Below are 44,288 nucleotides of genomic sequence, written 5' to 3'. Positions count from 1 at the left end.
ACCCCCCCCCCCCCCCCCCCCCCCCCCCCCCCCCCCCCCCCCCCCCCCCCCCCCCCCCCCCCCCCCCCCCCCCCCCCCCCCCCCCCCCCCCCACGCCGGCTCCACTCCGGAGCCGGACCCGTGTCACGTCGTTAGCGCTGCAGTGTCAGCAGACCTGGCCGGTAGGGCCATTGGCCGTAGTCGCCGCCGGAGTTGGGGTCGCGTCCCTGGTAGAGGAACTGAAGGTTGCAGGGATCGACGGTAAAGGTCTGATCGGCGCTGGTGCGGATCAGTTCGCCATGGCTGATGTCGTTGGTCCAAGTGGCGCCACTGTTGGCCTTGCCGGCGAAGGGGTTGCTCTCGGTCGCGGCCTGGGGTGTCCATGAGCCGTCCAGACTGGTGGCCGTGAACGAGCGGAAGTAGCGGCCCTGCGAACCGATCGCCTCGACGATCATGAGGTAGCGGTCCTGGCCCTGGAGCTTATAGACCTGCGGGGCTTCGAACAGGTTGTTGGTCGTATCGCTCATGACCGTTGTGTACGCCGAGCCGAAACTGCCCGGGAAGTTCCCGATCGGCATGCTGGCCCGGTAGATCTTGCCGTTGTCACCGGCGAAGAACAGGTACATGTTCGTGCCGTCACCGATGAGCGTCTGGTCGATGGGTCCTGTTCCGGAGCCGGTGATGCTTCCGGAGAAGAGCACCTGCTGTGACGACCAGCCGTTGGGGTTGGCGGGGTCGCTCGACGTCCGGTAGGAGAAGGCGCTCCCACCTCCCCACTGGTAGGCGAGTACCCAGATGTTCTTCGGCGCGAAGTAGAAGAGCGTGGGCGCGACAACGGAGTTCGTCATCGTGTTCTGGCTGGCCGAGGCCATCTCCGGCCAGTTGGTGAACAGGCCGAAGTTCATCGAACCCCAGCCCGTTCCCGGTCCCGCGCCATGCGTCGTCGCATAGACGAGCTGCTTGCCGTTGTACGGGGCGACGGTGAAGTCCTTGAGCGAGGCCCACCCAGCCTTGGGCTGCGCCAGCGCGCCCGTCGAGGTCCAGCGGTATGTCGACGGAAGACCGCACGGGCCGGGGTTGGCGCCGCCGAGCTTGACAAGCTGCCACTGCTGGTTGTTGCCGCCCCAGTCGTCGTACTGGACGATGTTCGCGTTGTCGGCGGTGGAGCCGCCTTGTACTTCGAGGGCCTTGTTGCTGTGGCGCGCGATGAACCTCACGTAGCCGTCCGAGCTGTCGGCCAGACGCCACTGCTGGTTGGTGCCGTTCAGGTCGGCCCACTGGACGATCGAGCCGCCGTTGGCGGTGGACCGGTTGGAGACGTCCAGCACCTTGCCGGAGTGGCGGGACTTGATGCGGTAGTAGCCGCCGCCGGAGTCGACGAACTGCCACTGCTGCTGGTTCTGATCGTTCCTGGTCCACTGGGTGATGCGGGCGCCGTCGTTGGTCGCCAGGTTGTAGACGTCCAGGGCCTTGCCGCTGGTGCGGTTGACCAGCACGTACGAGGCGTTGGTGTCGATGATCGGCGCCGCGCCGGCGGGCTGGACACCAAGGAATGCGGCCAGGAGCAGCACGGGCGCGAGGACGGCGAGCAGGCGTCGTCTCAGGTGGACCGGGGATGGTTGGCGAAGCCACATCAGAAGAGCTCCTTTGGGGGGTGGGGGTGAGGTGACCCCGACGAACCGCAGGGCGGTCGCGTTGGGGGGTCGGGGACGGGATAGGTGTGAAGGCGTCCGCACATGCCGAAGAGTTGGTGCTCCGGGCGCTCCAGCCGGAGCACTTCGCCGTGGCCGAGGTGAGAGAGGTCGCCGGCCTTCAGCCGTTCCAGCTGACGGCCGGTCGTGACGGCTGCGGCCAGGGGGCCGTCACGCCAGCGGATCCACCAGGCGTCCAGGAGCTCACTCTTCAGGCGGTGGGCTGCGGTGTGGAACTCCTGTAGCCCGCCGTTGCGCAAGGCCAGGAAACCCTCGAGTGCCAGGTCGCGGCGGCGGCGTGCTGCCGCGGCCTGGTCGCCGGTCAGGGCGGCCGCCGCCTGGTAGGCGTCGGTATCGGCCAGCACAGGGGCAGGGAAGGTGAAGACGGCGTCGCCTGCCTCGGGGAGTCCGCCGTTCTGCATGAGCACCACGAGGCGCAACCCGCCGTCGTTGACGAGGCGGTGGATAGTGCCGGGGGTGAACCAGACGACGTCGCCGGGGTGCAGTGGGGTGGCGGCGAAGCCGGAGGTGGTGAGCGTCTGGACGCTGCCCGCGCCGCCGATGACGACGTAGGCTTCGGAGCAGACGAGGTGCATGTGGGGTGTGCCGCCGCACAGCCCGTCGGCGGCCTCCCAGTCGTACACGGTCAGCCCGGAGATCCCCACGCCGCCGGGGAGCGGGGTTACCACGGGTGTTCCGCGATATGGCGGGACAGTCGCCCGGGGGTCCATGCGCCGTCGGCCACGACGATTCGGTAGCGGCGCGACAGGGTGTCTCCCGGGGCCAGGGGCAGCTCCTTGTCGAATGCCAGAGAGGGGTTGACGGCGGGGATGGGCTCACTGCGGACGAACCAGTGGCAAGGGGCGTCGGGATCATCCAGGAACAGGAGTGTGGAGGAGCGGTCGACCTCGTCGTGCGTGCCGACGAAGGCCAGCCAGTCGCCCTGCTCGCCCATCGCGGGGCCGATCACGTCGCCGCCGGTGAAGTCGCGCGGGCCGCGCCAGAACAGACCGGAGTATCCGGCGAGCTTTCTGCCCTGTGTGCCGGGGCTGCCGAACATCAGCTCGGTGTCGAGGACGTTGGTCAGTGCGGTGGTGACGTCCAGGGTCCAGGAGTCGGCCTCGACGCCGTGTGCGGTCAGCGTGCGGCGCTCGTCGATCCAGTGCTCCCCCGCCATCGTGTGCCAGGCCAGGTCCTCGGTGATCACGGCGCGGCCGTGGCCCGTCGCAGCGGACAGGGTGAGGCTGCGCATCGTGCCGAGGTTCGGCAGGTCCACGTAGCCCTGGCCGCGCAGGTAGGTGCCGCCGCCCCAGAAGTTCTGCCCCGACACCCACGACGCCGTGATCTGGACGCCCTTGTGCCAGCGGTGGTCGTGCGGCCGGTACCCGGTGACCACGTCGCCGGCGAACGTGCGCACCGGATGCAGGTAGGGCTTCGGTGCCTCGAAAGGGTCCATGACCGGCCGGTGCACGTACCGGAAGAGGTCGACGTCGCGAGCTCGGACGATCAGCGAGTCCTCGTTCTCAAGGAGTTCGAACGTCATCGGAATACCTCCGGGCGCCCTCCGTCGAGTGAGCCGTAGAACGGGTCGGCTGCGTCGATCTCTCCGCGCCGGACCGGCAGGCCGGTGATCGCGGCCTTGTACAAGGCGGTGACCAGTTCCATGGTGGATCCGCCGAGGTCGGGCCTGATCCCCGCCTCGTAGCCGTCCAGGAAGGCCGCGAGCTGGGCGGTGTGCGAGCTGGGCAGGTCGTCCGGCGGCTCCCACTTCACGCGGGACGACCTGGCCGTGAACGTCCAGTCCGCGTTGGAGTAGCCGTACAGATGCCGCAGCTCGACCGTGGCGTCGGTGAGATCGAACCGCAGGTAGCTCTCCTCGCGTGGGGAGAGGACGCTGTTGACGACCGTCGCGATGGCTCCGTTGTCGAACCGGACCAGGGCCGCGGACACGTCCTCGGTCTGGACATCGCGCTCGAGGCGGCCGGCCATCGCGCGTACCTCGGCCCATTCGCCGAGTACTGCGAGCATCAGGTCCATCTGGTGGATGCCGTGGCCCAGCGTCGGGCCACCGCCCTCGCCCTCCCATGTGCCGCGCCAGGGCACCTCGTAGTAGGCGTCGTCGCGGTACCACGCCGTGACGCACTGCGCGACCAGCGGACGGCCCAGAGTCCCGGCCGCGATCCGGTCGCGCAGGTACCGGGCCCCCGAGCCGTACCGGTGCTGGAACACCGCGCCCGCGACGGCGGGCCCCTCGGCGGTACGGATCCGGTCGAGCTCGGCCAGCGACAGCGCCACCGGTTTCTCACACCACACCCACGCCTGCGACTCCAGGCAGGCCACGGACTGGTCGGCGTGCAGGAACGGAGGCGTGCACAGGTGCACGAGGTCCGGCCTCTGCTCCTCGAGCATCGTGTGCAGGTCGGTGTAGACCGCGGGAATGCCGTGTGCGGCCGCGAACGCCTCGGCGCGCGCGGCGTCCACGTCGACGGCTGCCACGATCACGGCCCGGTGCGCCTGCGCCCGGAGGGCGGGGACGTGGCAGATGCCCGCGATCCCGCCCGTTCCGACGATCGCCGTTCTGATCATCCGCCCAGCACCTTCCTGATCGAGTGATAGGCGGGCTTGGGCAGCAGGTTCTCGTCGTAGGGCAGGGCCGCGCCCTCGCCGGGGAAGACGGAGGGGATCCACGAGTACTTGTCCGTGTAGTCCCAGATGGTGATGCCGACGCATTTCTTGACCGCCAGGCAGGCCTTGACGTAGTCGGCGTACCAGGTGGCCTGGGTGGCGAGCTTCTCCGGCGTCGCGGGGAGGGCCATCCGGATGTCGAGCTCGGTGATAGCCACCTCGACCCCGAGGTCGGCGAAGCGCTGCATGTTCTGCTGGACGTCGGCGGGGAAGCCGTACTGGAGCGCCAGATGGCCCTGGATGCCGAAGCCCTCCACCGGGACGCCATCGGCCTTCAACTGCTTGATCAGGGTGTGATAGGCGTCGCTCTTGGGGCCGATCCCGTCGACGTTGTAGTCGTTGAGGTACAGCTTGGCGTGCCGGTCGGCCTCGTGGGCCCAGCGCAGGGCGTCGGCGATGTAGCCGGGGCCGAGCGTCTTGTAGAAGAGCGTGTCGCGGTAGGTGCCGTCTTCGTTGAAGGCCTCGTTGACGACGTCCCAGTGGATCACCTGGCCCTTGAAGTGCCGGACCACCGTCTGTATGTGGTTCTTGAGGATGGCGCGCAGCTCGTCGGCGGTCCAGGTGCCCTCGGTGAGCCAAGCGGGGAGCTGGTTGTGCCAGATGAGGGTGTGGCCGCGGACCTTCTGGTGGTGGGCCTTGGCGAACGCGACGACCTCGTCGGCGGCAGTGAAGTCGAAGACGCCGCGCTCGGGCTCGGTGGCGTACCACTTCATGGCGTTGCCGGGGGTGGTCTGCCCGAATTCGCTGCCGAGGAGCTTCAGATAGGCGGCGTCGGTGAACTCGGGGTTGTCGGTGGCGGAGCCGAAGTACTTGTGGTGCTTCCTGGCCAGTTCGCCGAGCGTCCTGGGGCGGGGCTCGGCGGCTGCGGGCGCGGCGGCTGCGGGCGCGGCGGCGAGACCGGCCGCCAGGCAGACGGCGGCGGACAGAGCGGTGAGAATCCGGGACGTGGACCTGGGAATGGGCATGACGGACTACTCCTCCAGTGATGGTCGCTTCAGTCGAGGACGATCGTGGTCAGCGCGCGTGGGGCGAGCGTCGCCTTGAGGGTCGTGCCGTGCGTGGAGACGATGTCGGCCGGGGTGATCGAGCGGGTCTCGTCGGTGACGTAGCCGTCGGGGCGGCGGTCGTGCCCGCCGCGGAGAGAGAACTCGGCGGAGCTTTCGGTGGTCGCGGTGTTGAGGATCTCGATCACGCGGCTGCCGTCGGTGTTGCGGAAGGCCGTGATCTGCAGTGCCGGGTCGGCGTTCGTGACCGGCACGCGGACGGCGCCGGGGCGGATGAACCGGCTGAAGGCGGCCAGCGCCCAGTACCGCTTGGACACCCGGTAGTCGTCACCGGGGTTGGCTAGCTGGATGAGCCCTCGGGTCGCGCCGAGGGACGCGCCGGTCCAGTAGACGTAGGCATTGGCGTTGCCGACGGTCAGGGTGTTCTGGATGTCGGCCGCGACGGTGAGACCGTCGTAGCCGCTGCCGTCGTCCCAGTTCTCGTTCCAGGTGGCACCGTCCGGCGACCATTCCGACATCCACACGCGCTTGTCGGTCGGCTGCGCCACCTCGGTCGGACCGCTGTAGCGGTGGCCGGTGATGGTCCGCACGGCCTTGCCGGCCGCGGGGTCCGCCTCGATGGCCTCGGTGTAGGCGACCTGCCGGTCCCAGCCCGCGGCGTCGCAGCAGACCACCCCGGTCTTCAATCCGGACGCGCGGACGGTCGGCCCGAGCACCTTGAGGAAGTCGACGGCCTGCTGCGGGGTGAACCGCATCGAGGCGTAGGTCGCCGTCCAGTCGGGTTCGTTGGTGAACCCCAAGTCGGTGATCCCGATGCCTTCCTGCCGGTAGAATTTCGCGTACTGGACGAGGTAGTTCGCGTAGGCCTGACGCCATTCGGGCCGCAGCTCGCCGCCGTCGTTCTCGCTGCCGTTGGTCTTCATGAAGGCCGGGGCACTCCAGGCGTCGGCGAAGAACCGTTTGACGCCGTAGTCCTTGGCCTCCTTGGCGAGCCAGGCCTGGCCGCCGTCCCAGCCGTCCCAGACGTACTTCGGAGTGGCCTCCGGCCCGCCGGGATCGGCCGGCAGGATCGTGGGCATGTGGTCGTAGACCCTGTCGGTCGACGACCCGATGCCCAGGCGCAGGATCGAAAGGCCCGCGCCCTTGTCCTTACTGAGCAGCAGGTCGAGCACATCGCGCTGCTTGGCCGGGCTGAGGCCGCGTGCGCCGTGCAGCAGGTCGGCCCGCTGGAAGGCCATCGAAAAGCCGAATCCGTCTATGGGCTGGAGCTCGGCGCGGAAGTCGATGCCGGGTCGCGCGGGGGCAGCTACGGCCTGCGTTGTTAGCGCTAACAATATTGCTGTCAGTGCGGTCAGGCGTTTCACGACGTCTCCTCGGGGGTGGAGGTCACGCGGGACGGGTCAGCCCTTGGTGGCGCCCGCGGTGAGTCCGCCGATCAGCTGCCGCTCGGCGACGGCGTAGAAGGCGAGGGCGGGGACCATCGCGAGCACGATGTAGGCGAGGACGAGCGCGTAGTCGGTCGAGTACTGGCCCTGGAACTGCTGGACGCCGACCGGGATCGTCTGCCATTTGGGGTCGTTGAACACCAGCAGTGGCAGGAAGAAGTTGTTCCAGCTCGCGACGATCGCGAGCACCGAGACCGTGCCGAGCGCCGGACGCGCCATCGGCAGCAGGATCTTCCAGAAGAAGCGGAACTTGCCGCAGCCGTCCATGATGGCCGCCTCCTCGACCTCTGCCGGGATGGTCCGGAAGAACCCGCGCAGAATGATGATCGTCATGGGGAGCCCGAAGGCCGCCTGCGGGAGGATCACTCCGAGCGGGTTGTCGAGCAGGTCGAAGTTGCGCAGCAGCAGGAACAGCGGCAGGACGGCCACCGCGAACGGGAACATCAGCCCGATCGTGAACAGCGTGTAGAACAGCTCCCTGCCCCGGAAGGCGTAGCGGGCCAGTACGAACGCCGCCATCGCGGATGCCGCCACCGTGCAGCATGTGGTGCCGATCGCGATGCCCGCGCTGTTGGCGATCTGCCGCCAGAACATTCCGTCGCCGAGAATTCCGGTGTAGTTGCCGGCCTTCCAGTGCTCCGGCAGCCCGAACGGGTTGGTCGTCAGCTCGCCGGTGCTCTTGAACCCGGAGATCACCGCGTAGATCAGCGGCACGACGACGAACGCGCCGATCAGCCAGACCACCGCGTGCAGCGACAGGCCGCGTGCCGTTCTGCGGGCGTTCATCGGCCACCTCCCGAGGTGACGGCCCCGCTCAGGTCACGGCGCAGTACGTAACGCTGGTAGAAGAGGGAGAAGACCAGACTGATCATGAACAGCACCACGCTGATCGCACTGGCGTAGCCGACCTGGTAGCGCTTGAACCCGAACTGGAACATCGAGATCGCCATCGTCTCGGAGGAGTGGTTGGGCCCGCCCGCGGTCATGACCCAGACGAGGTCGAAGAGCTGGATGGCACCGATGACCGAAAGGAAGACGCTGATCCGGATCGTCGGGCCGAGCAACGGCAGCGTCACGTGCCGGAAGCGCTGCCAGGCGCCGGCGCCGTCGATGGTGGCGGCCTCGAGGATCTCGCCCGGGATGCTTTGCAGCCCGGCGAGGAAGAGCATCATGTGGAACCCGAAGTACTTCCAGGTCATGACTGCGAACAGGGTCGGCATGACCGTCGAGGGATCGGCGAGCCACTTGCCCTGCAGCCCCTCCAAGCCGAGGGCGCCCGCGAGATGGTCGGCCATGCCGCCATCGGGAAGGAAGATCATCGTGAAGAGGACCGCCGTGACCACTTCGGACAGGATGTACGGCGCGAAGAACAGCATCCGGTAGACGGCCCGGCCGCGCAGCCTCTGGTTGAGCAGGACAGCGGTGAACAGCGCGAACGGCAACTGCACCGTGATCGACAGTGTGATCAGGTACAGCCCGCGCCCCAGATCGCCGAGGAAGACCTGATCGTCGAACAGCTTGGCGTAGTTGTCGAAGCCGACGAACTCGTCCAGGGGGCCGACCCCGCCCCACTTGAAGAAGCCGGTGTAGACGGCGACCGCGATGGGGGCGAGGACGAAGACGAGGAAGAGGACCAGAGCCGGGACGAGGAACCAGGCGACCGACGCCCAGCTTCCCAAACCGCGCAGGAGCGACCGTGCCGGGGCAGGCGGGCGCACCTGCCCGGCGCCGGCGTCCTGCGTCCGCTCCTTGGTCAGGGTGGACACGGAGCTAGGCACCCTTCGCAGCCTCGGTTATCGACTTGGTGACCTGCTCGGGCGTCTTCTTGCCCGCGATGAGGTCGGCGACGCTGTCGTTGACCTCCTGGCCGACCGCCGGCGGGTAGGCCTGGTCGAGGAAGAGCTGGAAGCCCGTCGCCTTGACCAGGCTGTCGGCCACCACCTTCCTGTTGGGGTCTGCGAGCTGGCTCTCCGCACCCTTGACCACCGGCAGGTAGCCGTTGGAGGCCAGCAGCTTGGCCTCGTTCTCCAGAACGAAGAACTTCAGGAAGTCCAGCGCCTCCTTCGGGGCGCCCTTGCGCAGCGCGAAGCCGCCGCCACCGCCGAACACCTCGGTGACCTGGCCGACACCGCCGTCGACCGTCGGGAAGGGGAAGAAGCCCAGGTCCGCTCCGAGGTCGGCGCCCGCGTCCTTCTGCACCGACGGTCCCCACTGCCCCATCAGCTCCATGGCGGCCTTGCCGTTGCCCATGGTCGCGGCCTGGCCGCCGGGGGTGGCGTAGCCGGCGCCGAGGAAGGCCGTCTGGAACGGCTGGAGGTCGACCAGCTCCTTGAGGTGGGTGCCCGCCTGGACGAAGCCCGCGCCGGTGAAGTCCTTGGTGGCCGCGGCCTGCTGCAGCGCGGGGAGACCCGCGACGCGCATCGCGAGGTAGGCCCAGTAGTAGTGGCCGGGCCATTTCTCCTTGCCCGCGAGGGCGATCGGAGTGACACCCGCCGCCTTGAGCTTCTTGACGTCTTCCAGGAACTCGGCCCAGGTGGCCGGCGGAGCGGTGATCCCGGCCTTGGCGAAGAGCTTCTTGTTGTACCAGAAGCCGACCATGCCGACGTCGTAGGGCACTCCGTAGGTCCGGCCCTCGAACTGATAGGCCTGCAGCGAGACCGGGGTGAGCTCGGACGACCAGCCGAACGCGTCGGTGAGGTCCTCGACCAGCCCCGCGTCGACCTGCTGCTGCAGCACGCCGCCGCCCCAGGTCTGGAAGACGTCGGGGAGCTTGCCCGAAGAGGTGGTGGCGGTCAGCTTGGACTTGAACGCCTCGTTCTCCAACGAGGTCGTCTTGATCGTGATGTTCGGGTGGGCGGCCGTGAACGTCGAGGAGATCTGCGGGAACAGGGACTTGCCCGGTTCCGTCGTGGCGATGTTCCACCACGCGAGGGTCACCTTGCCGCCGGCCGCCGGCCTCGAGCCGGAGTCCCCGCCGCCACAGGCCGCGGTCAGCGAGACGGACAGAGCGGTCAGGCCCGAGAGCGCCAGGAAGCTTCGTCGGCTCGGGGGTGTGCTGGCCATGGGACCTCCGGGGTGGGGAATGCGGTTCGATTTCGAAACTATTTCGCAACATCCTCGATTCGGTGCTGCCACAAACTAGGAACGCGCGGCCCCCCGGTCAAGCCTTCTTACGGATTTCCCTTCGACAGCAGGGCACTTGGAGCTTGACAACCTGGTCACGCCGACCGGAAACTCTTCGAAAGTTTGCGATACCTATCGTCAACCCAAGACGTCCGCGCAGAGGAGAGAAGTTGAGCGAGCAGCGTCCGACCCTGGCCGTCATCGCCGCGGAGGCAGGGGTCTCCCAGGCCACCGTGTCGAAAGTGGTCAACGGCCGCTCCGATGTCGCACCCTCGACACGCGAACGGATCGAGGGCCTGCTGCGCTCCCACAACTACCTCCACCCCGGTGGGCAGGCCAGGGCCCGCAGGTCAGGCCTGGTCGACCTGATCATCGGCGGTCTGGACAGCGCGTGGGCGGTGGAGATATTGCGCGGCGTCGAGGCCGAGTGCGCCCAGCGGAGCGTCGGCACCGTCGTGTCGCTCGTCCCGCCGGGCGAGGCCACGCCGTCGAGCTGGGCCGCACTGCCGGTCCTGCACCACAGCGACGGCGTCATTCTCGTCACCGCCTCGGTCACCCAGGCCCAGCGCGCCCAGGTCGAACAGGCCGGGGTGGCCCTGGTCGTCATCGACCCGATCGACCTGCCGGGCAACGGTGTGCCGAGCATCGGCGCGACCAACTGGGCGGGCGGCCTCGCCGCGACTGAGCACCTGCTGCAGCTGGGGCACCGCCGGATCGCCACGATCGGCGGCCGCAAGGAGATGCTCTGCAGCCAGGCCCGCATCGACGGGTACCGGGCAGCGCTGGAGCGGGCCGGGATCGAGGTCGACCGCGACTTGATCCGGTTCGGCGACTTCCAGCACGAGGGCGGGTTCCAGCGCGCCCAGGAACTGCTCGCCCTCCCCGAGCCGCCGACCGCCATCTTCGCCGGGAGCGACCAGCAGGCGATGGGCGTCTATGAAGCCGCCCGGCAGCGCGGGCTGAGCATCCCTCAGGACCTCAGCGTGGTCGGTTTCGACGATCTGCCGATGTGCGAATGGCTGTCACCACCGCTGACGACGGTGCGCCAGCCGCTGGAGGAGATGGGCTGGCTCGCCGCCCGCACCCTTTTCCAGCTCCTGGACGGCCAGCCCCTGGTCAGCCCCCGGATGGAGCTCTCCACCGAGCTCAAGGTCCGGCTCTCCACCGCCCTGCCCCGTCTCTAGGAGAACTCCTTGACCGAGCCCTGGCGTGACCCCCTGCTGCCCGTATCCGTGCGAGTTGCCGATCTGTTGAAACGGATGACGCTGGGGGAGAAGGCGGGTCAGCTCACCGGCTTCTGGGCGCTGCCTTCGGATCCGGGAACACCGGTCGCGCCGATGGAGGACGATTCCGGCGAGTCCGCGCCCTGCCTCGACGACATCGTCGCCCACGGGCTCGGCCAGCTCACCCGGGTGTACGGCACCGCGCCGATCACCGCAGAAGCCGGCATGGCGCGGCTCGCCTCGCTCCAGCAGCAGGTGACCGGATCCGGCCGGTTCGGGATACCGGCGGTCGCTCACGAGGAGTGCCTGACCGGGTTCATGACCTTGGGGGCGACGGTCTTCCCCGCACCGCTGGCCTGGGGCGCATCCTTCGACCCCGGGCTCGTGCGCCAGATGGCCGCCGCCATCGGCGCGGGGATGCGGCAGGTCGGCGTCCACCAAGGGCTGGCTCCGGTACTCGACGTGGTCCGCGACTACCGGTGGGGCAGGACCGAGGAGTGCATCGGCGAGGATCCCTATCTCGTCGGAGCGATCGGCACCGCCTATGTGCAGGGCTTGGAAGGCGCAGGGATCGTGGCGACGCTCAAGCACTTCGCCGGGTACTCGGCCTCGCGCGGCGGCCGGAACATGGCCCCCGTCGCCTCGGGGCCGCGCGAGTTCGCAGACGTGCTGGTCGAGCCTTTCGTACGGGCACTGCGCGAGGGAGGCGCCCGGTCGGTGATGAACAGTTACACCGACGTGGACGGCGTCCCGGTGGCCGCCGACGAACGGCTGCTGACCGAGCTGCTCAGGGATGAGCTCGGTTTCAGCGGCGTGGTCGTCGCCGACTACTACGCCGTCTCTTTCCTGGAGACCCGGCACGGCGTCACCGGATCGCGCGGCGCGGCCGGCGCGCTGGCACTGACCGCCGGAATCGACGTCGAGCTGCCCACGGCCCGCTGCTACGGCGAGCCGCTGACCGAACTCGTGCGGTCGGGAAGCGTACCCGAGGAGCTCATCGACCGGGCCGCGGAACGGGTCCTGGTGCAGAAGGCCGAGCTCGGCCTGCTCGACCCCGACTGGGAACCCGTCAAGCCCGAGCCGGTCGACCTCGACCCGCCGGAAAACCGGGCACTGGCCAGGCTCCTGGCCGAACGGTCCACCGTGCTGCTCGCCAACGACGGCATCCTGCCGCTGCAACCGTGCCGGGTCGCGATCAGCGGGCCGTACGCCGACGACCCTCGATCCTTCCTCGGCTGCTATTCCTTCCCCAACCACGTCGCGCTGCCCGGCGACCTCGGGCTGGAGATCCCGACGCTCGGCGAGGCGCTCACCGCTGCCGGGTTCACGGTCACCGTGGACGATCCGGACGTGAACGTGCTGGTGCTCGGGGACCGGGCGGGCATGCTCGGCCGGGGCACCTCCGGAGAGGGCTGCGACGCCGACACCCTCGACCTGCCCGGCGACCAGGCCGCACTCGCCTCCGCCGTTCTGGACTCCGAGGTGCCGACCGTCCTGGTCCTCGTCTCCGGACGGCCTTACGCGCTCGGCACGCTGGCCGAGCGCGCATCGGCCGTGGTGCAGGTCTTCTTCCCCGGCGAGGAGGGCGGGACGGCGCTTGCCCGGATCATCAGCGGGGCCGCGGAACCGTCCGGGCGGCTGCCCGTCTCCATCCCCCGCCGGATCGGCGGCCAGCCCGGCACCTACCTGCACGCCAGGCTCGGCGGGCACACCGACTGGAGCTCGGTGGACCCGACCCCGCTGTTCCCCTTCGGACATGGGCTGAGCTGGACCAGCTTCACCTGCTCGGAGCTCTCGGTGGATCCCGTCACCGCGACGGACGGGGCCGTCGCCGTTTCGGTCACCGCACGCAACGTCGGCGAGGTTGCCGGGACCGAGGTGGTCCAGCTGTACCTCTCGGACCCCGTGGCGTCCGTCGTCCGGCCGCAGCGGTGGCTCGCCGGATTCGCCAGGGTCGAGCTGCAGCCGGGCGCGGCCGCCCGGATCACCTTCTCCGTCCATGCCGACCGGACCTCTTTCACCGGGCTCGACCTGCGCAGAAGAGTGGAGCCCGGGGAGATCGGCGTGGCTGTCGGACGGTCCAGCGGCGATCTTCCGCTCCAGGGATCGTTCGCTTTGGAGGGCCCCGTACGCCACCCGGCGGCCGACCGGGTGCTGTCCGTGCCGGTCGAGATCGTCCCGGTTCCATGACCAGGTTCTTCGGTGATCCCGTGCTGCCCGGGTTCCGGCCCGACCCGTCCGTCTGCCGAGTGGGAGCGGACTACTACCTGGTGACGTCCAGCTTCGAATGGTTCCCAGGCCTTCCCGTGTTCCACAGCCGCGACCTCATGAACTGGCGGCGCCTCGGCTCCGCGCTCGACCGGCCGTCTCAGCTCGACCTCGACGGATGCGAGCCCTCACGCGGCCTGTTCGCACCGACGATCCGGCACCATGACGGGGTCTTCCATCTCGTCTGCACGCTGATGGACGGCCCCGGCCACTTCGTCGTCACGGCGACCGACCCGGCGGGGCCGTGGTCGGAGCCGCACTGGCTGGACGGCGAGGGCTTCGACCCGTCCCTGTTCTTCGACGACGACGGCCGGGCCTGGTTCACCGCCGCACGAGTCGTGGACGAAGCCGCGGGCCGCACCGAGATCTGGATGCGCGAATACCTTCCCCGAGAACAGCGGCTGACAGGACCCGAGCACGTCCTGTGGTCGGGCAGCCAACCGGGCGCCCGATGGTCGGAGGCCCCGCACCTCTACAAGATCGACGGAACCTATCTCCTGCTCACCGCCGAGGGCGGCACCGATGTGGACCACAGCGTGGTCGCCGCCCGCGCCGACCACGTGACCGGCCCCTACAAGGGCCCCGAGAACCCGGTGCTACCGCCGTCCAAAGGCCCGGTCATCTGCACCGGCCACGCCGACCTCGTCCAAACCCCGTACGGCGACTGGCGAGCCGTCCTCCTGGGCGTCCGCCCGGGCTCCGCTCTCGGCCGCGAGACCTTCCTCACCCGGATCACCTGGGACGCCGGCTGGCCGATCTTCTCCCCCGTCACCCACACCGACCTCCGCCGCCCCCTCCACGACGACTTCACCACCCTTTCCCCCGACTGGAGCGCCCTGCGCACCCCACGTGCGAAGTTCTGGATCACGGGCGCCGGTCTTCACCTCAGCCTCCGCCCAGAACGCCTGGGCGAGCGCACCGCCCCGTCCCTCCTGGCCCGCCCGCAACTGCACCCCGACTGCGACGTCTCCACCGAACTGCACTTCACCCCCGCTACACCGGACGAACAGGCAGGCCTCGCCGTAGTCCTCGACGACGACGCCCACCTCCTCCTCCTCCGCACCACCGAAGGACTCAGCCTCCTCCACGGCCCCGAGGTCCTAGCCGGCGTTCCCGTCCCCCCAGGCCCCATTCGCCTGGGGGTCCGCATCCGCGGCTTCAGCCACACCTTCGCCCACGCGGCACCCGACGGCGCCTGGCAGGACCTGACCACCGTCGAAGCCACCTTCCTGACCCCGCTGTTCACCAGCATCCAGCTCGGCCTCTACGCCACCTCCAACGGCCGCCCCTCCACCACCCAAGCCCACTTCACGCGGTTCGACATCACGTACCCAAGCCGGCAGGAACCGCCTGGACACTAGCCCGAGCCCGAGCCCGAGCCCGCGCCCTCCGTCTCATCGCAGCGTGGTTGCATTCCGGTCGAGGCAGCACCTGCGGCCCCGCCGACGACCTCGCCCTTGACCTGGCGGTCCGGCGCGAATCAAGGCGTGCACAGGCTCCATCGCTGGTTGGGCCGGCCCTTGCAGTCATCGCGTCGGCGATGGCCTCCATCCCGCCGTGCCACTGATTCGCATCGACGGTGATGCAGCCCGCAGCGTCGCGCGCACCCTTCCACCAGCCTTCGTCGATGTTGATGTATTCGCATCCCGCGGACCTGACGACCTGCGTGTCGCCGAACCCGTTGGGGAAGTTCACCAGCGTGGTCGGCGCCCGCAAGGCCGCCCTGCTGGCTGCGGCCCGAGCCGGACAAGACCGCGTCGTCCGCCGCCAGATCGACGATCCGGCGGCCCTTTTGCGTGGTTGAACACCGCGAAGCGGTAGCCCCCGAAGAACTGCAAGGCATTGCCCGTCGTGCGACCGCCGGAGATGGCCGCGCTCACGGCCTCGGTGCCGGTGCCGGTGCCGGTGCCGGTGGTGTTCCACTTGCCGTCCATGCACAGCCGCATGAGCGAGCGTGGAGAGGCCCGCGACCGCTCCGGAGCGACGAATATCGGCGTCCCCGAGATGCGAACCAAATGTGTGAGCTTGCTTTCAATGGCAGCCCAGCTCGGGCAATCCCCATCGAAATTCTTTCGATGCTCTTTGTGCAACCAAAAAGCCGCTACTGGGATACCTGGAGGGGAAAGGATTCTCGAAACTTTTTCGAAACTCTTGACATGTTTCGGCGGGGTTTCCACACTGAGTCCCCAGGCGGTGTCGCCCGGGTCCCGGGGTGCCGGCCATGGATCGTTACGCCCTGGCGGTGAGCGTCCTTTGTCAATGGACGCGGGCGTCGCTCACGCGGATTCATTCTGCCGCGCTTCAGTCCTTCCGTGATTTCTCTCCTGGAGGCTCAATCATGGGCTCAAACGCCATTCCCCCACCCACCGTCCGCCGGAAGATCGGCGGTCTGTGTATGGCGCTGGTCGTCGGCGTCCTCGGTTCGGCCGCCGCGCTGGTCGCGCCGCTGACCTCACACGCCGCCGAGGGCACACTCGGCGCAGCTGCGGCGCAGAGCGGCCGCTACTTCGGCACCGCCATCGCCTCAGGCAGGCTCAACGACTCGGCGTACACCGCGATCGCGGGCCGCGAGTTCAACTCGGTGACGGCCGAGAACGAGATGAAGATCGACGCCACCGAACCCCAGCGGGGCCAGTTCAACTTCACCGCCGGTGACCGCGTCTACAACTGGGCGGTGCAGAACGGCAAGCAGGTGCGCGGCCACACCCTGGCCTGGCACTCCCAGCAGCCCGGCTGGATGCAGAGCCTCAGCGGCAGCACGCTGCGCCAGGCAATGACCAACCACATCAACGGCGTGATGGCCCACTACAAGGGCAAGGTCGTCCAGTGGGACGTCGTGAACGAGGCCTTCGCCGACGGCAGCTCGGGAGCCCGGCGCGACTCCAACCTGCAGCGCACCGGGAACGACTGGATCGAGGTCGCCTTCCGCACCGCGCGCGCCGCCGACCCGGCCGCCAAGCTCTGCTACAACGACTACAACGTCGAGAACTGGACCTGGGCCAAAACCCAGGCCGTGTACGCCATGGTCCGAGACTTCAAGCAACGCGGCGTGCCGATCGACTGCGTCGGCTTCCAGTCGCACTTCAACAGCGACAGCCCCTACAACAGCAACTTCCGCACCACCCTGCAGAGCTTCGCCGCCCTCGGCGTCGATGTGGCCATCACCGAACTCGACATCCAGGGCGCCTCGGGCACGACCTATGCCAACGTGACCAACGACTGCCTTGCCGTCCCGCGCTGCCTCGGCATCACCGTCTGGGGTGTGCGCGACACCGACTCCTGGCGACCGGAGCACTCGCCGCTGTTGTTCGACGGCAACGGCAGCAAAAAGCCCGCCTACACCTCCGTCCTCAACGCACTCAACGCCGCCTCCCCTACACCCACTCCGACCCCCGGTTCTGGACAGATCAAGGGCGTCGGTTCAGGCCGCTGCCTGGACGTGCCCGGCGCCAGCACCACCGACGGCACCCAGCTCAACCTGTGGGACTGCAACAACCGCACCAACCAGCAGTGGACCTACACCGCCGGAGGCGAACTCAGGGTCTACGGCAACAAGTGCCTGGACGCCGCCGGCACCGGCAACGGCGCCAAGGTCCAGATCTACAGCTGCTGGGGTGGCGACAATCAGAAATGGCGCCTCAACTCCGACGGATCCATCGTCGGCGTCCAGTCCGGCCTCTGCCTTGACGCCACCGCCAACGGCACCGCCAACGGCACTCTGATCCAGCTCTACTCCTGCGCGAACGGCAGCAACCAACGCTGGACCCGCACCTGACCTGCCGCAGCGAAGGGGAGAGTCGATGAAGGCCTACGGTGCGGCTTCCCCCGCCCCTCCACCAAGACATCGCTGGTGGTCCCGGTTAGCCGCCGTGGTGGCGGCGACCCTCGCGATCGGCATGCTCGTCGCGGTGAATCCGGCGCCCGCCGAGGCGGCGACGGCGGACACCAATGCCTGGTACGTCCTGGTCAATCGCAACAGCGGCAAGGCCGCGGAGGTGCAGGGCGCCTCCACCGCCGACGGCGGCAACCTCGTCCAGCACACCGACTGCGGTGGCGCCAATCAGCAAGGGCGGATGATCAAGCTGTCAGCTGGGGCGGCGGTATGAGCTACGCACTCGCATGCACCCGGGCGAACGTCTTCAGGGCCGTCGCGGTCATCTCCGGCGGCCAGATCAGCGGGTGCAGCGGCGGCACCCAGCCCATCGCCTACTACGCAATCCACGGCATCAGCGACTCCGCCCCTCGACATCGCGGAAGGACGGTCCCTGCGCGACAGATTCGTCAGTAACAACGGCTGCACTCGCCAGAGCCCGCGCGAGCCCGCGCCGGGCAGCCGAACGCACATCACGACCACCTACTTGGGCTGCCGTGCCGGGTGCCCGGTCCAATGGGCCGCGTTCGACGGAGGCCACATACCCGCTCCGGTCGACGGCTCCCCCAACGAGAGTGGCGTCGCCACCTGGGCCAAGGGAGAGATCTGGAGGTTCTTCGCACAGTTCCGGTGACACGCCCGCCCCATGGAGTGGAGCCAGGATGATCCTGGCTCCACTCCGCCATCGTCTATCTCAGGTTGAAGGACGGAGCCGAACGAGGGCGACGTTGGCGGCGACCTCGGCGGCCTCCTCCAGCAGACCATCGGCGGGGACCACGCGGGAGACCAGGCCGTCGGCCTGGCTCAGCGCCGAGGTTTCGGCGAGTACCTCACGGGCCTGCTCACTCCGCGCGACCGGAACAAGACGATCACCTGTCTGTGCTGCCGCCGAGGCGGTGCGCGGCCTCAGATGCCCGGGACGTGAGGGATGTTGCCGTAATAGGCGTCCGGTCCGTGCTTACGGGTGAAGTGCCGCTCCAGCAGATGCGTCGGTGGTTCGGAGTCGTCCCCGAGGCGGGACCCCAGCGCCAGCGTGTGCAGCGCCATCTCCGCCACGGCCTCGCAGACGATGGCGTTCTCCAGCGCTGCCTTCGCAGTGGTGCCCCAGGTGAAGGGGCCGTGTCGTGAGACGAGCGCTCCGGGGACCTCTTCGGCCCGACGGGGGTCGCCGTCGAGCCGGGCGATGATCACCTGTCCGGTGTTGTACTCGTAGTCCTGCGCGCACTGCTCGGCGGTGAGGTCTGCTGTCACGGGGACCGGCCCGTTGAAGGTGTCGGCGTGTGTCGTGCCGAGCACGGGGATCGGGCGTCGCGCCTGGGCGAAGGCGACGGCGTGCGTCGAGTGTGTGTGGGTGACGCCGCCGATGGAGGGGAAGGCCCGGTAGAGGCACCGATGGGTTTCGGTGTCGGTGGACGGCCTGAGGTGCCCGTCGACGACCCGCCCGTCCTCCAGTGCCACCACCACCAAGTCGTCCTCGGTGAGGTCGGCGTAGGAGACCCCGGACGGCTTGATGACGAATACGCCGGCCTCTCGGTCCACTCCGCTGACGTTTCCCCAGGTGAGGGTGGCCAGACCGGCCTCCGGGATGCGCAGGTTGGCCGCGAGGACCTCGCGACGGAGGTCCTTGAGGATGGTCTCGCTCACTACGCTCTCACCGTCTCTCCGACATGCGCGGCGGCTTCTTGGGACCGGCGTCCGGCAGGCCCCGCAGTCACGCATGAGTGCTCTGGACTGATCGGGGGCCGCCAGGCATCGCGGCTGCGCGACCCGAGCTATCCCAGCTACCCCGATCGAATTGTGAGCGCTAACAAGGAGAAACCTCAAGAGGTCACGAGAAGATTCCTGCCCACAACATGTGGCCATCGCTGCATAATGTGAACGCCAACATCAATACCCCGTCGACAATCTCCCGATCGGTCCGAGATGTGTGCGGGCCGCGGCTGGTTCGGTACCTTGAGGGAAGGCCGCTCGATGAGGAAAGGAAGAGAGTTGACCCAGCTCCCAGACGTCTCGCGAGCGCCCACGATGACGGACGTCGCGCGGGTCGCCGGCGTGTCCCATCAGACCGTTTCACGGGTGCTCAGCGACCACCCGAACGTCAGCGCCAAGACCCGGGCCGCGGTGACACAGGTCATCGAGCAGCTCGGGTACCGCCGCAACTCGGCCGCCCGGGCTCTTGCCACTCGCCGGACCCACACGCTGGGCGTCATCGCGGTGAACACCACTCTGCACGGGCCCGCCAGCACCGTGGCGGGAGTTCAAGAGGCGGCTCGGGACCGCGGCTATCTGACGTCCGCCGTCACGCTTCGGACCGCCACGCAGACAGCCCTCGCCGAAGCCATGCAGCACCTCGCCGGGTGGGGCGTGGAGGGGATCGTCGCCGTCACTCCCCAACGAGACGCGGTGAGGGCTCTGGCGGCATTGGAAGCACCGTGCCCGGTGGTCACCGTGGAAGGCGGCCACACCCTGGACCTGCCAGGAGTGTCGCTGGACCAGAACCTCGGCGCTCGCATGATCACGGAACATCTTCTCGCGTCGGGCCACGCCACCGTGTGGCATGTCGCAGGCCCTCCCGACTGGCTCGAGAGCGAGGCCCGCACGCAGGGGTGGGAGGACGCCCTACGAGAGGTCGGCGCCGAGGTGCCGCCCCTGCTGCGCGGCGACTGGAGTCCGTTGTCGGGATACCAGGCCGGCCAGCAGCTCGCGGGTCGGGTCCGGGCGTCACGAGGGCGGGGAGCGGGCCTCACCGCGGTGTTCGTCGCCAACGACCAGATGGCCCTCGGTGTGCTACGGGCCTTGCGGGAAGCGGGCCTGCGCACGCCGGAGGACGTGGCGGTCGCCGGCTTCGACGACATCCCGGAGGCGGAGTTCTTCCCACCCCCGCTGACGACGATCCGTCAGGACTTCGCCTCGATCGGCCGCGACAGCATCGGGCTGCTCCTGGACCACATCGAAGGCCGGACCGACGAGTCGACGCACCTGGTGGTGGCGCCCGAGCTCATCGTGCGCGCCAGTACGGCCCGCAGGAGCTCTCCCCCCAGGGAATGACCGCCCCCCACCGCCCGGGGATTGCCTCTCCCCGTGGGGAGCCGGGCGGCCCGGGCGGACGCGCACCGGGAATGGCGAAGCGGTCGGCGGAGGAGATCTTCGCGGCTCTGGGTGAGCAGATGACGACCGCACCGACCCGCGAAACGGCCGACGCCGCCCCTCTCAGACAGTGACCGTGGTGCAACTGTGGACCGTGGTGAAACTGTGGATCGTGGTGGACCGGTACAGCTCACCCGGGCGCAGGAGGACCGTCGGGTACTCGGGGCGGTTCGGGGAGTCGGGGAAGTGCTGGGCTTCCGGCGCGCCCCCCGCGTAGGCACGGTACGAGCTACCTCCCTTGCCCGTGATGTCACCGGTCAGGCCTTGGGCGGTGTAGATCTGGATGCCCGGTTCCGTGGTGCGCCCGTCCATGCGGCGGACCGCCTGGTACGACAGGGTCAGGTTGTCAGCCCGGTCCGGCGCGTAGGTGACGCGGACGTTCAGGGCACCGGGGAATCCCTGGTCGCCGTGGGGGCTGTGCAGGAACAGGCGGACACCGGTGCGGTGCGCGGAGTGGAAGGGTCCGCACCGCCACACGCGCTGGTCGAACCCGTCGGGACCGCCGTGCAGCGTGTGCCCGTTCTCCTGGGTGGCAAGCCGGTAGGTGACGCCGTCGAGGACGAGACGGCCACGCGCGATGCGGTTGGCACAACGGCCCACCGTCGCGCCGAAGTGGCGTGCCGAGGCCTCGAAGGCGGCGGGGTCGCGGGCGGCGAGCACCACATCGGCAGTGTGGGCCCCAGCGGTCCGGCAGGATCAGGGAATGGAGACGGGCGCCGCGCGTGTGGACCTCCGCGCGGGCCGGCCGGGGAAGCCGAACCGCCACCTCTCCCCCGTTCATTCATCGGCCGTGCGGAGGGGACGGCCCGTCCGCGGACAGGCGGCAGTCTGTCTGGGTCAGGCAGCCTGGTCGGCAGATTCGCGTGCGTGTTCCACGGCGGTGTTCCCTGGAAGTCGGTCCGTCCGAGGGCGTGCCGGGAAGCAAGCCGTGATCGCGGCACGCGAAGGCGGTGGCACGGGCTGATGGGCAGAGGAGCCGGGAGTCAGGCGGCGGCAGCGCGGCGTCCACTCATCAGCCGTTGCAGCACGATGAACACGAGCAGCAGGGCGCCGATGATGATCCGGGTCCACCAGGAGCTGAGCGTGCCCTGGAAGTTGACGACCGTCTGGATCATGCCGAGGACGAGCACGCCGAGGGCGGTGCCGAGGACGAAGCCGGAACCTCCGGTCAGCAGCGTGCCGCCGATCACGGTGGCGGCGATCGCGTCGAGTTCCATGCCCATGGCGTGGAGGGCGTAGCCGGAGAGCATGTAGAAGGTCAGCAGGAGGCCGCCGAGTGCGGAGCACAGGCCGCTGACGGCGTATACGGCCATCTTGGTGGAGGCCACGGGAAGGCCCATCAGGCGTGCGGAGGACTCATTGCCGCCCAGCGCGTACACGTTGCGGCCGAAGCGCGTGTGGTGCAGTACGACGAAGGCGATCACCAGCACGGCCAGGGCGATGACCACCGGGATCGAGACGAACAGTCCCCCGGGGCCGTACAGCCGGGTCTGCGCGATTCCCGCCGTGGTGGGGTCGCTGATCGTGATGGATTCGGTGCTGATCGTGTAGCAGAGCCCGCGGGCGAGGAACATGCCGGCCAGGGTGACGATGAACGGCTGGATCTCGAAGGTGTGGATGATCCAGCCCATGAGCGTCCCGCTCGCGGCGCCGACCAGCAGGACCAGTGGAATGACGGTGGCCAGGGGCCAGCCGTGTGACTCGACCAGCCAGGCGGTGATCATGGTCGACAGGGCCACCATGGAGCCGACGGACAGATCGATGCCGCCGGTGAGGATGACGAAGGTTGCCCCGACCGCGACGACCAGGAGGAATCCGTTGTCGATCAGCAGGTTCAGCACGACTTGCGCGGAGAGGAAGCCCTCGTAGCGCACCGATCCGACGCTGAACATGACGACCAGCAGGACGGCCGTGACGATCAGTGGGATACGGGTGCGGGTGCGCGGGGACACGGTCGCGAAGGGGCGGGTGAGTTGCGCGGCGGCGCTCGCGATGCTGGTACTCATGCGCGTACCTCCTGCTGCTGCGGGGCGGCGCCCGCCGAAGTGTGGGAGCGGGGAGCGGTTGTCCTGCGGCGGCGCAGGACCTTGGCCCGGAAGACCGGGGACTGCACGAGGCAGACGACGATGACGACGAAGGCCTTGAAGACGAGGGTGGTCTCGGGTGGAACGCCGAGGGTGTAGACGGTGGTGGACAGCGTCTGGATGATCAGGGCCCCCAGGACGGTGCCGCCGAGGGAGAAGCGTCCTCCGGTCAGGGCGGTGCCGCCGACGACGACGGCGAGGATCGCGTCGAGTTCGATCCACAGGCCGGCGTTGTTGCCGTCGGCACTGGAGACGTTGGAACTGATCATCAGCCCGGCGACGGCGGCGCACAGCGCACTGAATACGTAGACCACGGCGAGCAGACCGCCGGCGCGGATGCCGACCAGGCGGCTGGCGGCGGGGTTGCCGCCCACGGACTCGATCAGCATCCCCAGTGCGCTGCGACGGGTGATGAAGGCGGTGAGCGCGACGAGGGCGGCTGCCAGGAGGACGGCGAACGGGACGGTCAGCCAGTAGCCGCCTCCGATCATCTTGTAGGGGCCGCTGGTCACCGTGATGATCTGGCCGCCGGTGATCAGCTGGGCGACGCCACGGCCCGCGACCATGAGGATCAAGGTGGCCACGATGGGCTGCACCCCCAGCCCGGACACCAGGAAGCCGTTGGCGAGGCCCAGCACGAGGGCGACGCCGAGCGCGAGGGCGACGGCCGTGAGCATGGTGGCGACGCTGCCGGGATGTGCGGCGGTGGAGAGGTGCCCACAAGCGAGGGCCCCGGCGATGGCGACGGTGGAACCCACCGAGAGGTCGATGCCGCGGGTGGCGATGACGAGGGTCATGCCGAGCGCCACCAAGGTGAGGGGCGCGCCGAACTGGAGGATGTCGATGAGGCTGCCGTAGAGGTGGCCGTCACGTACGCGGACGGAGAAGAAGTCGTGGTGGAAAGCGAGGTTGCCGAGGAGCAGGGCGAGCAGGGCGAGCGTCGGCCACAGCAGGCGGTGGCCGGCCAGTCGTCTCCCGATTCCGCCGGCCGCCTCGGACTTGGCAGGCTGGGGGGTCATGAGTCCGCTCCGGTGGCGATGGTCGTGAGTATGCGTTCGGGCGTGACGCTGTCGTCGTTCGTGAGGGTGGCCACCATGCGATGGTCGCGGAGCACGGCGATGCGGTGGCTCAGGCGCAGGACCTCTTCGAGTTCCGCCGAGATGAACAGCACGGCGGTGCCTTCGCTCGCCAGACGGGCCACGAGTTTCTGGATCTCCGCCTTGGCCCCGATGTCGATGCCCCGGGTGGGTTCGTCGAGGATCAGGAGCCGGGGTTCCGTCAGCAGCCAACGGGCGAGGAGGGCTTTCTGCTGGTTGCCTCCGCTGAGGTGGCGTACCTGCGCTTCGGGGTCGGCGGGGCGGATGTCCAGGGCTTCGATCCAGTGCCGTGCCAGTTCGTCCTGTTTCGCACGGGCCAGCGGCCTGATCCAGCCGCGGGCGGCCTGCAGAGCGAGGATGATGTTCTCGCGGACCGTGAGCTCGCCCACCAGTCCCTCGGACTTGCGGTTCTCGGAGCAGAAAGCGATGCCTCGGGCGATGGCGTGGCGGGGGGTGCGCAGGAGTACCTTCTTGCCCTCGATGCTCACTTCTCCGGCGTCCGCGCTGTCCGCGCCGAACAGGAGGCGCGCCACCTCGGTGCGGCCTGAGCCCAGGAGGCCGGCCAGTCCGATGACCTCGCCGGCATGGATGTCGAGGTCGTACGGTTCGATCGAGCCCGTGCGGGTCAGTTGTCGTGCCTGGAGGAATGGCTCGCTGGTCGCCCGTTCGGCCGCTTGCTCGTGGGCACGGTCGGACAGCTGGTCGAGGGTGGCCAGTTCTCGGCCGATCATGCGCTGTACCAGCGTCACCGGAGTGAGTTCGCCGATGGGGTACTCGCCTTCCAGGCGGCCGTTGCGCAGGACGGTGACGCGGTCGCAGAGATCGAATACCTGGTCGAGGAAGTGCGTGACGAACAGGATGGCCACGCCGCGGTCCCGCAGGCGCCGCACCAGGGTGAAGAGCTGGGCGACCTCCTCGCGATCCAGGCTGGAGGTGGGTTCGTCCAGCACGAGCACCTTCGCCGAGACGTCCACCGCCCGAACGATGGCGACCAGCTGCTGAACCGCCAGGGAGTGCGAACCGAGCAGACTGGTGACGTCCAGGTCGAGGTCCAGCTCCGTCAGCAGCTCTGCCGCCCGCTGCCGCATCGCGGACCAGCGGATGAGGCCGAGCCTGCGCGGTTCCCGCCCGATGAGGATGTTCTCGGCGACCGAGATGTTCGGGCAGAGGTTGACCTCCTGGTAGACGGTGCTGATTCCGGCCCGCTGCGCCTGGAGGGGGTCTCCGAACGTGTGAGGCCGGCCGTCGACGAGGATGGTGCCGCCTTCAACGGGGTGGACACCGGTGAGCGCCTTGATCAAGGTGGACTTCCCGGCGCCGTTCTCGCCCATCAGGGCGTGCACCTCACCGGGGAAGAGCCGCAGGGCGACCCCGTCGAGGGCGAGCACGCCCGGGAACTGCTTGCGGATGTCCCGGGCTTCCAGGACCGGCCGCGGGCCGCCGGCGTCCGCGGGCCGCGGGGTGGACGGGGATGCCATCCGCCCTCCTCTCATGGGTGGGGTGGTGGAGCGGGCTCCGGACGGTGAAGGAGGCACCGGGGCCGGGCCTCCTCCGGCACCGGAACGTGCGGTCTCAGTAGTTCCGGGACGGCAGCGCGGCCGCGGCCTTGTCCTGCGGGAAGACACCCTCCTCGGTCTCGACACGAGTCGGGACGTTCTCCCCCGCCACGACCTTCTTGGCCAGATCCATCAGCTGGTCACCGAGCATCGGGTTGCACTCCACCACGACGTTGATCTTGCCCTCGGTCATCGCGACGAAGGCGTCCTTGATTCCGTCCACCGAGATCACCTTGATGTCCGTCCCGGGCTTCTTGCCGGACTCCTCGATGGCCTGGATGGCGCCGAGGGCCATGTCGTCGTTGTGGGCGTAGAGGACGTCGATGTCCTCCTGGGACTTCAGGAACGCCTGCATGACTTCCTTGCCCTTGGCGCGGGTGAAGTCGCCCGACTGCGAGGCAACGATCTTGAACTTGCTGTCAGTGCGGATGACGTCGGCGAAGCCGGCCTTGCGGTCGTTGGCGGGCGCGGAGCCCGTGGTGCCCTGGAGCTCGACGATGTTGACCGGGCCCTGCTCGTTCGCGTACGCGCCGGTCAGCCACTCGCCCGCGGACTTGCCCTCCTTGACGAAGTCCGAGCCCAGGAAGGTCTTGTAGAGGGAGGTGTCCTTGGTGTCCACGGCGCGGTCGGTGAGGATGACCGGGATGCCTGCATCCTTGGCCTCCTTCAGCACCGTGTCCCAACCGGACTCCACGACCGGCGAGAAGGCGATGACGTCGACCTTCTGCTGGATGAAGGTGCGGATCGCCTTGATCTGGTTCTCCTGCTTCTGCTGCGCGTCGGAGAACTTGAGGGTGATCCCGGCCTTCTTCGCCGCCTCCTGGACGGACTTGGTGTTGGCGGTACGCCAACCGCTCTCGGCGCCGACCTGGGCGAAGCCCATCGTGATCGTGCCGTCGGAGCCTCCCTTGGCCCCTGAGGAGGGGGAGCCGGAGGCGGGGCCCTCGGTCGAGCAGGCGGTCAACGCCGAGGAGGCGAGAAGGGCGGCGGTGAGGACGAGAGCTGCTCTGCGAGCCATGTCGAGTGTCCTTTCAGGGTGTACGGAAGAGGCGCCGTGCGGCCGGGGCCGGGCTTTGCCCACCAGGAGTCCAGGGGTGCCGCCGCGCTGCACGACGGCCGGCGCGGTCGGCGTCGGGGTCGGGTCGGGGTCGGCAGGAGAGGGAGACCCTTGGGAAGAGAGCGCTGTCGCATTGTGAGCGTTAACAAGCCCCGTTCTCAACCCCCTTGCGCGCGTTACCTGTCCGTTATCGCGCCGGGTGCGGCAATGAGGCGGGCTCCATCCTTCGCGACACCGTCGACCTCGACCCGACCATCCGATGAAGCCTCAACCCGCGCCATGTCAACGACCGATTCACTCGGACCGTCAGACGCATACGGAGGCCGCTGCACCGATGGAGCTCACATACGACCCCACGCAGACCTCTTGCCCATCGATATTGTTAGCGCTCACAATGCGTTTGGACCACCCGGCCGACCGCCAGGATTGCGGGCGGCAACTCCGCCTGCCGGGCCGCCTGTCGGGCCGCCTGCCGCCCCACGGCTCCTTCGAAAGGCACTCTGTTGACGTCACCCCATCCCCTCGCGCCCACCCCGTATTCCGAGGAATCGGAGCAGTACACGGTCGGCGTCGACTTCGGCACGCTGTCGGGCCGCGCCGTGGTGGTGCGGGTTCGCGACGGTCAGGAGCTGGCCGCGGCGGTCCACGCCTACCGGCACGGCGTCATCGACCGGCACCTGCCGCACGGCGGTGCGCTACTGCCTCCGGACTGGGCCCTGCAACACCCCCAGGACTGGCGGGACGTACTGCGTCGCGCCGTCCCGGAGGCCGTGGCGGCGGCCGGGGTCGATCCTGCCGCGGTGATCGGCATCGCCACCGACTTCACCGCGTGCACCGTCCTGCCCACACTGGCCGACGGAACTCCCCTCGCCGAGACGGAGCTCGCCGGACGCCCGCACGCGTGGCCCAAGCTGTGGAAGCACCACGCAGCCCAGTCACATGCCGACCGCATCAACGAACTCGCCCACGCCCGCGGGGAGAAGTGGATCGCCCGCTACGGCGGCCGGATCTCCTCCGAGTGGCAGTTCGCGAAGGCCCTCCAGGTCTTGGAGGAGGATCCGCTCGTCTACGAAACCTGCGCGCGGTGGATCGAGGCTGCCGACTGGATCGTGTGGCAGCTCACCGGAACCGAGTCCCGCAACGCCTGCACGGCCGGGTACAAGGGCATCCACCAGGACGGCGCCTACCCGAGCGAGGAGTACCTGGCCGCACTGAACCCCCGGTTCGCCGACTTCGCACGCACCCGCCTCGAATTCCCCCTCTCTGCGCTGGGCTCACGAGTGGGCTCGCTCAGCACCGAGGCAGCAGTTTGGACAGGGCTGCGCCCCGGCATCGCCGTGGCCGCGGGCAACGTCGACGCCCACGTCACCGCAGCGGCGGCCCAGGCCGTCGAGGACGGTCAACTGCTCGCCATCATGGGCACCTCCACCTGCCACGTCGTGAACGCTCCCGTCCTCGCCGACGTCCCCGGCATCTGCGGTGTCGTCAACGGTGGGATCGTCGAGGGAACCTACGGCTACGAGGCCGGCCAGAGCGCGGTCGGCGACATCTTCGCCTGGGTGCTGGACCAAGGCGTCCCGTCGGACTACCTCGCCGAGGCCGCCGACCGCGGCGAGGACCTGCACACCCTGCTGACCCGGAAGGCCGCCCGACAGCCGGTCGGCGGCCACGGACTGGTCGCCCTCGACTGGCTGAACGGCAACCGTTCCGTCCTCGTCGACCACCACCTCTCCGGAGTCATCGTGGGTCTCACCCTCGCGACCCGCCCCGAGGACGTCTACCGCGCGCTGCTCGAGGCCACCGCGTTCGGCACCCGCGTCATCGTGGAGGCCCTGGAGACGGGCGGCGTACCGGTGAACGAGTTCATCGTCGCCGGCGGGCTGGCCAAGAACGAACTGCTGATGCAGATCTACTCCGACGTGCTGCGCCGCCCCGTCTCCCTCGCCGCGTCCGACCAGGGCCCCGCCCTGGGGTCGGCCATCCACGCCGCCGTAGCGGCCGGCGCGCACACCGACGTGCGAACCGCCACCGCCGCCATGGGCCGCCGACGGCCCGCCGTCTACACGCCCGACGCCTCCCGAGCCGACGCCTACGACGCCCTCTTCGCCGAATACCGGCTCCTGCACGACCACTTCGGCACCGGCGGTCTGCTGCACCGCCTGAGGAACATGCGCGACACGGCCCACACCGCGGGCTGACCCCGCCCCCCGTTCGTTCCCGCTTCCCCACCGCGCCCGCCGCCCTCACCACCGTTGCGGGACGTCACCTTCAGGAGTCCATGTGCCCAGCCGAACATCCCCCGCCCAGGAAATCTGGTTTCTCACCGGCAGCCAAGGCCTGTACGGGGAGGAGACGCTGAAGCAGGTCGCCGAACAGTCGCGACAGATCGCCACCGCGCTGGCGGACGCCTCCGGCATTCCCGCGCGCGTGGTGTGGAAGCCGGTACTGACCGACGCCGACGCCATCCGCCGGGTGTGCCTCGACGCGAGCGCCGACGACCGGTGCATCGGGCTCATGGCCTGGATGCACACCTTCTCGCCGGCCAAGATGTGGATCGCCGGACTGGACGCGCTGCGCAAGCCGTTGCTGCATCTCCACACCCAGTCGAACGTGGCCCTGCCCTGGGACACCATCGACATGGACTTCATGAACCTGAACCAAGCCGCGCACGGGGACCGCGAGTTCGGGCACATCCAGTCCCGTGTCGGCGTACCCCGCAAGACCGTGGCCGGCCACGTCACCGACCCTGTGACGACCGCACGCATCGCGGTCTGGGCGCGGGCAGCCGCCGCACGATCCGAACTGGCCACCCTCAAGGTCGCCCGCTTCGGCGACAACATGCGCGACGTGGCCGTCACCGAGGGCGACAAGGTCGAGGCCCAGCTGCGCTTCGGCGTTTCCGTAAACACCTACGGCGTCAACGAGCTGGTGGAGGTCGTCGACAGCGCGGACGAGACCGAGGTGACTTCCCTCGTCAAGGAGTACGAGGACCTGTACCACCTGGCGCCGGAACTACGGCCCGGAGGCGAACGGCACGACTCGCTGCGTTACGCGGCCCGCATCGAAGCCGGCCTGCGCACCTTCCTGGAAGCGGGCGGCTTCAGGGCCTTCACCACCAACTTCGAGGACCTGGGCGGACTGCGCCAGCTGCCCGGCCTCGCGGTCCAGCGGCTCATGGCCCAGGGGCACGGCTTCGGAGGAGAGGGCGACTGGAAGACCGCCGTCCTGCTGCGCGCCCTCAAGGTGGCCGCCACCGGCCTCCCAGGCGGCACCTCCTTCATGGAGGACTACACCTACGACCTGACACCGGGCAACGAGCTCATCCTCGGCGCACACATGCTGGAAGTCTGCCCCACCCTCGCGGCGGCCAGGCCCAGCTGCGAGATCCACCCGCTCGGCATCGGAGGGCGGGAGGACCCGGTGCGCCTTGTGTTCGACGCCGCCCCCGGCCCGGCCGTGGTGGTCGGCCTCGCCGACCTCGGCGACCGCTTCCGCCTGATCGCCAACGACATCGACGTGGTGGCACCCCCTCACCCGCTGCCCGCCCTGCCCGTTGCCCGCGCGGTCTGGCGGCCCCACCCCGACCTGCGGACCTCCACCGAATCCTGGCTGACGGCCGGAGGACCGCACCACACCGTCCTCAGCACCGCCCTCACCTCCGACCACCTCGACGACCTGGTGGAAATGCTCCGCCTGGAACTCGCGCTCATCGACGAGACCACCACCCCGAAGCAGTTCCGGCGCGACCTCCGCTGGAACCAGGCGTACTACCGGCTGGTACGAGGACTGTGAACCCGTTGAAGTGAGCCGCCGGGCGTCAGCGGGCGTCTTCCACCACTTGACCACAGACCCGGGCCCTTGCTGACCCTTCAGGCGCAGTCCGGTGTACCTCCAGAACCAGTGGCGGCGCATCAAGCGCGTCAACGAGGTCGATCCCCGCGGCGCGCAACTTGTGCACCGTCAGGCCGGTCTCGTCGAACGGGTGTCGCCGCTTGCCCAGACACGCGCACGACGTGACCGGCCGATTCCGTCGGATGCACCCGTGCGGAGGAGGGGCGGCCGTAGACGCGCATCCTCCGGAACCGGTTGGTGTCCGCCCAGCTGCATGGAGTGGAGATCCTCGACACCCGGGACCGACTGAAGGCCCTGCTCAGCACGTATGCGGTGGACCGTTCGAGTGGAGATCTCAAGCCGCGGCTCGGGGTGGTGACCTGGAACCAGCACATGAGCGTGCTGGGCAAGTTCTACCGGCTGTACGACGCCGAGTCCGTGGCCCGCGTCGAGCTGGTCCTCACCCTGCGGGAGCTGGGCCTCGGGCTCGACGACGTGCGCAGCACCAGGTGCAGCCCGGCTCTGGGCGCCGAGGCCGTCCTTCACCTCGACGACCCTGGCACTCGGCGGTGTCGTCGGCGTGACCCGTGCGGCCGTTGCGCTGGTGGCGGTGTGGGCCGTCCTAGTCGTGGCGCCGACCCTGGCCGCCAGCCGTACGGCCTTCGCCCTGCAGACGGACGGTCTGCCCGTGTGGGGGCTGATCCTCGCGCTCGCCATCGGTGTCGTGATCGCGCGCAGGAGAGCGTACTCCGTGCTGGGAGCCCATCGATGACGACCGGTCCGGCCAGTGTGTCCTTACCCAGCGATCTCGTCGCGCGCATCCCGATGAGTGGCTGAAACACCACAGCCACACCGGCACCCCTGGATCTCTCGACCCTGCGAGTGACCGAAATCAACCCACCAACGACGCAAGGAACACCACATGATGACCGCGGTGAGCGCGGCTGACATCGCGCCGGCGGCCTACGCCTGGGAGATCCAGGCCACCGGGCTGAAGGTCAGAGTCGGCAGGAACCGGATGGCCGTCGACGGGCTCGACCTGAAGCTCGGCAGCGGCGTACACGGACTCCTCGGCCCCAACGGGGCGGGCCAGACCAACCTCATCCGGACACTGGCCTCCGTCCTGCGCCCCACCGGGGGCACCCTGGAGCTGCTCGGCGAGTCCGCGGGCGCCATGGGCGAGCACCCCCGGACCGACACCGGCGAGCCCGTGGCTTTCACAGCATGGCCGGAGCTGCGGAAGCCCGAGGGGCCGGAGACGTCCGCCGATCCGGTCCTCGCGACTGTCTGGGAGCACTGCCGCGAGACCGCACCGCTGCGCGACGGCGAGCACCTCTCCGTCGCGCGCTCCCTCCCGACGGCCGGCAGGAGCCGTCGCCGATCACGGACATGCTGCTGCACCGGGTGCTCGCCCAGATCCTGCACTCGAAGAAGAACCTGGCCTGGTCCTACGTCGCCCTGGCCGGTATGCAGTGGTGGCGCCCGTTCTTCACCCGCCTCGACCAGCATCCGCTCGCTTCTGCACCCGGCACCGGTGAGCCGGCTGCACTGAGCCGCACCGAGTTCGAGCATGCCCTCCACGAAGCCTTCAGGAACTGGCACCGACCGGCTGCGCTCCAAGCCAACCCGCTCACCCGCAGCGCACTGCTCGCCGGATACGAGGAGGCAGACCTCGCGGCCCGAGTGCGGCACGGGCTGCTGGACGCCGTCGACGCACTGCGCGAGTCAGAGCACTAGCTGGCAGGCAGGCGGGTGGGATCGGCGATGATCTGTCGAACGGTCGACCATGCCGCGCCCAGCACCGGTCCGCGGCGCCCCAGCGCGGAGGGGCGCACCGCCTCCGGGGTCCAGGGCCGGACGGTGACCCGGGCGGCCAGTTCGGCGCGTATCGACGGGAGGAGCCAGTCGGCGAGTTCGGCGTAGGCGCCGCCCAGAACGAGGGAGTCCGGGTCGATCAGGTTCACTGCCGAGGCGAGGGCGAGTCCCAGGGCCCGTCCGGCGCGGTCCAGGGCGCGAAGGGTCGACGCGTCCCCGGCGCCTGCCCGTTCGGCCAGCAGGGCCACCGGGTCGCCGACGTGTCCCAGCCCGGCCTCGCGCAGCACGGCCGCTTCGCCCGCGTACTGCTCCAGGCAGCCGCGTGCCCCGCAGGCGCAACGGGCGCCTTCCGGGTGGACGGGCAGGTGGCCGAGTTCGCCTGCGAAGCCGCGGGCGCCCCGGAACAGCTGCCCGCCGATGACCAGTGCGGCACCGATTCCGGCCTCGGCGGAGACGTGTACGAAGGTCTCGGCGGGGTGCCCCTGGTGCCACTGCTCGGCCAGCGCCCCGAGGTTGGCCTCGTTCTCCGGCTCGGGCACGGTGCCGGGGTCGGGCCAGTGGTCGGCGGGGCGGACCGCCTGCCAGCCGAGGTTGGGCGCGTTCGCGATCAGCCCGCTCGGCGCGTTCGGCACCACCCCCGGCACGGCCAGGACGCGGCCCTCGACGCGCAGGCCGAGGACGGCGGCCTCGGCCTCCGCCTCGGCGCCCAGCGCGGCGGCCTCCGCCAGCACCTGCCCGGCCGGCCGGCCGGCGTTGGCCCGCTCCACCCGACGCCACACCCGGGGTTCACCGCGCAGGTCCACGACGCACGCGGCGAGATGGGTGACGCCGATCTCCAGGCCGAGGCCCGCGGGACCCCGATCGCTCAGGGTCAGTGCCCGTCCGGGGCGGCCGACCCGTCCGCTGGGCGCGGTCTCCGTCTCGGTCAGCGCTCCGCGACCGATGAGCTCGTCGACCATGGAGGAGACGGCCGGCCTGGTCAGGCCCGTGTGCCCGGCGACGTCCGCCCGGGAGAGCGGGCCGTGCGCGGCGACTGCGCCGATCACCACCGCGAGGTTCTGCCGACGCATCCCCTGCTGCGAGGCGGGCGCGGCGTCCACGCCCCCGCTCGCCCTGCCGATCCCCGTCATTGACCCGACCCTCCTATCGCCCTCCCGGCGGGACCTCCTGCAACGCCCGCGCCCGCCGCAGCGTACTGGTGATCCGTTCGAGCGTGTCGTCGTCACGGGTCACGGGTTCCAGCACCCGGCCCTCGGCGGTCCGCCAGCGCCGGGCGACGGCGTCGGCAGGCTCACCGGTGAGCAGTGCGGCGGCCTGGGCGGCGGCCCCGAGCGCGACCGGTTCCTGGGCCGCGGGCACCTGAACCGCTCGACCGGACAGCCGCAGGACGGTCCGCTGCCAGGCCCGGCCGCGGGCTCCGCCGCCGATCAGCAGCAGGGGTTCGTCGGGGGCGGGTTTCTCGCCTCCGGCACGCAACACGTCGTCCAGGGCCGCGAGCAGGGCTTGGGCGGCGCCGTCGTAGGCGGCCTGGAGCAGCTGTCCCGGCGTGGTGTCGTGGCGCAGGCCGTGGACCAAGCCGGAAGCACCCGGGAGGTCCGGAGTGCGCTCGCCGTCCAGATGGGGAAGCACCACCACCGTGCCGCCACCCTCGACGTCCTCGCGGTCGCGGCCGACGAGGGCGGCGAAGCGGTCCACGGCGAGGGTGCAGTTGAGCGTGCAGGCGAGCGGCAGCCAGCCGCCGAGGGCATCGGCGAAGCCGGCGACGGTTCCGCTCGGGTCGGTGGGCCGGGTCCGGCCGACGGCGTAGACGGTGCCGGAGGTACCGAGGCTCAGCACCGGACGTCCGGGCGTCAGGCCCAGCCCGAGGGCGGCCGCCATGTTGTCACCGGTCCCGGTGGCCACCAGCACGCCCTCGCGCAGTGGCATCCCTGCTCGGACGACGCCCGCCCGGGCGCCCGGCGGGAGGACCTGTGGCAGTAGCCCGGGGTCGAGGCCGATCCGGCCGAGGACGTCCTGGTCGTAGCCGTCCGGGCCCCACCAGCCGGTTCCCGACGCGTCACCGCGGTCGGTGACCGCCTCGCCGGTCAGCCGCTCCGTCAGGAAGTCGTGGGGAAGCCGGACGGCCGCGACGCGGTCTGCTGCGGCACGCTCGTTGGCGCGCAGCCAGGCCCACTTGGCGGCCGTGAAGGCGGCCGTCGGGACGCTGCCGGTGCGGCGGGCGAGCTCTGCCGGGCCGAACGCGGCTGCGAGTTCGGCGGCCTGCGGGGCGGAGCGGACGTCGTTCCACAGCAGCGCCGGGCGCACCGGCCGGCCCGCCGTGTCGAGGGTGACCAGGCCGTGCTGCTGGCCGGCGATCGAGCAGGCGGCGGCACGATCCGCCCAGCCGGTGCCCACCATGGCCTCGCCGAGCCCCCACCACCACTGGTCGGGGTCGCTCTCGCGTCCGGCGCCCGCGCTGACGGCGTGCGCGGCGCGGCCTTCGCCCAGGACGGCGCCGGTTTCCAGGTCGACGGCGAGGGCCTTGGTGGACTGGGTCGAGCTGTCGACACCGATCACGACACGCTGTGCAGACATGCGTTCCTCCGGTGGGGTTCCTTCTGGCGTCTCGGCATACTAATTTGTTTTTCGTCATTACAAATAGCCCTCGGCCCTGATCCGGAGCGCCTCATGACCAGCGACCCGCTCGTCCCCACTCCCGCGCACAGGTTCACCTTCGGCCTGTGGACCGTCGGCTGGCAGGGCCGGGACCCCTTCGGTGACGCCACCCGAGCCGCCCTCGACCCGGTCGAGACCGTGCAGCGGGTGGCCGAACTCGGCGCCTACGGCGTCACGTTCCACGACGACGACCTGATCCCCTTCGCCGCCGACGGCACCGCACGCGAGCAGGCGGTCAAGCGCTTCCGCACCGCACTCGACACGGCCGGGTTGAAGGTGCCGATGGCCACCACCAACCTCTTCACCCACCCGGTGTTCAAGGACGGCGCTTTCACCGCCAACGACCGGGACGTGCGCCGGTACGCGCTGCGCAAGACGATCCGCAACATCGACCTGGCCGTGGAACTCGGTGCCTCGGTCTACGTCGCCTGGGGCGGCCGCGAGGGCGCCGAGTCGGGCGCGGCCAAGGACGTGCGCACCGCCCTCGACCGGCTGAAAGAGGCCTTCGACCTACTGGGCGAGTACGTCGAGAACCAGGGTTACGACCTGCGCTTCGCGATCGAACCCAAGCCCAACGAGCCACGCGGCGACATCCTGCTGCCCACCATCGGCCACGCCCTGGCGTTCATCCACGAGTTGGACCGGCCCGAGCGGGTCGGCCTCAACCCGGAGGTCGGCCATGAGCAGATGGCCGGGCTGAACTTCCCGCACGGCATCGCCCAGGCCCTGTGGCACGGCAAGCTGTTCCACATCGACCTCAACGGCCAGTCCGGCATCAAGTACGACCAGGACCTGCGCTTCGGAGCGGGCGACCTGCGCCAGGCCTTCTGGCTGGTCGACCTGCTGGAGTCGGCCGGCTACGACGGGCCCCGTCACTTCGACTTCAAGCCGCCGCGCACCGAGGACTCTGCCGGCGTCTGGGCCTCGGCGGCCGCATGTATGCGCAACTACCTGCTTCTGGCGGAGCGTTCCCGCGCCTTCCGGGCCGATCCGGAGGTCCGGGCCGCGCTCGCCGCCTCCCGACTGCCCGAACTTGCGCTCCCCACCGCCGAGGACGGCCTGGCCGGGCTACTGGCCGACCGGTCCGCCTTCGACGAGTTCGACGTCGATGCCGCCGCCCGCCGCGGCATGGCCTTCGAACAGCTGGACCAGCTCGCCCTCGAACACCTCCTCGGCGCCCGCTGAGCCGGTGTGCCCATGAACCGGGCCGTGACGTTCCACGGCCCGGCTCCGCCACGAGGGAACCGCCAGGGGCCGACAGAGGCCGCCGCGCAGTGACTCGGCCATGGCGTTGAAGTGCGACTCGCAGTCGCCGACCCAGTACGCCGAAGTCGGCCTTGAAGCGCGTACTCCGGCCCCCGCCGCACCGAACCGGCGTGGTGCGTGACGCGGACCCCGATCACGCCCTCGGCCGGCGACCGGCACTCGACGGTCGGCAACAGACCGTTGAGCGTGTCGCCGCGGCCGCGCACGTGCTCCACCGGCGCGTGGAGGGTCATCCGGTGTTCGTCGGCCCGGACGTCCGCGACCTCGGTGGCGTAACGCGTGGTGAACCTCGGGGGCATCAGCCAGTAGCCGTCGGTGAACTTCATCGTGCAGGTTCCTCCGTCCGCGCGCGGTGCGCGGTGATCAGGCCCCGGTACCAGTGGTAGCTGTCCTTGGGCGTTCGGGTCAGGGCGTCGTAGTCGACGTGGACCAGGCCGAAACGCTGGCCGTAGCCGCGCGCCCACTCGAAGTTGTCCAGCAGCGACCGGACGTAGTAGCCGCGCACGTCCACCCCTGCGGAGATGGCGTCGGCGACGGCGGCGAGGTGGTCCGCGAGGTAGTCGATCCGCTCGGTGTCATGGACCCGGCCGTCGGGGCCGACGGTGTCTCCCTCGGCGGAGCCGTTCCCGGTGATCCAGACCGGCGGAAGCCGCGGGTAGCGGGCGTGGAGTTCACGGAGCAACTCTGTGAGCGCGTCCGGGACGACGGGCCATCCCATGGTGGTGTGCCGGGCCCGGTACCGGTCCAGCTCGGTGACGCCGATGTCCACGGCGGTGCGCACTTCGGGGTCGGCCTCGCCGTGGGGGGCGGCGGCGAACGTCACCGGGCGGTAGAAGTTGACTCCGAGGAAGTCCAGCGGGGCGCCGATCAGTTCCAGGTCGCCCGGCAACCGCCAGGGGCCGTCTGCGAAGCCGGCCCAGGTCTCGCCCTCGTGCGCGGGGTAACGGCCCGCGAGGAGCGGCTCGGTCCAGACCTCGTTGTGGAGGACCTTGGCCCGGCGCAGGGCGGCCCGGTCCTCGGGGAGGGCGGAGGCGAGATGGATGCGGTCGAGGTTGAGGGTGATCCCGGCCTCCTGGGCGCCCGCGGCGCGCAGCTCCCGTATCGCGAGGCCGTGGGCGACCAGCAGGTGGTGGGCGGCCGCCAGCGCGCCGCGGCCCTCCTCGGCACCGGGTGCGTGCCGCCCCTCGGCGTAGCCGGCGAAGGCGGAGCAGTACGGCTCGTTGAGGGTGATCCAGCGCTCCACCCGGTCCCCGTAGCGCTCGGCCGCGAGGGCCGCGTACTGCGCGAACGCCTCGGCGGTCTCCCTGACGCGCCAGCCGCCGCGGCCCTCCAGGGCTTGGGGCAGGTCCCAGTGGTAGAGAGTGGCGGCGGGTGCGACTCCGGCGGCCAGCAGCTCGTCGATCAGGCGGTCGTAGAAGTCCAGGCCCTTGGCGTTGACCGGCCCGGTGCCCCCGGGCAGCAGGCGGGGCCAGGCGATCGAGAAGCGGTAGCTGTCGACGCCGAGCCCGCGCAGCAGGGCCACGTCCTCGCGGTAGCGGTGGTAGTGGTCGCAGGCGGTGTCGCCCGTTGCACCGTCGAGCGTACGGCCGGGGGTGTGGCTGAAGGTGTCCCAGATGGACGGGCCTCGGCCGTCCTGGTCGTGGGCGCCCTCGATCTGGTAGGCGGCGGTCGCGGCACCGAAACAGAACCCGGTGGGCAGTTCCGGGAAGGCCGGGGTGCTCATGGGCAGTACCTCATGGGTCTGTCGTGCTCCTCGGTCTCGGGGGCGGGGCTCAGTGCGTGGGCGCGCGGGGCCTCGCCCGGTCTGCCCGGTCCGGTGGTGCGGGGCGGTCAGAGCGCCGGGGCCACGTCGCGCTCGCGCAGCCAGGCCAGTTGGACGGGCGGGTTGGAGCCGTGGCCGCCGCCGTGGTCGCCGAACGGCCACACGGTCATGGTGCGGTCCTCGCCCGCGTAGTGGTTGAAGGCGGCGTAGACCGTGGAGGGCGGGCAGACCGGGTCCATCAGGCCCACGCTGAACAGCGTCGGCACGGTGGCCCGCCGGGCGAAGTGGACGCCGTCGAAGTGGTCGAGGGTGGCGAAGGCCGGTTCCACGCGGTGGCGGCTGTGCCAGCGCAGGTACTTGACGATCTCCTGGTACGGGCCGTCGCCGCAGATCGCGGCAGCGTGGCGGAAGTGGCACAGGAACGGGAGGTCCGGCATCGCCGCCGCCACGCGGTCCCCGGCGAGACCGGCGACGGCGAGCGCCAGACCGCCGCCCTGGCTGGCTCCGGCCACCACGATCCGACGGCCGTCGAGTCCGGGCAGCTCCGCGACCGCGTCCACGGCTCGCACGCAGTCGGTGACCAATCGCCGGTAGTAGTAGGTGTCGGGAGAGTCGATGCCGCGGGTCATGAAGCCCTCGACCCACTGCGTGCCGTCGCCCATGCCCCGGTCCGGGGTGTCGTGGCCCTGGCCCCGGCTGTCGACGACGAGTTGGGCGTAGCCGGCGGCGGACCAGAACAGGTGGTCGGTGGGCAGTCCCCGTCCGCCGCCGTAGCCCATGTAGGTAACGACGACCGGCAGCGGTCCGGCCGCGTTGCGCGGGCGCAGCAGCCAGGCGGCCACCGGCTCGCCGTTCCAGCCGGGGAAGCGCACGTCGTCGACCTCGACGGTGTTCAGCAGGTGCTGGGCGGTGACCCGTTCCACCTTGATCGCCGCGTCGTGCGCCCGGGCTTCGGCAAGGGTCCGCCGCCAGAAGGCGTCGAAATCCCTCGGATCGGACAACTTTGGCCGGTAGCCGACGAGTTCGTCCGCGTCGAGGTCGGTGAGCGGCATGGGGCTTCCTCCGGTCGGAGAGGTGACGAGGCAGCGGAGCTCGGCGGACACAGGGAGCCTTGCCTCGCAGGTCCGGGCGCTGGTGTGGGGGGGGGGGGGGGGGGGGGGGGGGGGGGGGGGGGGCCCCCCCCCCCCCCCCCCCGCACCGCTCAGTCCTCCGCCGGCTCCTGGGCCTCCTCGGCGTGCAGGCTCATCGGCCCGTAGATCTCGGTGGAGTCCTCGAACAGCCGCACCTGGTCCGTGCCGCCCTCCTTGAGGTCCTTCCAGTGCTCCCCGATCCAGGACTCGGCGTCCCCTTGCGTGGTGAACTCCTCGGGCTGCACCGCGGGCTGGACCTCCGTCCCGTCGGCCGCCTCGAACCGCCACGTCCATGCCGCCATGTACGCCTCCAAGATGTGAGCACATGCAGAGCGGAAGCCGGATCTTGGTCCGGCCTCCGCCCGCAGCCTATGCGCTGAGCCGTTCGCGTCGTAGCAGGCCCGAAGGACTGCCCCCGCCCCATAGGGGGTCTCGGGCGCGCACACCACTGCCCCACCGGGGAAAATCGGGGCGTGGACGTGACTCTGCTCGGCACCGGTGCCCCCGCGGGACTCCCCCGCCCCGACTGTCCCTGCGCGGCCTGTGCCGCCGCGCAGGGCGAGAACGCGCGCGCGGCGACCGCGCTGCTGGTGGACGGAGCCCTGCTGCTGGACCTCACCCCGGGTGCCGCGTTCGCCGCCGCACGCGCCGGGCACTCCCTGACCGGCGTACGCCAGGTGCTGCTGTCGCACCCGCACGACGGCCCGGCGCTGGAGGTGCCGGCCGGTCTGCCGCAGCCGGGCCGGGTGCCGGACGGCCGGGAGCTGGCGCTGCTGACCGGTCACCGGGTGCGGGCGGTCGCGATGGACGCGCCGGGCACCGGGTACGCCGTGACCGGCCCGGACGGACAGCGTCTCCTCTACCTGCCCCCGGGCGGCGCTCCGGCCGGCCTGGAGGAGCCCGCCGAGCCGTACGACATGGTCCTGACGGACGTCGTGGGCCGTCCGGACGCCCTGGCGAGGCTGCGCGGGGCGGGCGCGGTGGGCGCCACCACGGACGTGGTCGCCGTCCATCTGGGGCACGACGTGCCGCCGGGCCGGGAACTCGCCCGCCGGCTCGCCGCGGCCGGGGCACGGGCCGTGCCGGACGGCACCACGCTGGTGGTGGGCGCGTACGAGGACGTGCCCGACGTACCGCGCCGCACCCTGGTGCTGGGCGGCGCCCGCTCGGGCAAGTCGGTGGAGGCCGAACGTCGGCTGGAGTCCTTCCCGGAGGTGCTGTACGTCGCGACCGGCGGCACCAGGGGCGGGGACACCGAGTGGGCGGACCGGGTCCGCACCCACCGCGAGCGACGACCGGGCTCCTGGCGCACGGTCGAGACCTGTGATCTGGTCCCCCTCCTCAAGGACGACGGAGCGCCCCTCCTCATCGACTGCCTGTCCCTGTGGCTGACGGACGCGATGGACGCGGTGGGCGCCTGGGACGACGCGGAGTGGGCCGACGGCGGCGAACGGGCCCTGCGCGACCGGGTGCGGGACCTGACGGAGGCGGTACGCGCCACCCGGCGCACGGTGGTCGCCGTGTCGAACGAGGTCGGCTCGGGCATCGTCCCGGCCACGGCCTCCGGGCGCCGCTACCGGGACGAACTCGGCCGCCTCAACGCCGCCTTCGCGCACGAGTGCGAACAGGTGCTGCTGGTGGTGGCGGGCCAGGCCCTCGTCCTACGCGGCTGAGACGGCGCCCTTGCGCGCGATGACGCGCCGGCTCCGCGGCCCGGTGAGCACCGTGCAGCCCAGCGCGGCCAGTTCACCGCGCACGCCGGCCGGAAGGGCGAGCAGCCGCCGCGGGTCCGCCACGTCGACGAGCAGATGACCGCCCGGCCGCAGCACGTGCAGCGCGGCCCGCAGTTCGGCACGCGGGTCCGGGACCCGTTCCAGTTGCTGGAAGAGGCTCACCACGTCGTAGCGGCACCGCAGCCGGGCCTGGATGTGCGGGTCCGTCAGCCGGCCGACGAACGCCTCCTCGATCCGCTCGACGGCACGGGCCCGCAGCACCCGGTGGGTGGGGTCGAGACCGTCGAAGGAGGTGTACGGGAAGCAGGATCGCGCGGCGTGGGGGAAGTCGGCGTCCCCGGTGCCGACGTCCAGCCAGCCCTCGGGTTCCGGGCAGCGGCGGCGCATCGCGCGGGCGGCCAGCCGGTGCCGGAGAGCGGAGCAGGCCCGGACGACCGGGTGGCCGGGGCCGGGGTCGAGCGGCGGGTTGCGGAAGCCGTGCCCGCACTCCAGGCAGCGTTCGAGGACGGACCGACCGGGAGCGGCCCGGCGCGGGTCCTGCCCGAACAGTCGGGAACGCAGCCGCCGGGACCCGCACCAGGGGCAGTCCGCGCGGTGCGGACCGTACCGGGGGACGGGCGGCACCGCGGGCACGGGAGGGGGCGCCGAGGGGGCGGGGGGTGCGGACATGGGCGGCTCCCGACGCGCTGAGAAAGCGGCAACGACAATTCAGGCAAAACGTTACGTAGGTGATCGCCGCCCGGGGCGCAACGACGCCGCCCGGGCGCGGTGCGTACGGGCCGTCCGTGGTGTTCGATCCCGCCCGGTACTGTTCGGCGAATGAGCTCGCTGAATCTCGACGACTTCACCGATCTGATCGAGCGCCCCGACGGCGGGACGCGCCGCGACGCCGAGGCGCGCCGTGCGCGTCAGGTCGTCCCGCCCGGGTCGCTGGGACGCCTGGACGACCTGGGCGAGTGGCTGGCCGCGGCACGGGCCGTCGTACCGGTGCGGCCGGTCGAGCACCCCCGGGTGGTGCTCTTCGCCGGTGATCACAAGGTGGCCGAGCTGGGCGTCTCGGCACGGCCCGCGGGCAGTGCGGCCGAGCTGGTGCGCGACGTCGTCGAGGGCGGGCGGCCCGTGTCGGTGCTCGCCCGGCGTCTCGGCGTACCGGTGCGGGTCGTCGACATGGCCCTGGACTGCGACCCGCAGTCGCTCCCCGCGGAGGTCACGGCGCACCGGGTGCGGCGCGGCGCCGGACGCATCGACGTCGAGGACGCGCTGACCCTGGAGGAGGCGGAGGCCGCCTTCCGGGCCGGGATGGCGGTCGCCGACGAGGAGGCCGACTCCGGTACGGATCTGGTGGTACTGGGCGACGTGAGCGTGGGCGGCACGACGGCGGCGGGCGTGCTGGTCGCCGCGCTGTGCGGCACGGACGCGTCGGTCGTCACCGGGCGGGGCGGGCTGGCGATCGACGACCTGGCCTGGATGCGCAAGTGCGCGGCGATCCGCGACGCGCTGCGGCGTGCCCGGCCGGTCCTCGGGGACCAGCTCCAGCTGCTCGCGACGGTGGGCGGCGCGGACCTGGCCGCGATGACGGGCTTCCTGCTGCAGAGCGCGGTACGGAAGACGCCGGTGATCCTGGACGGGGTCGTGACGGCCGCGTGCGCGCTGGTCGGGCAGCGGGTCGCCTTCCGGGCCCCGGACTGGTGGCTGGCGGCGCACGACAGCGGGGAGCCGGCCCAGGCCAAGGCGCTGGACCGGATGGCCATGGAGCCGCTGCTGTCCCAGGGGCTGACGGTGGGTGAGGGGGCGGGGGGCCTGCTGGCGCTCCCCCTGGTACAGGCCGCGGCGGCCCTGTCCGCGGAGCTGCCGGAGCTCCCCGACGGGGGCGAGGAGGAGAACGACGCCTGAGGCCACCCGGCGAGGGTGCGGGCCGGGGGGCGTCGCGCGGCCCGGCGTAGCGGGGTGCCGCTGCGCCCACCCGTGCCGCCCCAGCGGCACGACTGCCCGCAGCTGGGTGGGATGACTGCCCGCAGCGGCGGCAGCTGAGGCAGTTACGTGAGGCGGGCGGGTAGCCGCGTACGGCGGGAAGGGGACGTGTCGGGGGGTGTCCGCCCGCAGCGGTTGGCGCGTCCGCGCCGTTCAGATCTGTGGCCGACCGATTTCGCGCCGTTCCGAGGACGGACACCCCCCGGCGCGGCCCCGACCCACAACGAACCGCACGCGCTACGCGCACCCCCACCGAACCCGCACAGGCCGCCGCAGGCACCCCCGCCCAACCGCCGGAGGCCTACGCGTCGGGACGCCCCCCGATCCAGTCCTGCACCGCACGGCGCGGCCCGGACCAACGGCGGTCGTGGCGGTAGGCCCGCAGGTGGGCCTTGGCCCGGGCGTGCGGCCGGCGGCCGTAGAAGCGGCGGGCCCAGAAGGAGCCCGGCCGGGCCAGGCGGACCGCGCCGATCAGAGCGACGAACGGCACGATCACCCCGAAGACCGCGAGCCGCGTCTTGCCCTTCGCCAGGGCCAGGAGCGAGAGGACGAAGTTCCCCGCGACGGTCGCGATGACGTTGGCCCGGTCCCGCAACTCGTCCTGCGTCATGCCGTCCACCCCGAACGGGGTGAAGCCGGCGAGGAGGAGGCCGACCAGCGCGGCGGTGACCACCACGACCTCCACGCTCTTGCGCCCCGCCTCCGTCCAGTACACGTCGTCGAGGTGCAGGATCAGCGCGAACTCGTCCAGGACCAGACCCGCCCCGATCCCGAAGACCACCGCGGCGAGCGCGGAGCCGACCCCGTGCCGGCCCCCGGCGACGGCGGCGAAGCCGCCCACCACGGTGAGGACGACCCCGGGGACCACGTGGTGCACGTGCACTCCGCCCGCCCGGACGTTGCCGAAGGGCCCCTTGCCCGCCCGGATGAGCCGGGTGACGACCCGCGTGATCACGAACGTCAGCGTGAAGGCCGCCAGGGCGAGGAGCAGCGGCAGCTTCCCGGGTTCCATGATGTTGCGCTGCCACCAATCTCCCATATGCGCACTTTATCCCCGGTCACCCCTGGTCACCCCTGGTCGCCGCCGACGCCCGCACGACCGCCGGGTAGTCTGCGCCGGTGCTCAGGACCCCCTCCCCCGACGGCCTCCGCTTCGCCTTCGGCACCCTCACCGTCTTCCCGGTCGAGGTGACCCGCTGGGACCGCGAGGCGGCGCGCGCCGGCATGCTGTGCGCCCCGCTGGCCGGCCTCGCCGTCGGCGTCACGGCCGCCGCGGCCGGGCTCCTGCTGCTGCTCCTCGGCGCGGGCACCCTGCTCGCCGCCGTCGCCGCCGCCGCCGTACCCGCCGTGCTCACCCGCGGTCTGCACCTGGACGGGCTGGCCGACACCGCAGACGGACTCGGCAGCGGCAAGCCCGCCGAGGACGCGCTGCGGATCATGAAGCAGTCGGACATCGGCCCGTTCGGCGTGCTCACCCTGGTCTTCGCCCTGCTGGCCCAAGTCGCCGCGCTGGCGCAGGTCTACGACGCGTCCTGGGCGCACGGCGCGCTCGCCGCCGTGGTCTCGGCGACCGCCGCCCGGCTGGCACTGACCCTCGCCGCCCGCACCGGAGTGCCCGCCGCCCGCCCGGAGGGGCTGGGGGCGGCGGTCGCGGGGGTGGTGCCGACGGGCGCCGCCGCGACGGTCACCGCCGTCGTCGCGGCGGCTGCGGCCGGGGCCGGCGCGTTCCTCGGGGCGTACGACGCGGTCCGCGCGGCGCTCGCCGTGCTGTGCGCCGTCGCCGTCGCCGAACTCCTCCTGCGCCACTGCGTCCGCCGCTTCGGCGGGGTCACCGGCGACGTCTTCGGCGCGGTGGCGGAGACGGCGGCCGGCACCGCCCTCGTCGTGCTGGTCCT

General features: G+C 70.6%; 36 protein-coding genes and 3 pseudogenes. 16 read left to right on the top strand and 23 right to left on the bottom strand.

The annotated features are described in order from the left end of the window. Positions 1–131 precede the first annotated feature (131 nt). From ACZ7H1_RS30745 to ACZ7H1_RS30705, 9 genes are read right to left on the bottom strand one after another with little or no spacing between them, the layout of a single operon-like run. Complete coding sequence (locus tag ACZ7H1_RS30745) at positions 132–1,613, bottom strand: non-reducing end alpha-L-arabinofuranosidase family hydrolase (RefSeq protein WP_470791046.1); 1,482 nt, start codon at positions 1,611–1,613, stop codon at positions 132–134. Beyond that, on the bottom strand, positions 1,613–2,401 hold the full coding sequence (locus ACZ7H1_RS30740) for a cupin domain-containing protein (RefSeq protein WP_470791045.1): 789 nt from the start codon (positions 2,399–2,401) through the stop codon (positions 1,613–1,615). Before ACZ7H1_RS30740 ends, ACZ7H1_RS30745 begins: the two co-directional genes overlap by 1 nt. Beyond that, a complete protein-coding gene (locus ACZ7H1_RS30735) occupies positions 2,353–3,213 on the bottom strand; it encodes a DUF6807 domain-containing protein (RefSeq protein WP_470791044.1) in 861 nt (286 codons plus the stop codon). Before ACZ7H1_RS30735 ends, ACZ7H1_RS30740 begins: the two co-directional genes overlap by 49 nt. Next, complete coding sequence (locus tag ACZ7H1_RS30730; RefSeq protein ID WP_470791043.1) at positions 3,210–4,256, bottom strand: Gfo/Idh/MocA family protein; 1,047 nt, start codon at positions 4,254–4,256, stop codon at positions 3,210–3,212. Before ACZ7H1_RS30730 ends, ACZ7H1_RS30735 begins: the two co-directional genes overlap by 4 nt. Continuing rightward, a complete protein-coding gene (locus ACZ7H1_RS30725; RefSeq protein ID WP_470791042.1) occupies positions 4,253–5,320 on the bottom strand; it encodes an endo-1,4-beta-xylanase in 1,068 nt (355 codons plus the stop codon). Before ACZ7H1_RS30725 ends, ACZ7H1_RS30730 begins: the two co-directional genes overlap by 4 nt. A 29-nt stretch (positions 5,321–5,349) precedes the next feature. Continuing rightward, a complete protein-coding gene (locus tag ACZ7H1_RS30720; protein WP_470791041.1) occupies positions 5,350–6,723 on the bottom strand; it encodes a glycoside hydrolase family 30 protein in 1,374 nt (457 codons plus the stop codon). Positions 6,724–6,759: 36 nt separating this feature from the next. Next, entirely contained in the window at positions 6,760–7,590 is an 831-nt protein-coding gene (locus ACZ7H1_RS30715) for a carbohydrate ABC transporter permease (RefSeq protein ID WP_362238604.1), read from the bottom strand. Next, the gene (locus ACZ7H1_RS30710) at positions 7,587–8,561 is read right to left on the bottom strand and encodes a carbohydrate ABC transporter permease (protein WP_470791065.1); all 975 of its coding nucleotides are present in this window, start codon (positions 8,559–8,561) and stop codon (positions 7,587–7,589) included. The genes ACZ7H1_RS30715 and ACZ7H1_RS30710 overlap by 4 nt, the downstream gene beginning before the upstream one ends. Before the next feature lie 13 nt (positions 8,562–8,574). Further along, positions 8,575–9,867: an extracellular solute-binding protein gene (locus ACZ7H1_RS30705; RefSeq protein WP_470791040.1), complete on the bottom strand. Its 1,293-nt coding sequence runs from the start codon at positions 9,865–9,867 to the stop codon at positions 8,575–8,577. Positions 9,868–10,097: 230 nt separating this feature from the next. On the opposite strand from ACZ7H1_RS30705, the gene ACZ7H1_RS30700 reads away from it, so the two are divergent. The 6 genes from ACZ7H1_RS30700 to ACZ7H1_RS30675 all read left to right on the top strand — a co-directional run bounded on the left by ACZ7H1_RS30700 (position 10,098) and on the right by ACZ7H1_RS30675 (position 17,524). Then, complete coding sequence (locus ACZ7H1_RS30700) at positions 10,098–11,111, top strand: LacI family DNA-binding transcriptional regulator (RefSeq protein WP_470791039.1); 1,014 nt, start codon at positions 10,098–10,100, stop codon at positions 11,109–11,111. Positions 11,112–11,120: 9 nt separating this feature from the next. Then, positions 11,121–13,340, top strand: coding sequence for a glycoside hydrolase family 3 N-terminal domain-containing protein (locus ACZ7H1_RS30695; RefSeq protein WP_470791038.1), 2,220 nt, complete (start codon positions 11,121–11,123; stop codon positions 13,338–13,340). Continuing rightward, positions 13,337–14,779 (top strand): glycoside hydrolase family 43 protein, encoded by a 1,443-nt coding sequence (locus ACZ7H1_RS30690; RefSeq protein WP_470791037.1) that lies wholly within the window; start codon positions 13,337–13,339, stop codon positions 14,777–14,779. Before ACZ7H1_RS30695 ends, ACZ7H1_RS30690 begins: the two co-directional genes overlap by 4 nt. A 266-nt stretch (positions 14,780–15,045) precedes the next feature. Then, a complete protein-coding gene (locus ACZ7H1_RS30685; RefSeq protein WP_470791036.1) occupies positions 15,046–15,222 on the top strand; it encodes a hypothetical protein in 177 nt (58 codons plus the stop codon). 534 nt (positions 15,223–15,756) lie between these two features. Further along, entirely contained in the window at positions 15,757–17,193 is a 1,437-nt protein-coding gene (locus ACZ7H1_RS30680; protein ID WP_470791035.1) for an endo-1,4-beta-xylanase, read from the top strand. Between the two features lie 97 nt (positions 17,194–17,290). Beyond that, a complete protein-coding gene (locus ACZ7H1_RS30675; RefSeq protein WP_470791034.1) occupies positions 17,291–17,524 on the top strand; it encodes an RICIN domain-containing protein in 234 nt (77 codons plus the stop codon). A 671-nt stretch (positions 17,525–18,195) separates the two neighbouring features. On the opposite strand, the gene araD is transcribed toward ACZ7H1_RS30675, so the two are convergent. Beyond that, positions 18,196–18,933, bottom strand: a complete 738-nt coding sequence (gene araD / locus ACZ7H1_RS30670) for an L-ribulose-5-phosphate 4-epimerase AraD (RefSeq protein ID WP_470791033.1) — start codon at positions 18,931–18,933, stop codon at positions 18,196–18,198. Positions 18,934–19,260: 327 nt separating this feature from the next. Between araD and ACZ7H1_RS30665 the strand changes: the two genes are divergently transcribed. Then, positions 19,261–20,337: a LacI family DNA-binding transcriptional regulator gene (locus ACZ7H1_RS30665; RefSeq protein WP_470791032.1), complete on the top strand. Its 1,077-nt coding sequence runs from the start codon at positions 19,261–19,263 to the stop codon at positions 20,335–20,337. A gap of 162 nt (positions 20,338–20,499) precedes the next feature. Here the strand turns inward: ACZ7H1_RS30665 and ACZ7H1_RS30660 are convergent, their stop codons facing one another. From ACZ7H1_RS30660 to ACZ7H1_RS30635, 6 genes and pseudogenes are all read right to left on the bottom strand, one after another. Next, entirely contained in the window at positions 20,500–20,748 is a 249-nt protein-coding gene (locus tag ACZ7H1_RS30660) for an aldose epimerase family protein (protein WP_470791064.1), read from the bottom strand. Between the two features lie 21 nt (positions 20,749–20,769). Next, positions 20,770–21,120 (bottom strand): annotated as a pseudogene (locus ACZ7H1_RS30655) (aldose epimerase family protein); the annotation flags it as partial. A gap of 299 nt (positions 21,121–21,419) precedes the next feature. Beyond that, positions 21,420–22,442, bottom strand: a complete 1,023-nt coding sequence (gene yjfF, locus ACZ7H1_RS30650; RefSeq protein WP_470791031.1) for a galactofuranose ABC transporter, permease protein YjfF — start codon at positions 22,440–22,442, stop codon at positions 21,420–21,422. After that, on the bottom strand, positions 22,439–23,539 hold the full coding sequence (locus tag ACZ7H1_RS30645; RefSeq protein ID WP_470791030.1) for an ABC transporter permease: 1,101 nt from the start codon (positions 23,537–23,539) through the stop codon (positions 22,439–22,441). Before ACZ7H1_RS30645 ends, yjfF begins: the two co-directional genes overlap by 4 nt. Beyond that, on the bottom strand, positions 23,536–25,095 hold the full coding sequence (locus ACZ7H1_RS30640) for a sugar ABC transporter ATP-binding protein (protein WP_470791029.1): 1,560 nt from the start codon (positions 25,093–25,095) through the stop codon (positions 23,536–23,538). The genes ACZ7H1_RS30645 and ACZ7H1_RS30640 overlap by 4 nt, the downstream gene beginning before the upstream one ends. Positions 25,096–25,189: 94 nt before the next feature. Continuing rightward, positions 25,190–26,191, bottom strand: a complete 1,002-nt coding sequence (locus ACZ7H1_RS30635; protein ID WP_470791028.1) for an ABC transporter substrate-binding protein — start codon at positions 26,189–26,191, stop codon at positions 25,190–25,192. 542 nt (positions 26,192–26,733) lie between these two features. Between ACZ7H1_RS30635 and araB the strand changes: the two genes are divergently transcribed. From araB to ACZ7H1_RS30610, 5 genes and pseudogenes are all read left to right on the top strand, one after another. Further along, entirely contained in the window at positions 26,734–28,428 is a 1,695-nt protein-coding gene (gene araB, locus ACZ7H1_RS30630) for a ribulokinase (protein WP_470791027.1), read from the top strand. Positions 28,429–28,510: 82 nt separating this feature from the next. Next, positions 28,511–30,022, top strand: a complete 1,512-nt coding sequence (gene araA, locus ACZ7H1_RS30625) for an L-arabinose isomerase (RefSeq protein WP_470791026.1) — start codon at positions 28,511–28,513, stop codon at positions 30,020–30,022. A gap of 550 nt (positions 30,023–30,572) precedes the next feature. Continuing rightward, positions 30,573–30,833: pseudogene (locus ACZ7H1_RS30620) on the top strand (zf-HC2 domain-containing protein); the annotation flags it as partial. Positions 30,834–30,983: 150 nt separating this feature from the next. Beyond that, positions 30,984–31,247, top strand: a pseudogene (locus ACZ7H1_RS30615) (ATP-binding cassette domain-containing protein); the annotation flags it as partial. 203 nt (positions 31,248–31,450) lie between these two features. Further along, positions 31,451–31,798, top strand: coding sequence for a hypothetical protein (locus ACZ7H1_RS30610; protein ID WP_470791070.1), 348 nt, complete (start codon positions 31,451–31,453; stop codon positions 31,796–31,798). Here ACZ7H1_RS30610 and ACZ7H1_RS30605 read toward each other — a convergent pair. Then, the gene (locus ACZ7H1_RS30605; protein ID WP_470791025.1) at positions 31,795–33,006 is read right to left on the bottom strand and encodes an ROK family protein; all 1,212 of its coding nucleotides are present in this window, start codon (positions 33,004–33,006) and stop codon (positions 31,795–31,797) included. The genes ACZ7H1_RS30610 and ACZ7H1_RS30605 overlap by 4 nt on opposite strands. 13 nt (positions 33,007–33,019) lie before the next feature. Beyond that, the gene (gene xylB, locus ACZ7H1_RS30600; RefSeq protein WP_470791024.1) at positions 33,020–34,450 is read right to left on the bottom strand and encodes a xylulokinase; all 1,431 of its coding nucleotides are present in this window, start codon (positions 34,448–34,450) and stop codon (positions 33,020–33,022) included. 93 nt (positions 34,451–34,543) lie between these two features. Between xylB and xylA the strand changes: the two genes are divergently transcribed. After that, complete coding sequence (gene xylA, locus ACZ7H1_RS30595; protein ID WP_470791023.1) at positions 34,544–35,716, top strand: xylose isomerase; 1,173 nt, start codon at positions 34,544–34,546, stop codon at positions 35,714–35,716. A gap of 403 nt (positions 35,717–36,119) precedes the next feature. Here xylA and ACZ7H1_RS30590 read toward each other — a convergent pair whose 3' ends face one another. The 3 genes from ACZ7H1_RS30590 to ACZ7H1_RS30580 all read right to left on the bottom strand — a co-directional run bounded on the left by ACZ7H1_RS30590 (position 36,120) and on the right by ACZ7H1_RS30580 (position 38,991). After that, positions 36,120–37,520, bottom strand: coding sequence for a GH1 family beta-glucosidase (locus tag ACZ7H1_RS30590; protein ID WP_470791022.1), 1,401 nt, complete (start codon positions 37,518–37,520; stop codon positions 36,120–36,122). A gap of 107 nt (positions 37,521–37,627) precedes the next feature. Continuing rightward, the gene (locus tag ACZ7H1_RS30585) at positions 37,628–38,611 is read right to left on the bottom strand and encodes an acetylxylan esterase (RefSeq protein WP_470791021.1); all 984 of its coding nucleotides are present in this window, start codon (positions 38,609–38,611) and stop codon (positions 37,628–37,630) included. 149 nt (positions 38,612–38,760) lie between these two features. After that, positions 38,761–38,991, bottom strand: coding sequence for a hypothetical protein (locus tag ACZ7H1_RS30580; protein WP_019327911.1), 231 nt, complete (start codon positions 38,989–38,991; stop codon positions 38,761–38,763). Positions 38,992–39,162: 171 nt separating this feature from the next. Between ACZ7H1_RS30580 and ACZ7H1_RS30575 the strand changes: the two genes are divergently transcribed. Further along, complete coding sequence (locus ACZ7H1_RS30575; protein ID WP_019327910.1) at positions 39,163–40,362, top strand: bifunctional adenosylcobinamide kinase/adenosylcobinamide-phosphate guanylyltransferase; 1,200 nt, start codon at positions 39,163–39,165, stop codon at positions 40,360–40,362. On the opposite strand, the gene ACZ7H1_RS30570 is transcribed toward ACZ7H1_RS30575, so the two are convergent. Then, complete coding sequence (locus ACZ7H1_RS30570) at positions 40,351–41,091, bottom strand: class I SAM-dependent methyltransferase (RefSeq protein WP_109203094.1); 741 nt, start codon at positions 41,089–41,091, stop codon at positions 40,351–40,353. The genes ACZ7H1_RS30575 and ACZ7H1_RS30570 overlap by 12 nt on opposite strands. Positions 41,092–41,241: 150 nt before the next feature. Between ACZ7H1_RS30570 and cobT the strand changes: the two genes are divergently transcribed. Further along, positions 41,242–42,315 (top strand): nicotinate-nucleotide--dimethylbenzimidazole phosphoribosyltransferase, encoded by a 1,074-nt coding sequence (cobT, locus tag ACZ7H1_RS30565; RefSeq protein WP_109203093.1) that lies wholly within the window; start codon positions 41,242–41,244, stop codon positions 42,313–42,315. A gap of 379 nt (positions 42,316–42,694) precedes the next feature. Here the strand turns inward: cobT and ACZ7H1_RS30560 are convergent, their stop codons facing one another. Then, positions 42,695–43,432 carry a hypothetical protein gene (locus ACZ7H1_RS30560; RefSeq protein ID WP_062138878.1) on the bottom strand — a complete coding sequence of 246 codons (738 nt, stop codon included), beginning with the start codon at positions 43,430–43,432 and terminating at the stop codon, positions 42,695–42,697. 80 nt (positions 43,433–43,512) lie between these two features. Here ACZ7H1_RS30560 and ACZ7H1_RS30555 point away from each other — a divergent pair. Then, a partial coding sequence (locus ACZ7H1_RS30555) for an adenosylcobinamide-GDP ribazoletransferase (RefSeq protein ID WP_470791020.1) occupies positions 43,513–44,288 on the top strand: 776 nt, incomplete at its 3' end.

This window comes from Streptomyces sp. NPDC037401 (assembly GCF_055602345.1).
This window is presented reverse-complemented; position numbering and strand designations above follow the sequence as displayed.

Excerpts from the sequence above, each read along its gene's own strand:
- ACZ7H1_RS30745 (WP_470791046.1), bottom strand. The coding sequence starts at position 1,613 with ATGTGGCTTCGCCAACCATCCCCGGTCCACCTGAGACGACGCCTGCTC.
- ACZ7H1_RS30740 (WP_470791045.1), bottom strand. The coding sequence starts at position 2,401 with ATGGACCCCCGGGCGACTGTCCCGCCATATCGCGGAACACCCGTGGTA.
- ACZ7H1_RS30735 (WP_470791044.1), bottom strand. The coding sequence starts at position 3,213 with ATGACGTTCGAACTCCTTGAGAACGAGGACTCGCTGATCGTCCGAGCT.
- ACZ7H1_RS30730 (WP_470791043.1), bottom strand. The coding sequence starts at position 4,256 with ATGATCAGAACGGCGATCGTCGGAACGGGCGGGATCGCGGGCATCTGC.
- ACZ7H1_RS30725 (WP_470791042.1), bottom strand. The coding sequence starts at position 5,320 with ATGCCCATTCCCAGGTCCACGTCCCGGATTCTCACCGCTCTGTCCGCC.
- ACZ7H1_RS30715 (WP_362238604.1), bottom strand. The coding sequence starts at position 7,590 with ATGAACGCCCGCAGAACGGCACGCGGCCTGTCGCTGCACGCGGTGGTC.
- ACZ7H1_RS30705 (WP_470791040.1), bottom strand. The coding sequence starts at position 9,867 with ATGGCCAGCACACCCCCGAGCCGACGAAGCTTCCTGGCGCTCTCGGGC.
- ACZ7H1_RS30690 (WP_470791037.1), top strand. The coding sequence starts at position 13,337 with ATGACCAGGTTCTTCGGTGATCCCGTGCTGCCCGGGTTCCGGCCCGAC.
- ACZ7H1_RS30685 (WP_470791036.1), top strand. The coding sequence starts at position 15,046 with ATGTTGATGTATTCGCATCCCGCGGACCTGACGACCTGCGTGTCGCCG.
- ACZ7H1_RS30680 (WP_470791035.1), top strand. The coding sequence starts at position 15,757 with ATGGGCTCAAACGCCATTCCCCCACCCACCGTCCGCCGGAAGATCGGC.
- ACZ7H1_RS30665 (WP_470791032.1), top strand. The coding sequence starts at position 19,261 with ATGAGGAAAGGAAGAGAGTTGACCCAGCTCCCAGACGTCTCGCGAGCG.
- ACZ7H1_RS30660 (WP_470791064.1), bottom strand. The coding sequence starts at position 20,748 with ATGGACGGGCGCACCACGGAACCGGGCATCCAGATCTACACCGCCCAA.
- yjfF (WP_470791031.1), bottom strand. The coding sequence starts at position 22,442 with ATGAGTACCAGCATCGCGAGCGCCGCCGCGCAACTCACCCGCCCCTTC.
- ACZ7H1_RS30645 (WP_470791030.1), bottom strand. The coding sequence starts at position 23,539 with ATGACCCCCCAGCCTGCCAAGTCCGAGGCGGCCGGCGGAATCGGGAGA.
- ACZ7H1_RS30640 (WP_470791029.1), bottom strand. The coding sequence starts at position 25,095 with ATGGCATCCCCGTCCACCCCGCGGCCCGCGGACGCCGGCGGCCCGCGG.
- ACZ7H1_RS30635 (WP_470791028.1), bottom strand. The coding sequence starts at position 26,191 with ATGGCTCGCAGAGCAGCTCTCGTCCTCACCGCCGCCCTTCTCGCCTCC.
- ACZ7H1_RS30610 (WP_470791070.1), top strand. The coding sequence starts at position 31,451 with ATGCTGCTGCACCGGGTGCTCGCCCAGATCCTGCACTCGAAGAAGAAC.
- ACZ7H1_RS30605 (WP_470791025.1), bottom strand. The coding sequence starts at position 33,006 with ATGACGGGGATCGGCAGGGCGAGCGGGGGCGTGGACGCCGCGCCCGCC.
- xylB (WP_470791024.1), bottom strand. The coding sequence starts at position 34,450 with ATGTCTGCACAGCGTGTCGTGATCGGTGTCGACAGCTCGACCCAGTCC.
- xylA (WP_470791023.1), top strand. The coding sequence starts at position 34,544 with ATGACCAGCGACCCGCTCGTCCCCACTCCCGCGCACAGGTTCACCTTC.
- ACZ7H1_RS30590 (WP_470791022.1), bottom strand. The coding sequence starts at position 37,520 with ATGAGCACCCCGGCCTTCCCGGAACTGCCCACCGGGTTCTGTTTCGGT.
- ACZ7H1_RS30585 (WP_470791021.1), bottom strand. The coding sequence starts at position 38,611 with ATGCCGCTCACCGACCTCGACGCGGACGAACTCGTCGGCTACCGGCCA.
- ACZ7H1_RS30580 (WP_019327911.1), bottom strand. The coding sequence starts at position 38,991 with ATGGCGGCATGGACGTGGCGGTTCGAGGCGGCCGACGGGACGGAGGTC.
- ACZ7H1_RS30570 (WP_109203094.1), bottom strand. The coding sequence starts at position 41,091 with ATGTCCGCACCCCCCGCCCCCTCGGCGCCCCCTCCCGTGCCCGCGGTG.
- cobT (WP_109203093.1), top strand. The coding sequence starts at position 41,242 with ATGAGCTCGCTGAATCTCGACGACTTCACCGATCTGATCGAGCGCCCC.
- ACZ7H1_RS30560 (WP_062138878.1), bottom strand. The coding sequence starts at position 43,432 with ATGGGAGATTGGTGGCAGCGCAACATCATGGAACCCGGGAAGCTGCCG.